Origin of the sequence: Bradyrhizobium oligotrophicum S58 (assembly GCF_000344805.1) — a bacterium.
GTDB lineage: Bacteria > Pseudomonadota > Alphaproteobacteria > Rhizobiales > Xanthobacteraceae > Bradyrhizobium > Bradyrhizobium oligotrophicum.
On the sequence record NC_020453.1, the window covers coordinates 7,995,393 to 8,052,127 of the forward strand.

General features: G+C 65.8%; 52 protein-coding genes (2 of these 52 cut by a window edge). 30 read left to right on the forward strand and 22 right to left on the reverse strand.

Going from position 1 to position 56,735, the window contains the following annotated elements; all coding sequences use genetic code 11:
- Together S58_RS34540 and S58_RS34545 are read left to right on the forward strand one after the other, a co-directional pair.
- Positions 1–1,599, forward strand: partial view of an acyl-CoA synthetase gene (locus tag S58_RS34540; protein ID WP_015670083.1) — the 3' portion only. It extends 306 nt beyond the left edge of the window; 1,599 of the gene's 1,905 nt are visible here — the last part of the coding sequence; its start codon lies beyond the left edge, outside the window; it ends in the stop codon at positions 1,597–1,599.
- 78 nt (positions 1,600–1,677) lie between these two features.
- Positions 1,678–2,148 (forward strand): GNAT family N-acetyltransferase, encoded by a 471-nt coding sequence (locus tag S58_RS34545; protein WP_015670084.1) that lies wholly within the window; start codon positions 1,678–1,680, stop codon positions 2,146–2,148.
- Positions 2,149–2,190: 42 nt separating this feature from the next.
- Here S58_RS34545 and S58_RS34550 read toward each other — a convergent pair whose 3' ends face one another.
- Positions 2,191–3,168 (reverse strand): glycerophosphodiester phosphodiesterase, encoded by a 978-nt coding sequence (locus S58_RS34550; RefSeq protein WP_015670085.1) that lies wholly within the window; start codon positions 3,166–3,168, stop codon positions 2,191–2,193.
- Between the two features lie 265 nt (positions 3,169–3,433).
- Between S58_RS34550 and S58_RS34555 the strand changes: the two genes are divergently transcribed.
- From S58_RS34555 to S58_RS34565, 3 genes are all read left to right on the forward strand, one after another.
- Positions 3,434–4,732, forward strand: coding sequence for a flavin-dependent oxidoreductase (locus tag S58_RS34555; protein WP_015670087.1), 1,299 nt, complete (start codon positions 3,434–3,436; stop codon positions 4,730–4,732).
- Between the two features lie 86 nt (positions 4,733–4,818).
- Positions 4,819–5,988, forward strand: a complete 1,170-nt coding sequence (locus tag S58_RS34560; RefSeq protein ID WP_042340424.1) for a glycoside hydrolase family 3 N-terminal domain-containing protein — start codon at positions 4,819–4,821, stop codon at positions 5,986–5,988.
- A gap of 543 nt (positions 5,989–6,531) precedes the next feature.
- Positions 6,532–7,782, forward strand: coding sequence for an IS4 family transposase (locus S58_RS34565; protein WP_244440677.1), 1,251 nt, complete (start codon positions 6,532–6,534; stop codon positions 7,780–7,782).
- 163 nt (positions 7,783–7,945) lie between these two features.
- Here S58_RS34565 and secA read toward each other — a convergent pair whose 3' ends face one another.
- Positions 7,946–10,798 (reverse strand): preprotein translocase subunit SecA, encoded by a 2,853-nt coding sequence (gene secA / locus S58_RS34570; RefSeq protein ID WP_015670089.1) that lies wholly within the window; start codon positions 10,796–10,798, stop codon positions 7,946–7,948.
- 392 nt (positions 10,799–11,190) lie between these two features.
- Here secA and S58_RS34575 point away from each other — a divergent pair, with 392 nt between their 5' ends.
- Both S58_RS34575 and argJ read left to right on the forward strand, forming a co-directional pair.
- Positions 11,191–12,105, forward strand: coding sequence for a peptidylprolyl isomerase (locus S58_RS34575; protein ID WP_015670090.1), 915 nt, complete (start codon positions 11,191–11,193; stop codon positions 12,103–12,105).
- A gap of 276 nt (positions 12,106–12,381) precedes the next feature.
- Positions 12,382–13,623, forward strand: a complete 1,242-nt coding sequence (gene argJ, locus S58_RS34580; RefSeq protein WP_015670091.1) for a bifunctional glutamate N-acetyltransferase/amino-acid acetyltransferase ArgJ — start codon at positions 12,382–12,384, stop codon at positions 13,621–13,623.
- Positions 13,624–13,631: 8 nt separating this feature from the next.
- Here argJ and S58_RS34585 read toward each other — a convergent pair whose 3' ends face one another.
- Positions 13,632–14,003 carry an Ig-like domain-containing protein gene (locus S58_RS34585; protein WP_015670092.1) on the reverse strand — a complete coding sequence of 124 codons (372 nt, stop codon included), beginning with the start codon at positions 14,001–14,003 and terminating at the stop codon, positions 13,632–13,634.
- Positions 14,004–14,112: 109 nt separating this feature from the next.
- Positions 14,113–15,441 carry a TadE/TadG family type IV pilus assembly protein gene (locus S58_RS34590; RefSeq protein WP_015670093.1) on the reverse strand — a complete coding sequence of 443 codons (1,329 nt, stop codon included), beginning with the start codon at positions 15,439–15,441 and terminating at the stop codon, positions 14,113–14,115.
- Positions 15,442–15,621: 180 nt separating this feature from the next.
- On the opposite strand from S58_RS34590, the gene S58_RS34595 reads away from it, so the two are divergent.
- Entirely contained in the window at positions 15,622–16,032 is a 411-nt protein-coding gene (locus S58_RS34595; RefSeq protein ID WP_015670094.1) for a (deoxy)nucleoside triphosphate pyrophosphohydrolase, read from the forward strand.
- A 118-nt stretch (positions 16,033–16,150) separates the two neighbouring features.
- Here S58_RS34595 and S58_RS34600 read toward each other — a convergent pair whose 3' ends face one another.
- Positions 16,151–17,008, reverse strand: coding sequence for a methyltransferase domain-containing protein (locus tag S58_RS34600; protein WP_015670095.1), 858 nt, complete (start codon positions 17,006–17,008; stop codon positions 16,151–16,153).
- A gap of 78 nt (positions 17,009–17,086) precedes the next feature.
- On the opposite strand from S58_RS34600, the gene S58_RS34605 reads away from it, so the two are divergent.
- From S58_RS34605 to S58_RS34625, 5 genes are all read left to right on the forward strand, one after another.
- The gene (locus tag S58_RS34605) at positions 17,087–17,890 is read left to right on the forward strand and encodes a ComF family protein (RefSeq protein WP_042340425.1); all 804 of its coding nucleotides are present in this window, start codon (positions 17,087–17,089) and stop codon (positions 17,888–17,890) included.
- Between the two features lie 29 nt (positions 17,891–17,919).
- The gene (gene grxC / locus S58_RS34610; protein ID WP_015670098.1) at positions 17,920–18,195 is read left to right on the forward strand and encodes a glutaredoxin 3; all 276 of its coding nucleotides are present in this window, start codon (positions 17,920–17,922) and stop codon (positions 18,193–18,195) included.
- On the forward strand, positions 18,192–19,070 hold the full coding sequence (locus S58_RS34615) for a carbon-nitrogen hydrolase family protein (RefSeq protein WP_015670099.1): 879 nt from the start codon (positions 18,192–18,194) through the stop codon (positions 19,068–19,070). Before grxC ends, S58_RS34615 begins: the two co-directional genes overlap by 4 nt.
- Entirely contained in the window at positions 19,067–19,555 is a 489-nt protein-coding gene (locus S58_RS34620; RefSeq protein ID WP_015670100.1) for a DUF1178 family protein, read from the forward strand. Before S58_RS34615 ends, S58_RS34620 begins: the two co-directional genes overlap by 4 nt.
- 209 nt (positions 19,556–19,764) lie before the next feature.
- A complete protein-coding gene (locus S58_RS34625) occupies positions 19,765–20,202 on the forward strand; it encodes an EamA family transporter (RefSeq protein ID WP_015670101.1) in 438 nt (145 codons plus the stop codon).
- Here the strand turns inward: S58_RS34625 and S58_RS34630 are convergent, their stop codons facing one another.
- Positions 20,203–21,102 (reverse strand): EamA family transporter, encoded by a 900-nt coding sequence (locus S58_RS34630; protein WP_042340426.1) that lies wholly within the window; start codon positions 21,100–21,102, stop codon positions 20,203–20,205.
- 239 nt (positions 21,103–21,341) lie between these two features.
- On the opposite strand from S58_RS34630, the gene S58_RS34635 reads away from it, so the two are divergent.
- The gene (locus S58_RS34635) at positions 21,342–21,623 is read left to right on the forward strand and encodes a GIY-YIG nuclease family protein (protein WP_015670104.1); all 282 of its coding nucleotides are present in this window, start codon (positions 21,342–21,344) and stop codon (positions 21,621–21,623) included.
- Positions 21,624–21,979: 356 nt separating this feature from the next.
- Here S58_RS34635 and ubiG read toward each other — a convergent pair whose 3' ends face one another.
- Together ubiG and S58_RS34645 are read right to left on the reverse strand one after the other, a co-directional pair.
- On the reverse strand, positions 21,980–22,744 hold the full coding sequence (ubiG, locus tag S58_RS34640) for a bifunctional 2-polyprenyl-6-hydroxyphenol methylase/3-demethylubiquinol 3-O-methyltransferase UbiG (protein WP_015670106.1): 765 nt from the start codon (positions 22,742–22,744) through the stop codon (positions 21,980–21,982).
- A gap of 48 nt (positions 22,745–22,792) precedes the next feature.
- Entirely contained in the window at positions 22,793–23,260 is a 468-nt protein-coding gene (locus S58_RS34645) for a PH domain-containing protein (protein ID WP_015670107.1), read from the reverse strand.
- Positions 23,261–23,406: 146 nt separating this feature from the next.
- Between S58_RS34645 and S58_RS34650 the strand changes: the two genes are divergently transcribed.
- The 5 genes from S58_RS34650 to S58_RS34670 all read left to right on the forward strand — a co-directional run bounded on the left by S58_RS34650 (position 23,407) and on the right by S58_RS34670 (position 30,862).
- Entirely contained in the window at positions 23,407–24,663 is a 1,257-nt protein-coding gene (locus S58_RS34650) for an aspartate kinase (RefSeq protein WP_015670108.1), read from the forward strand.
- Between the two features lie 302 nt (positions 24,664–24,965).
- Positions 24,966–27,233 (forward strand): phosphoenolpyruvate--protein phosphotransferase, encoded by a 2,268-nt coding sequence (ptsP, locus tag S58_RS34655; protein WP_042340428.1) that lies wholly within the window; start codon positions 24,966–24,968, stop codon positions 27,231–27,233.
- A 66-nt stretch (positions 27,234–27,299) separates the two neighbouring features.
- Entirely contained in the window at positions 27,300–28,385 is a 1,086-nt protein-coding gene (gene prfA, locus S58_RS34660) for a peptide chain release factor 1 (RefSeq protein WP_015670110.1), read from the forward strand.
- Between the two features lie 193 nt (positions 28,386–28,578).
- Complete coding sequence (gene prmC, locus S58_RS34665; RefSeq protein WP_015670111.1) at positions 28,579–29,466, forward strand: peptide chain release factor N(5)-glutamine methyltransferase; 888 nt, start codon at positions 28,579–28,581, stop codon at positions 29,464–29,466.
- A gap of 547 nt (positions 29,467–30,013) precedes the next feature.
- On the forward strand, positions 30,014–30,862 hold the full coding sequence (locus tag S58_RS34670) for a DUF4167 domain-containing protein (protein ID WP_015670112.1): 849 nt from the start codon (positions 30,014–30,016) through the stop codon (positions 30,860–30,862).
- An 83-nt stretch (positions 30,863–30,945) separates the two neighbouring features.
- Here S58_RS34670 and S58_RS34675 read toward each other — a convergent pair whose 3' ends face one another.
- A complete protein-coding gene (locus S58_RS34675) occupies positions 30,946–31,728 on the reverse strand; it encodes a class I SAM-dependent methyltransferase (protein WP_015670113.1) in 783 nt (260 codons plus the stop codon).
- A gap of 199 nt (positions 31,729–31,927) precedes the next feature.
- Between S58_RS34675 and gloB the strand changes: the two genes are divergently transcribed.
- Entirely contained in the window at positions 31,928–32,695 is a 768-nt protein-coding gene (gene gloB, locus S58_RS34680; RefSeq protein ID WP_015670114.1) for a hydroxyacylglutathione hydrolase, read from the forward strand.
- A 14-nt stretch (positions 32,696–32,709) separates the two neighbouring features.
- Positions 32,710–33,144: a cupin domain-containing protein gene (locus S58_RS34685; protein WP_015670115.1), complete on the forward strand. Its 435-nt coding sequence runs from the start codon at positions 32,710–32,712 to the stop codon at positions 33,142–33,144.
- Between the two features lies 1 nt (position 33,145).
- Here S58_RS34685 and S58_RS34690 read toward each other — a convergent pair whose 3' ends face one another.
- From S58_RS34690 to S58_RS34705, 4 genes are all read right to left on the reverse strand, one after another.
- Positions 33,146–35,158: a putative bifunctional diguanylate cyclase/phosphodiesterase gene (locus S58_RS34690; RefSeq protein ID WP_015670116.1), complete on the reverse strand. Its 2,013-nt coding sequence runs from the start codon at positions 35,156–35,158 to the stop codon at positions 33,146–33,148.
- A gap of 207 nt (positions 35,159–35,365) precedes the next feature.
- Positions 35,366–36,238, reverse strand: coding sequence for an aromatic amino acid exporter YddG (gene yddG / locus S58_RS34695; RefSeq protein ID WP_015670117.1), 873 nt, complete (start codon positions 36,236–36,238; stop codon positions 35,366–35,368).
- A gap of 154 nt (positions 36,239–36,392) precedes the next feature.
- On the reverse strand, positions 36,393–37,118 hold the full coding sequence (gene phbB, locus S58_RS34700; protein ID WP_015670118.1) for a beta-ketoacyl-ACP reductase: 726 nt from the start codon (positions 37,116–37,118) through the stop codon (positions 36,393–36,395).
- A gap of 265 nt (positions 37,119–37,383) precedes the next feature.
- Complete coding sequence (locus S58_RS34705; protein ID WP_015670119.1) at positions 37,384–38,562, reverse strand: acetyl-CoA C-acetyltransferase; 1,179 nt, start codon at positions 38,560–38,562, stop codon at positions 37,384–37,386.
- A 396-nt stretch (positions 38,563–38,958) separates the two neighbouring features.
- On the opposite strand from S58_RS34705, the gene phaR reads away from it, so the two are divergent.
- Positions 38,959–39,552, forward strand: a complete 594-nt coding sequence (phaR, locus tag S58_RS34710) for a polyhydroxyalkanoate synthesis repressor PhaR (RefSeq protein ID WP_015670120.1) — start codon at positions 38,959–38,961, stop codon at positions 39,550–39,552.
- Positions 39,553–39,576: 24 nt separating this feature from the next.
- Here phaR and S58_RS34715 read toward each other — a convergent pair whose 3' ends face one another.
- Positions 39,577–41,244 carry a bifunctional diguanylate cyclase/phosphodiesterase gene (locus S58_RS34715; RefSeq protein ID WP_244440838.1) on the reverse strand — a complete coding sequence of 556 codons (1,668 nt, stop codon included), beginning with the start codon at positions 41,242–41,244 and terminating at the stop codon, positions 39,577–39,579.
- Positions 41,245–41,550: 306 nt separating this feature from the next.
- On the opposite strand from S58_RS34715, the gene S58_RS34720 reads away from it, so the two are divergent.
- Positions 41,551–41,829: a hypothetical protein gene (locus S58_RS34720; RefSeq protein WP_015670122.1), complete on the forward strand. Its 279-nt coding sequence runs from the start codon at positions 41,551–41,553 to the stop codon at positions 41,827–41,829.
- Between the two features lie 30 nt (positions 41,830–41,859).
- Here the strand turns inward: S58_RS34720 and S58_RS34725 are convergent, their stop codons facing one another.
- The 3 genes from S58_RS34725 to S58_RS34735 form a co-directional block, all read right to left on the reverse strand.
- Positions 41,860–42,585, reverse strand: a complete 726-nt coding sequence (locus S58_RS34725; protein WP_015670123.1) for a hypothetical protein — start codon at positions 42,583–42,585, stop codon at positions 41,860–41,862.
- A 205-nt stretch (positions 42,586–42,790) separates the two neighbouring features.
- The gene (rpmF, locus tag S58_RS34730) at positions 42,791–42,973 is read right to left on the reverse strand and encodes a 50S ribosomal protein L32 (protein WP_006610266.1); all 183 of its coding nucleotides are present in this window, start codon (positions 42,971–42,973) and stop codon (positions 42,791–42,793) included.
- 180 nt (positions 42,974–43,153) lie between these two features.
- Entirely contained in the window at positions 43,154–43,825 is a 672-nt protein-coding gene (locus S58_RS34735; protein WP_042341094.1) for a transglycosylase domain-containing protein, read from the reverse strand.
- Positions 43,826–44,021: 196 nt separating this feature from the next.
- Between S58_RS34735 and S58_RS34740 the strand changes: the two genes are divergently transcribed.
- A complete protein-coding gene (locus S58_RS34740; protein ID WP_015670125.1) occupies positions 44,022–44,945 on the forward strand; it encodes a polyprenyl synthetase family protein in 924 nt (307 codons plus the stop codon).
- Positions 44,946–44,954: 9 nt separating this feature from the next.
- Positions 44,955–45,650: a DUF1345 domain-containing protein gene (locus tag S58_RS34745; protein ID WP_015670126.1), complete on the forward strand. Its 696-nt coding sequence runs from the start codon at positions 44,955–44,957 to the stop codon at positions 45,648–45,650.
- Here the strand turns inward: S58_RS34745 and S58_RS34750 are convergent, their stop codons facing one another.
- On the reverse strand, positions 45,651–47,555 hold the full coding sequence (locus S58_RS34750) for a caspase family protein (protein ID WP_042340429.1): 1,905 nt from the start codon (positions 47,553–47,555) through the stop codon (positions 45,651–45,653).
- 221 nt (positions 47,556–47,776) lie between these two features.
- On the opposite strand from S58_RS34750, the gene S58_RS34755 reads away from it, so the two are divergent.
- Positions 47,777–48,151, forward strand: a complete 375-nt coding sequence (locus S58_RS34755) for a nuclear transport factor 2 family protein (protein WP_015670128.1) — start codon at positions 47,777–47,779, stop codon at positions 48,149–48,151.
- Positions 48,152–48,181: 30 nt separating this feature from the next.
- Entirely contained in the window at positions 48,182–49,789 is a 1,608-nt protein-coding gene (locus S58_RS34760) for a Na+/H+ antiporter (protein WP_015670129.1), read from the forward strand.
- Positions 49,790–50,700: 911 nt separating this feature from the next.
- Here the strand turns inward: S58_RS34760 and S58_RS34765 are convergent.
- From S58_RS34765 to S58_RS34780, 4 genes are all read right to left on the reverse strand, one after another.
- Positions 50,701–51,213 (reverse strand): GNAT family N-acetyltransferase, encoded by a 513-nt coding sequence (locus S58_RS34765; RefSeq protein WP_015670130.1) that lies wholly within the window; start codon positions 51,211–51,213, stop codon positions 50,701–50,703.
- A gap of 552 nt (positions 51,214–51,765) precedes the next feature.
- Positions 51,766–53,079: a flavodoxin-dependent (E)-4-hydroxy-3-methylbut-2-enyl-diphosphate synthase gene (ispG, locus tag S58_RS34770; RefSeq protein WP_015670131.1), complete on the reverse strand. Its 1,314-nt coding sequence runs from the start codon at positions 53,077–53,079 to the stop codon at positions 51,766–51,768.
- 13 nt (positions 53,080–53,092) lie between these two features.
- Entirely contained in the window at positions 53,093–54,046 is a 954-nt protein-coding gene (locus S58_RS34775; protein WP_015670132.1) for a DMT family transporter, read from the reverse strand.
- A gap of 354 nt (positions 54,047–54,400) precedes the next feature.
- Positions 54,401–54,892 (reverse strand): Fur family transcriptional regulator, encoded by a 492-nt coding sequence (locus S58_RS34780; protein WP_015670133.1) that lies wholly within the window; start codon positions 54,890–54,892, stop codon positions 54,401–54,403.
- A gap of 175 nt (positions 54,893–55,067) precedes the next feature.
- On the opposite strand from S58_RS34780, the gene S58_RS34785 reads away from it, so the two are divergent.
- The 3 genes in view from S58_RS34785 to S58_RS34795 are tightly spaced (at most 6 nt apart) and all read left to right on the forward strand, a layout consistent with a single transcriptional unit that may run on beyond the window.
- Positions 55,068–55,547, forward strand: coding sequence for a MarR family winged helix-turn-helix transcriptional regulator (locus S58_RS34785; protein ID WP_015670134.1), 480 nt, complete (start codon positions 55,068–55,070; stop codon positions 55,545–55,547).
- Positions 55,540–56,697, forward strand: a complete 1,158-nt coding sequence (locus S58_RS34790; protein WP_015670135.1) for an HlyD family secretion protein — start codon at positions 55,540–55,542, stop codon at positions 56,695–56,697. Before S58_RS34785 ends, S58_RS34790 begins: the two co-directional genes overlap by 8 nt.
- Before the next feature lie 6 nt (positions 56,698–56,703).
- Positions 56,704–56,735, forward strand: partial view of a DHA2 family efflux MFS transporter permease subunit gene (locus S58_RS34795; RefSeq protein WP_015670136.1) — the 5' portion only. Its footprint extends 1,516 nt past the window's final position; only the first 32 of its 1,548 coding nucleotides appear in the window; the start codon lies at positions 56,704–56,706; its stop codon lies beyond the right edge, outside the window.

The following is a 56,735-nucleotide window of genomic DNA, read 5'->3' on the forward strand; positions in this document are numbered from 1 at the left end:
CTGCCCTTGGTGCCGGACGCCTTCGTCACGCTGTTCGGCGCCGAGGCCGCGGGCATCGCCAACCCGGTCAACCCGCTGCTCGAGCCGCACCAGATCGCCGAGATCTTGGATGCCGCCAAGACCAAGGTGCTGGTGGCGCTCGGCCCCCTGCCCGGCACCGACATCTGGCAGAAGGTCGAGAAGGTGCGCGGCAGCTGCAAGCACCTCAAGGCGATCGTGCAGGTGCTCGGCGGCGGCGATCCCGCCAACGGCATTCATGCGTTCAACGACCTGATCGGGCCGCAGCCCGGGGATCACCTGGTCAGCGGCCGGCAGATCAAGGCCAGCGACACCGCGGCCTATTTCCACACCGGCGGCACCACCGGCACGCCGAAGCTGGTGCGCCACAGCCATGGCAACCAGGTCTACCAGGCCTGGGGCGTCAACCTGATCCTGAAGGCAAAGCCGGGCGGCACCCTGCTGTTCGGCATGCCGCTGTTTCATGTCGGGGGATCGCTGACCCAGGCGCTGCAGACACTGTCGGCGGGCGGCAGCCTCGTCGTGCTGTCGGGCGCCGGCTGGCGCAATCCGAATGCGGTGCGCAACATCTGGGGCCTGGTCGAACGCTTCAAGCCGGAGACGCTGTCGAGCGTGCCGACGGTGCTGGCCGCGACGCTCGCGGTGCCGCAAGGCCAGGCCGACATTTCCAGCCTGCGCTACGCCGCCGGCGGCGGCTCGGCGATTCCGGTCGCCGTGGGACAGGCGATCATGGACAAGCTCAAGCTGCCGGTGGTCGAGGTCTACGGCATGACCGAGACCGCGAGCGTGCACACAATGGCCTATCCGGACCAGCCGATCCGGCTCGGCTCGGTCGGCCTGCCGCTGCCCTACGCGCAAGTGCGGATCGTCAAGCTCGATGCCGACGGGCACTATGAGCGCGACTGCGCGACCGATGAGATCGGCGTCGTCATCATGGCCGGGCCCGGCGTGTTCTCCGGCTATCTCGACGACACCCACAACAGGGGCGCCTTCGTCGACGGCCACTGGGTCAACTCCGGCGATCTCGGCCGGCTCGATGCGGACGGCTTCCTGTGGATCACCGGCCGCGCCAAGGACCTCGTCATCCGCGGCGGCCACAACATCGATCCGGCGCCGATCGAGGAGATCCTGTTTCAGCATCCGTCGGTCGGCTTCGCCGCGGTAGTCGGCCAGCCCGACGCCTACGCCGGCGAATTGCCGATCGGCTATGTGCAGCTCAAGCCGGGCGCGAGCGTGCAGCCGGGCGAACTCGAGGACTGGGTGCGCGCCCGCACGCCCGAGCGCGCGGCGGTGCCGGTGCAGATCATCCCGATCGATCCGATGCCGGTGACCGGCGTCGGCAAGGTGTTCAAGCCGCAACTGCGCTGGGATGCCGCGACGCGGGTGTTCACCAAGGTGCTGTCGCAGCTGACCGACCGCGGCGTCGATTGCAGCGTCAAGGTCGGCGCCCATGGCAGCCATGGCAGCCTCGCCACAGTGACATTGCGCGACGTGCCGGCGGAGAGCCGCGAGGCTGTTGAGAACGAGGTGCACGCGCTGCTGGCACCGTTCGTGATCCGGCATGAGGTGGTGATGGGGTGAGGCCCCGCTCGGCATTTGATCGCGACGGTTGTGTTCTGGCATCATGGCAGCGGGTTCAGTTCGCCAGGCTGTTTGCAGATGAACGAGACCGACATCACCATCGCGGTCGAAGATGCCAAGCAGGCCGACGTAGCGGCCCTCATGGCGGAGGCCGACGCCTATCTGCGAACGCTTTACCCCGCTCAAGGCAGTTTTCCAGTCGATGTCACCGCGCTCTCGGCGCCGGGAGTCGTCTTCCTTGCGGGCCGTCGCGACGGATCGCTGCTCGGCTCGGTCGCCCTTCGGCCGATCGCTGCGGCACATGCAGAGGTCAAGCGACTGTTCGTGCACGAAGCGGCACGCGGATGCGGGCTCGGACGCAGGCTCCTCGGGACACTGGAAAGCGAGGCCAGGGCGCGCGGCGTCGATCGCATCAGCCTCGAAGTGGGCATCAGACAGCCACAGGCGATCCAGCTCTATCGCAGCGTCGGCTATCGGGATTGCGGGCCCTTCGGTACCTACCGCCTCGACCCACTCAGCCTGTTCATGACGAAACGATTCACGCCTTGACCAGGCCGCGCGACCTGCCCGCGGAAGTACATCGAGACGATTCTATTTCTCCGGAAGGCCTGGCGCCGGCCGCTGAATGTGCAGCTGTCCCACAGGCTTTGCCAAACCCTTTTCAGCAGCCACCTTGCGCAACAGGTCCGGCCGATCGGAGATGATGCCGTCGACGCCGATATCCATCAGCCGGGCCATGTCATCCGGCTTGTTGACGGTCCACACCACGACTTGCAAGCCGAGCGCATGCGCCTCGCTGATCAGCTCGAGAGTCACGTCGGCGAAATAAGGCGACCACACCTTGCCGCCCGCCGCATGAATCGTTGATGGCAGCGAGCCGCCGTGGTCGGCGGGATTGAAACCGGCGGTCCAATGTGTCGCCTGGGTCAGCGAGACGTTCGGCGACCTGCCGCGCTGGATCGTCAGATACACGGTCGGAATGGCAGGCGCGCGCTGCTGCACCAATTGCAGGGTGCGCCAATCGAACGACTGGATCATCACGCGGTCGGCGAAATGCTCCGCCTCGATCAAGCCGAGCAGCAGACTCACGAAGCGCTCCGGGTCGGGCGCCTCCGCTGGATGATCGGGATCGAGCTTGGTCTCGATGTTAAGCCGCACATGCGCGTCGCCCGAGCCGCGCACGAGGTCGATGAGCTGTTTCAACGTCGGAATTCGCGGCGGTGGAACGCCTGGACCGGACAAGACCCGCTGCTCCGGAAACTGCTTGGCGTAGTCGCTGCCAGGGCGGATCTCGCCGATGTCGTAGGACTGCACCTCGGCCAGCGGCAGCTCGATCAGCGGCGAACCAGGTGGCGCGACGTAGTTACCGTCGGCGTCGCGGGCGAGATCGGGATTGAGGCGCCGCTCATGCGAGATCACGAGCACGCCGTCGCTTGTGACGCCGACATCGAGCTCGAGCGTGTCCACCCCCATTGCCAGCGCGGCGGCGAACGCCTGCAGCGTGTTCTCGGGATGCAGCGCGCGACCACCGCGATGGGCCTCGATATCGAATGCCATATCAAAGGCCATGGCTGGGCTCGCAAGCAGGAGCAGAACGAGGCTGAGGACGAGAGAGGGACGCCGCATGGCGGCAGACTATCATACCCCGCAGCGGCGGCCATTGCCCTTGTCTGGGCGGGCCTTCTGCACTAGGCCTTTTCAGAAGCCGCCGGGCGGGACACCGGCCGGTGACCCAGGGGAGGACGGGTTTGCGCGGCCAGCTCCGGCCCGTGGCATCGGCTGCCGTCACCGCCCCTTCCATTAGCGTCCTTCCTGCGTGCAACGGATCAAGCGTATGACCGACCTTCCCGTAATCATCGCCGGCGGCGGCATCGGCGGCCTCGCGACGGCGCTGACCCTGCAGCAGATCGGCGTGCCCTGTGTGGTCTATGAAAGCGTGCGGGAGATGCGGCCGCTCGGGGTCGGCATCAATCTGCAACCCAATGCGGTGCGCGAGCTGTATGATCTCGGCATCGGCGCTGATGATCTCGATCAGGTCGGCGTGCCCGCCCGCGAATGGGCGCTGGTCGGGCTGAACGGCAACGACATCTATTCCGAGCCACGCGGGCTCGGAGCCGGCTACAACTGGCCGCAATATGCCGTGCACCGCGGCAAGCTGCATGTGCTGCTGTATAGCCGGCTGGTGGAGCGTGCCGGGCGCGACGCCGTGCGGCTTGGCAGCCGCGTCGCCGGCTATGAGAAAAACGCGGACGGCTCCGTGACCGCACGCGTCGAGCATGCCGATGGGTCGCGCTCCGAGCAGCGCGGGCGGCTCCTGATCGGCGCCGACGGCATTCATTCGGCGGTGCGCGCGCAGATGCACCCAACGCAGCCGCCGATCCACTGGGGCGGCGCGGTGATGTGGCGCGGCGTGACCTGGGCGAAGCCGATGCGCACCGGCTCGTCCTTCGTCGGGCTCGGCACCCATCGCCACCGCGTCGTGGTCTATCCGATCTCGCATCCCGATCCCCGGACGGGGCTGGCGCTGATCAACTGGATCGCGGAAGTCACGATGGACAACACCGAGGGCTGGAAGCAGACCGGCTGGTTCCGGCAGGTGCCGGTGAGTGAGTTCGCCCAGCATTTCGCCGGCTGGACCTATGACTGGCTCGACGTGCCCGCGCTGATCGCCGGCGCCGACGGCGCCTATGAGAACCCGATGATCGACCGCGATCCGGTCCCGACCTGGGTCGACGGCCCGGTGGCGCTGATGGGCGACGCCGCGCATGCGATGTATCCGACCGGCTCCAACGGCGCCAGCCAGGCGATCGTCGACGCCCGCGTGCTCGGCGCATCGCTGCTCACGCATGGCGTGACGCCGGCCGCGCTCGCCGCCTACGACGAGAAGCTGTGCGGCCCGATCTCGCAGGTCATCCTGCGCAACCGCGGCGCCGGCCCGTTCGGCCTGCTCAACCTGGTCGACGAGCGCTGCGGCGGGACGTTCACGAACATTGACGATGTCATCCCGCCGGCGGAGCGCGAGGCGTTCATGGCGGGCTACAAGAAGGCTGCGGGCTTTGCGATCGAGCAGCTGAACTCAGCGCCGCGGACGATTGCCGAGGGAGCGAAGGTCGGCGCTCTGGCAACGATTTGAGCGCCCGCCAGCACGGCGAGCACCGGTTGCCAATCGCTGCGGCCTGCATCTGAACCGGCCCACATAAGACAGCCTCCGAGGCAGTGATGAGCAGCACAGCCTTGCCACGACGATTTGTCCAACAGGCCCTGATCCTTGCATCCCTGATCCTGTCGGGACAGGCCGGTGTTGCCGCCAGCTGCAGCAACCGAGCGGCCATCTCGCAAGCGGTCGGTCCGATGATCATGGCCGGCTTCTTCGGGACCAAGACATCGGATCCGGGATTTCAGCAGGTGCTGAGCGATCTCGAGAATGGCCTGGTCGGGGGTGTCGTCCTCCTCGGCCGCAACGTCGGAACGCGAGACGACCTCGAAGCGATGATCGACCGGATCCGGTCCTGCAAATGCACGGCTGCACCCTTCATCGCCATCGACGATGAAGGCGGCACGGTCGAGCGGCTCGGACAGAACATTGGGCTCGCGGAAACGCCTTCGGCCGCAGACATCGCCCAGGGCTCGGTCGCGGCGGCGCACACGGCCTACACCGCTCTCGCCGAGAAGCTCGCGGCGCTGCACATCAACATGAATCTTGCGCCGGTGGTCGACCTCAACACCAACCCGTCAAACCCGATCATCGGGCAGCGGCAACGCAGCTATGGCAGCGAGCCCGACACCGTCGTGCGCTATGCGGCGGCGTTCATCCACGCGCATAGAAAGAAGGGCATCCTGACGGTGCTCAAGCATTTTCCGGGTCATGGATCGTCGACCGCCGACAGCCACGCCGGCATTGCCGACGTCACCACCACATGGTCATCAGCCGAATTGAAGCCGTACAGGCGCCTGATCCGGCGGGGGCTGGCTGGCGCCATCATGGTGGGACATCTCGCCAACGCCCGGCGATGGGGCGGCGTCGCAACCCAGAGCGGCGGCCACGCGGTCGATCGTCTGCTGCGCCACGACCTGCGCTATGACGGCGTGGTCATGACGGATGACCTCGCGATGAAGGCCATTCTCGATGCCAAGCCGCCGGCCGCCGCCGCCATCGACGCGGTCAAGGCCGGGGCTGACATCATCATGTTCACGAAATTCAGCGACGAGGACCAGACCGCCGATGTCGGCCGCGACATCAACGCCGCGCTGACTACAGCCGTATGCTCTGGCGAACTCAAAGCCGATGCGCTGCAACGCTCCGTCGCGCGCATTCGAAAATGGAGAGCGGGCTGGACGCGGCACAGCCGCAGGCAAGCACAGCGCCACACGAGCGTCACTGTGCTTTGATCCGGGTCCCATACTGCCAACGGGTGCGCGGCGGCATGTTGGAGCTATCAGTGCCTCAGCACATCGGCCTGCGGTTAGGGATGCCGGCGTTCGCCGGGATGACAGCGAAGCATGTGCCCGCATGGTGCCGAGCAAATGGTGAGGCCCTGCGTTCGCAAGGATGGACCGTCGAAGGCCTGCCCCCATAGCGCCCAGGAAATGGTGTCGTCCCCGCGAACGCGGGGACCCATAACCACCGGCCGATTTGAGGGAGCAGGCTGGAGCGATCAGCCTGCCTCCTCACGGCATCCTGTGGTTATGGGTCCCTGCGTTCGCACTAAGGTTTCTACACGTCTGGCGCGACAGATTGACTCGGGAAGTCATGATGTTGTGCCGTCTTTGCGGGTTGTATGATTCCATCTCCGATGCTTGATTCAAGGGAGCATCGGAGATGGAGCGAGAGCCGGATCTGTCACTGGGGGAGTTTGGCGACGTTCGCCTCGATAAAAGGGGGCAGCGTTCGTCCAGGCTATGCTTTGCACGCGCAGCGTCTGCCTGCGCCGGATGGCGCAGGGTGACTGGGCCGCGTACATGGCGTACTGGCGGTTTGTGAACAATCCGCAAGTCACGATCGATCGGCTGATTGAAGGCTGGAGCCGGCAGACGGCGACTGTGGTCGCGGGGCGGCATGTGCTGGCGATCCAGGACACCAGCGAGGTCAAGTTCCAGACGCGGAAGGGGCGGCGGCGCGGACTGGGCGAGGTCGGCAAAGGCAATGCCCGTGGCGTGCTGTTGCATGCGATGTTGGCGGTCGATGCCGACAGCGGCGCCTGCCTCGGTCTCACCGGCGGCAAGGTGTGGACGCGCCGGGGCAAGGTGAAGGTGCCTCACGACCAGCGGGAGTTGGCCGACAAGGAATCGGCGCGCTGGGTGACGACCGCCGAACAGGCCTGTGACGTTCTCGCTGCCGCACGCATGATCACCGTCGTCAATGATCGCGAAGGGGAGTTCTTTGCGCATTGGGCTTTGACGCCGGGAGACAACGTCCACCTGCTGACGCGAGCCATGCACGATCATGCGCTGGCCGATGGCAGCACACTCTACCAGGCGGTGGAGCGAGCGCGCTTCTGCGACAAGGCGATGATCGACCTGCCGCAGCGCATGGATCGCCGCGCCCGCCAAGCTCAGCTCTCGCTGCGGTTCGGAACGGCCGAGCTCAAGCGGCCGGCGCGCCCCGGCGTGAAGGGCCTGCCGGAGCGCGTCGAAGTCAGCTTCGTGGAAGTCGTCGAATTGCATCCTCCGAAAGGGGCTGAGGCCGTTCATTGGCTGCTCTTGACCACTCATTCGATCGCCAAGGCGTCCGACGCTTGGCAGATCGTCTCCTGGTACAAGCAGCGCTGGATCATCGAACAGCTCTTCCGCTCGCTGAAGACCCAAGGGTTGCAGATCGAGGACAGCCAGCTCGAAAGCGCCCAGGCCCTGATCAAGCTCGTGGCCATCGCCACCAAAGCAGCCTGCATCGTCATTCAGCTCGTTCAGGCTCGCAACGGCGGTCAACAACTGCCGATCGAATGCGCCTTCACTCCGGAAGAAATGAAGGCCCTGGCGGCCATCAACAAGACGATGAAGGGCAGGACCAAGCTTCAGGAAAACCCTCATCCTGCCCAAACACTCGCGTGGGCGGCATGGATCATCGCCAAACTCGGCGGATGGACCGGCTACGCCTCCCATCGGCCTCCCGGGCCCATCACCTTCCACAACGGAATGAGTCGCTTCCAAATCCTCGTCGCCGGCAGAGCCCTCCAAACCGTGTAGAAACCCTAGTGCGTTCGCAGGGACGACGGCAATGATTTGGCGCCGATCCCGGCCAACCGCGTCGTTGCGAGCGCAGCAAGACAATCCAGAGTCGCGCGCGGGTCTCTGGATTGCTTTGCTTCCGCTCGCAATGACGATCGAAAGACTGCCGCAGTTCTCTCGCTTACGCGTAGCGGCCGTGGCAGTGCTTGTACTTCTTGCCGGAGCCGCAGGGGCAGTCCTCGTTGCGGCCGATCTTGCCCCACGTCGTCGGGTCGTTCGGGTTGCGCGCCTCGGCCGGGACCGGGGCGGCGCCGGAGGACGGCACCAGCGAGACGTTGGCGAAGGCCATCTCGTCCTCGCCGGTGGTCGGATCGGCGTGATGCGCCTGCATCGGCGGCAGCACCTGCTGCTGCTCCTCGGGCGGCACGATCTCGACCCGCATCAGCTGCGCGGTGACGGCCTCCCGCAGATGCGCGATCATGGCCTCGAACAGCGTGAAGGCTTCCGACTTGTACTCCTGCAGCGGATCGCGCTGGCCATAGCCGCGCAGGCCGATCACCTGGCGCAGATGGTCGAGCATGATCAGATGCTCGCGCCAGAGGTGATCCAGCGTCTGCAGCAGGATGGTCTTCTCGACGTAGCGCATGACGTCGGGGCCCCATTGCGCGACCTTGGCGGCCATGCGCTCGTCGGCATGGGTCTCGATGCGCTTGAGCAGCTCCTCGTCGGCGATGCCCTCTTCCTTGGCCCAGTCCTCGACCGGCAGGTCGACGTCGAGCACGCGCTTCAATTCTTCCTTCAGGCCGGCGACGTCCCACTGCTCGGCATAGGCATGCTCGGGCACGTGCTTGGCGACGAGGTCGTCGATGAAGGCGTGACGCATGTCGGTGATGGTCTCGACCACGCTCTCGTCCTGCATCAGCTCGACGCGCTGGTCGAAGATCACCTTGCGCTGGTCGTTCTGGACGTTGTCGAATTTCAGCAGGTTCTTGCGGATGTCGAAGTTGCGCGCCTCGACCTTCTGCTGCGCCTTCTCCAGCGCCTTGTTGATCCACGGATGGATGATGGCCTCGCCTTCCTTCAGGCCGAGCCGGGTCAGCATGCTGTCGAGCCGGTCGGAGCCGAAGATCCGCATCAGATCGTCTTCCAGCGACAGGAAGAATTTCGACCGGCCGGGATCGCCCTGGCGGCCGGAGCGGCCACGCAGCTGGTTGTCGATGCGGCGGGATTCGTGGCGCTCGGAGCCGATGATGTACAAGCCGCCCGGCTTGGTCACGGTCTTGGCGGGCTTGGCGCCCTTGGCCGGCTCAATCTCGACCGTCTCCTCGGCCTTCAGCACGATCTCGCGGAAGCTGGCGATCTCGGCCTTGAGCTGCTCGATCTTGGCGGCCTTCTCGGCCTCGTCGGTAATCCCGGCCGTCTCCTGCTGCAGGCGCATATCCAGGGAGCCGCCGAGCTTGATGTCGGTGCCGCGGCCGGCCATGTTGGTCGCGATCGTGATCGCGCCGGGCACGCCGGCTTCGGCCACGATATAGGCTTCCTGCTCGTGGAAGCGCGCGTTCAGCACCGCGAACAGTTTGGCGGGTTTGCCTGCGCGCGCCGCCGCATAGAGCTTGTCGAGCGCACGCTCGCTGCCGAAATCGATCTGCTTGTAGCCGTGCTGCTTGAGATAGGCGGCCAGCACTTCCGACTTCTCGATCGAGGCGGTGCCGACCAGCACCGGCTGCAGGCGCGAATTCGCGCGCTCGATCTCGGCGAGGATCGCGGCGTATTTCTCCTGCTGGGTGCGATAGACCTCGTCGTCCTCGTCGAGACGCGCGACCGGCAGGTTGGTCGGGATCTCCAACACTTCGAGCTTGTAGATGTCGAACAGTTCGTCCGCTTCCGTCGCGGCCGTGCCGGTCATGCCGGCGAGCTTGGAATACATGCGGAAGTAGTTCTGGAAGGTGATCGAGGCCAGCGTCTGGTTCTCGGGCTGCACCGGCTGGTGCTCCTTGGCCTCGAGCGCCTGGTGCAGGCCTTCGGAATAGCGCCGGCCCGGCATCATGCGGCCGGTGAATTCGTCGATGATGACGACCTCGCCGTCGCGGACGATGTAGTCCTTGTCGCGGGTGAACAGCGTGTGCGCACGCAGCGCCTGGTTGATGTGGTGCACGACGGAGACGTTCTCGACGTCGTAGAGCGACTCGCCCTTGAGCTGGCCGGCGTCGCGCAGCAGCGTCTCGATCTTCTCCATGCCGGCTTCGGTGAGCGTCACCGTGCGCTGCTTCTCGTCGACCTCGTAGTCGGTCTTGTCGAGCTTCGGCACGAAGGTATCGATGGTGTTGTAGAAATCCGAGCGATCGTCGAGCGGGCCGGAGATGATCAGCGGCGTGCGCGCCTCGTCGATCAGGATCGAGTCGACCTCGTCGACGATGGCGAAGAAGTGCCCGCGCTGGACCATGTCCTCCAGCCGGTACTTCATGTTGTCGCGCAGATAGTCGAAGCCGTATTCGTTGTTGGTGCCGTAGGTGATGTCGCAGGCATAGGCTGCCTTGCGTTCGGCATCGTCGAGGCCGTGGACGATCACACCGGTGGTGAGGCCGAGGAAGCCGTAGATCTGGCTCATCCAGCCGGCGTCGCGGCGGGCGAGGTAATCGTTCACCGTCACGACGTGAACGCCCTTCCCGGCGAGCGCGTTGAGGTAGACCGCCAGGGTCGCAACCAGCGTCTTGCCTTCGCCGGTCTTCATCTCGGCGATGTCGCCCTCGTGCAGCACCATGCCGCCGATCAGCTGGACATCGAAATGGCGCTGGCCGAGGGTGCGCTTGGAGGCCTCGCGGACGGTCGCGAAGGCCGGGACCAGGAGGTCATCGAGGCTCTTGCCCTCGGCGATCTGCTTCCTGAACTCGTCGGTGCGCGCCTTCAGGGCCTCGTCCGACAGCGTGGCGAGCTCCGGCTCCAGCGCGTTGATGGCGTTGACACGGGACTGGTAGCCCTTGACGCGACGGTCGTTGGCTGAGCCGAAGAGCTTACGGGCGAGCGCGCCGATCATACTGAAATCCTGCCTCTATGGGGTCTGCGTTGCAGCCGTAACTCGTGCTTTGGGTTTGCTGTTCCCGACGTGATGCACCGCAGCACCCGCGCCAGGCTCGAACTTCGGCGCCGGGCGGCGTCCGCCAGATGAGTGGGAGGCGAGCAAACTAGGGTTCAACGGCCAAAAACGCAGCAAAATAAGCGCTATCGCCCTTGAAGCGATCGGGCAGAGATATGGCTGGGGTGGAACGTTGTCAACGGCGCCCGACGCCCGGACCGCAGTCTGGAATCTGTCGCCGATTTCACGAAATTGACAGACTTTTCGCGTTGCCAAGGCACGGCGATTGGGCGAGTGTCCCGGCCGCCCTGAGGCCTCCCCTCGAGCCCCCTCTTCTAAACCAAGGATTTTCCATGACCACGTCGTTCCCGGTTACGAAAACCGGCCTGCGCTTCGGCTTTGCCACCGCTCTCGCCGGCAGTCTCGCGTTGTCCCTGATGGTCCTGCCCGCGCGCGCAGCCGAAGACGCCAACCCGGTGCTGGCCAAGGTGAACGGTGCCGAGATCCGCAAGAGCGACGTGGCGCTGGCCGAGGAAGAGCTTGGGCCGAGCCTCGCCCAGATGGATCCGGCGACCAAGGACGAGAACGTGCTGTCGTTCTTGATCGACATGAAGCTCGTCTCCAAGGCCGCCGAGGACAAGAAGGTCGCCGACAGCGAGGACTTCAAGAAGCGCCTCGCCTTCACCCGCAACCGCCTGCTGATGGACAGCCTGCTCGCCAGCGAGGGCAAGGCCGCGACCACGCCGGACGCGATGAAGAAGGTCTATGAGGAGGCCTCCAAGCAGATCGGCGGCGAGCAGGAGGTGCACGCGCGCCACATCCTGGTCGAGACCGAGGACGAGGCCAAGGCGGTCAAGGCCGAGCTCGCCAAGGGCGCCGATTTCGCCGAACTCGCCAAGAAGAAGTCCAAGGACCCCGGCGCATCGGACGGCGGCGACCTCGGCTTCTTCACCAAGGAGCAGATGGTGCCGGAATTCGCCAACGTCGCCTTCGGCATGGAACCGGGCAAGATCTCCGACCCGGTGAAGACCCAGTTCGGCTGGCACGTCATCAAGGTCGAAGAGAAGCGTAACCGCAAGCCGCCGGAGTTCGACCAGGTCAAGAGCCAGATCGAGACCTATGTGACCCGCAAGGCCCAGGCCGACTACGTCGGCAAACTGCGCGAGGCCGCCAAGATCGAGCGCCTGGACAAGCCCGCCGCCGACGCCGCCAAGCCGGCGGACGCGAAGCCCGCGGACGCCAAGCCGGCCGAGCCGGCGAAGAAGTAAGCGGTTAGTTCAGAGCGCGGCGGCGGCTCGTCACACGGTTGTCAGAGAGCTGCAAGCCGCGTCACAAAAGGTGTCGTCCCCGCGAACGCGGGGACCCATACCGCGTGACGTCCGAAATGGGCACGCGGCCATTCCCGCGCTCCATAACTCAGCCCTGTGGTTATGGATCCCCGCTTTCGCGGGGATGACAGCGGTGTGTGGAGTCGCATCCACTCCCACAACGTCGATGAGGATGATACAGAGCGCTTCCCGCTCCTCCCCTGCCGGAAGCCCTCGATGTCCTCAGCCGTTTCCCCGCTCGCCCCTACCGATGTCCCCGACATGCCCGCAATTGCGGGCGTCAAGCTCGCGACCGCGGCGGCCGGCATCCGCTACAAGAACCGCACCGACGTGCTGCTGGCGCTGCTCGATCCCGGGACCACCGTCGCCGGCGTGTTCACGCTGTCGAAATGCCCGTCGGCACCGGTCGAATGGTGCCGGGCCAAGCTGAAGGGCGGCAAGGCGCGCGCGCTGGTGGTCAACTCCGGCAACGCCAATGCCTTCACCGGCAAGACCGGCAAGCAATCGACCGCGCTGACGGCCGCGATCGCCGCCAAGGCGGTCGGCTGCAAGCAGGACGAGATCTTCCTGGCGTCGACCGGCGTCATCGGCGAGCCGCTCGACGCCACCAAGTTCGACGGCGTGCTCGAAGGCCTCGCCGGCACCGCCGCGCCTGACGACTGGATGGGCGCGGCGCGCGCCATCATGACCACCGATACCTTCCCGAAAGTGGCGACCGCGACCGTCAAGCTCGGCAAGGCCAAGGTCACGATCAGCGGCATGGCCAAGGGCGCCGGCATGATCGCGCCGGACATGGCGACGATGCTGTCCTTCATCTTCACCGATGCGCCGATCTCGGCGCCGGCGCTGCAGGCGCTGCTCAAGGCCGGCGTCGAAGACACGTTCAACGCGGTGACCATCGACGGCGATACCTCGACCTCCGACACCCTGCTCGCTTTTGCGACCGGCGCAGCGGCAGCCAAGGGCGCGCCGAAGATCAGCCGCGCCAGCGACCCACGCGCGAAAGCCTTCGTGAAAGCGTTCAACGCCGTGCTCGCCGATCTTGCCGAGCAGGTCGCGCGTGACGGCGAGGGCGCCCGCAAGCTGGTCGAGATCATCGTCGAGGGCGCCAAGAGCAAACCATCGGCGCGCAAGATCGCGATGTCGATCGCCAACTCGCCGCTGGTGAAGACCGCGATCGCCGGCGAGGACGCCAATTGGGGCCGCGTCGTCATGGCTGTCGGCAAGGCCGGCGAGCCGGCCGATCGCGACAAGCTGTCGATCTCGTTCAACGGCATCCGCGTCGCCTCCAAAGGTGCGCGCGATCCGTCCTATGACGAGGCCGAAGTGTCGGAAGCGATGAAGGCGCAGAAGGTGCAGATCAAGGTCGCACTCGGCCTCGGCAAGGGCCGCGACCGTGTCCTGACCTGCGACCTGACCAAGGAATATGTCGCGATCAATGGCGACTACCGGTCCTGAGCCGAAGGTCAGAGTTGCTGGCTGACGTGGACGGTGACCTCGACCCCCTTGGTCACCGGCCGGTTGAGCGCATCGGCGCCGTGGCGCTCGTAGGAAAAATGGTCCTCGCCGACGAAACCAGGGCTCGACCTGTAGACGATATGTTGTCCCTGGACCGCGACGGTGCCGTGGACGGCAGACGACAGCAGGCGAGCACCGGACATCGGCCCGCGTGAGCCGAGGACGCTGATGCTGCAGCGCTTCCCGGTCTTGGCGTACATGTGCCCTTGAACAGTCTGGTTTTCCAACGTCCGGATCGACGGCACGACGCAATCTTCGGCCGAAGCCGCCGCCGAGAACGCCACGGTCAGCACACAGCACAGCACAGCACAGCACAGCACACTTGATCATGATCATCCCCTTCATTACGTCCCTTCAGTTACAGAGCGTAATGTTACATTCCGTCGCGGAATAGATCAATCCATCCTGTCAATTGCACTCCGGCAGCAATCAACCCGCGATGCGTGCGTCCGCGACCGCCTTCTTGAACAGCGCGTTCATGGCGTCGGCGATGCCCTGGGTCGGCGACACCTCGAAATAGAACCCGTCCGATGCGCAGGCCTGCATCTTCTGCGCGATTTCGCTGTTCGGCGACGGGCCGAACGGTCCCTTGTTGAACGGATCGATCCAGCTCATGTACCAGTTGTTGGTCGGCAGCTGCAGATAGGTCGTGTAGAGCACGGCGATCTTGATGCCGCGGTTCTTGAGCGTGGTGCAGAGTGCCGGATTGATCGGCGACTGGCAGCGGTTGCCGCTGGCCTTCGGCTTCAGGCAGGCCGCATTGCTCTCGTCGGCGACGCCATCGGAGACGAAGAAGACATATTTCAGCGGCGAGCCGGTGGTGCCGTCGCCTGGCGTCGAGATCTCGTTGTTGATGGCGGGGAAGACCGTGGTGAACGGCGTGTCCTTGTCGGCCGTGTAGGCGTCGTTGTTGCCGTACACGCCCATCAGGTCGATGTTGCCTGCGGCGCTCTTCGCGCTGGACAGGCTCGACGACAGCGAGAACAACGCCCGCAACCCGATCGTCTTCGACGCGGCGCCGAAATCGTAGATCGCCATCCGGAACTGGCTGGAATAGGTCTGTGTCTGCTGCGCCGTATCCATCAGCTGCTGGGTAGCGCTGCGCAGCACGTCGATCCGGGTGGTCACGTTGAGCGTCTTGGCGAGATTGTAGTAGTTGTTGGAGTCGTTGTAGTCGTGGCAGGCGAAGGCACATTTGTCGGTGGTCGCGGCGACCATCTTGGCCACGTCGGCCGGCGTCGCCGCCACGCCCATCGACGGCGAATTATCGAGCAGCAGATAGAAATCGATGTATTTCGGCATCGACGCCTTCGCCGTCGACGAGCCCTCCAGCGTCATCGTCTTGAACCCGACGATGTTCATGAACATCATGGGCACGGTGGCCGAGTACGACACGGTGGCGCTCAGAACCGAACCGGCTTTCTTCACCTCCGGTGTCAGGCTGTTCAGCGTGTAGCCTGATGTGCCGGACATGTTGCCGGTGAATATCTTCGCTGCATCGTCGTTGCCGGCAGAGATCACGCCGTCCGCAGTCATCGTGCCCGCGGCGATGAACGCCGGCGATGTCCTGGACACCGCGCCGACCGAGGCGGCGTCCACCGCCGCCTGCAGCTTGGCGCGCATCTGGTTGGCCCGGCTGTAGTCGACGCCGCAGCCGACCGCCGTGATCACCGGGACGCAGACGATGGCGAACGTCACTGCGACGTTGCCGCTGACGTCGCGGCTCAGGCGGGCGAGCAGGCTGGATAGAATTCGCATGAAGGATGCCTAACGAACCATGAGGAGGTCACGGCGTTCACCCGTGAAAATACGCGCGAGCCGATTAAGGTTGGCTTATTTCAATCTTGGAAACAGGGCTCGAAACGGCCTAGGTTAAAATTCCATCAATGGGCGCTACAGGTCCTCGGACCCGCACTTCTCTCTCGAACAGACCGGATCATGCCTGACCTTAAACTCACTCTCGTGGTCGCCTGCGCGCTCGTCGATGCCGACAATCGCGTGCTGCTGGCGCAGCGGCCGCCCGGCAAGTCGCTCGCAGGCCTCTGGGAATTTCCCGGCGGCAAGCTCGAGCCGGGGGAACGCCCCGAGGCCAGCCTGATCCGCGAGCTCGACGAGGAGCTCGGCATCACCGTGCGCGAGGCGTGCCTGGCGCCGCTGACCTTCGCCAGCCACGCCTATGAGACGTTCCATCTGCTGATGCCGCTGTACATCTGCCGGCGCTGGGAAGGGCTGGTGACCGCTCGCGAGGGGCAGCAGCTCGCCTGGGTGCGGCCCAACAAGCTGCGCGACTACCCGATGCCGCCCGCGGACATCCCGCTGCTGCCGCATCTGATCGATCTGTTGATGTGAGCCCGGGATGGCGCCCGACCTCACTCGTCATGCGCGGACCTGATCCGCGCATCCATCCTCTTCCGAAAAGTCTCGAAGAGGATGGATCGCCGGTCAAGCCCGGCGATGACGGGGGTTGTTACTCTTTGTCTCCCGCGCGCGGCGCACGCTTCACCGCCGCCTCCAGGCTCGCGGTCGCCGAGCCCGGCTTCAGCGGCTTCTGCTGGCTCTCATGCGGGGCCCAGCCCGACAACCAGATGATGTCGAAGGTGGCGCGGAGGCGGCCGTCGGGATCGGCGAAGCGCTCGGCATAGATCTCGGCCATGCGCAGGAGGGTCGCGCGGCGCATCGGGATGCGGCGGCGCTCGACCAGGCTGTTGGCGGCGCCCATGCGGCGAAGATCCTGCATCAGGCCGAACGCGCTGGCATAGCGGACCACGACCCGGTCGACATCGGTGACGGGCAGTGCGAAGCCTGCACGCTGCAGCAGCCCGCCGACATCGCGCAGATCGGCGAACGGCGCGACGCGCGGCGACACGCCACCCTCGCATTCGGCTTCGGCGGCAGCGAAGGATTGCCGGAGCTCAGTCAGCGTATCGCCGCCGATCATCGCCGCGAGCAGCAGGCCATCGGGACGCAGGGCGCGGCGGATCTGCACCAGATGGCCCGGCAGGTCGTTGACGAACTGGAATGCCAGCGCCGATAGCGCCAGATCGAGCGACTGCGGCGCAAGCGGCAGAGTTTCATCCGCCGTGCCCGGCGCGGCCAGGTGCGCCAGCTGCGAAAAGCCGCCCGCGAGGTACGGCCGCAGGCCTGCTCCGGGCGTCCAGATATCGGCCGCATCAACGAACGACCGGTTCACCGCGGCGAGGCGATCCGCGAGATCGTCGGCAACACGCTCCAACAGGAAGGTCTCGGGCGCCTGCGCAGCCCGCCGCTGCCTGCGCGCAAGCAAGGAACGATCGAACAGAACGGGAGCAGAGGCGGACTGCATCATCGAGGCTGGTTACGCCGTTCCTCGTGGCCGGGCAATGCGCGGCTTGAGCGTGGCTGGTCAGGGCGGTAGCTTCAACACATGGGTGTCAGGTTTGCTCCAATCAGCGCCGGACGAGTTCGTGCAGTTGCCAGCGCGCTGCATGGCGGTCTCGCGCATGTTGCCAAGCTCGCGCTCGACATTGCTCTCCCCACCCTGTGCATCGCCTGCCGCGAGCCGGTCGATGGTGAAGGCGTGTGCGCGGCGTGCTGGGGCCAATTGTCGTTCATCGAGCGGCCTTATTGCCCGAAGCTCGGCATTCCCTTCGTCTACGATCCCGGCCCCGAGCTGCTGTCGATGGAAGCGATCGCGGCCCCTCCGGCCTACGCACGGGCGCGCGCCGCCGTTCGCTATGACGAGGCCGCGCGCACGCTGGTGCACGCGCTCAAATACCAGGACCGGACCGATCTGGCGCCGATCATGGGCCGCTGGATGACCAGGGCCGGGCGCGAGCTGCTGGCCGATGCCGACATGCTGGTCCCCGTGCCGCTGCACTGGCGGCGTGGCTTCAGCCGCCGCTACAACCAGTCCGGCGCGCTGGCGCGCGTGATCTCCCGCTGCAGCGGCGTCGGATTGCACGGCGACACGCTGCGCCGCGTGCGGGCGACCGAGCAGCAGGTCGGCCTGTCGCGGCCGCAACGCGCCAGCAATGTGCAGGGCGCATTCCAGGTATCTTTAGACCGCCTGCACGCCGTTCAGGGGCGCCGCATCGTGCTGGTCGACGACGTCCTGACCACGGGTGCGACGGTGGATGCCTGCGCCCGGGCCTTGCTGCGCGCAAAGGCGGCGGAGGTCAGCGTGCTGGTCTTCGCCCGGGTTGTCGATGCCCCTCGCGCTCCCATATAATCGGGTGTTCCGTAACAGCTGAGCGCGACATGACCTCTGCGATTGAAATCTATACCCGTCCGGGGTGCGGCTACTGCACGGCCGCGAAATCGCTCCTGACCCGCAAGAAGGTTCCTTTCACCGAGCACGACGCGGGCAAGGATCCGACGATCCGGCAGCAGATGTATGATCGTGTCGGCCCGGGCTCGACCTTTCCGCAGATCTTCATCGGCAACGCCCATGTCGGCGGCTGCGACGATCTCTATGCGCTCGATCGTGAGGGCAGGCTCGACGCCATGCTGGCGGGAGACAAGGCAACATCATGAGCAACGACCGCAGCTTTACCGCCGCCATGGTGCAGATGCGCACCTCGCTCCTGCCTGAGCCGAGCCTCGAGCAGGGCACCAGGCTGATCCGGGAAGCGGTCGCGCAAGGCGCCCAATACGTCCAGACGCCGGAAGTGAGCAACATGATGCAGCTCAACCGGACGGCACTGTTCGAGCAGCTCAAGAGCGAGGCGGACGATCCCTCGCTGAAGGCGTATCAGGCACTCGCCAAGGAACTGGGCATCCATCTGCACATCGGATCGCTGGCACTGCGCTTCTCGGCGGACAAGGCCGTGAACCGCTCCTTCCTGATCGGGCCCGACGGCCAGGTGCTGGCGAGCTACGACAAGATCCACATGTTCGACATCGACCTGCCAGGCGGTGAGAGCTATCGCGAGTCCGCCAATTATCAGCCCGGCGAGACGGCCGTGATCTCCGATCTGCCCTGGGGCCGGCTGGGACTGACGATCTGCTACGACGTTCGCTTCCCGGCGCTGTATCGCGCGCTGGCCGAGAGCGGCGCCTCGTTCATCAGCGTGCCCTCCGCCTTCACCCGCAAGACCGGCGAGGCGCACTGGCACACGCTGCTGCGCGCCCGCGCCATCGAGACCGGCTGCTTCGTGTTCGCCGCCGCCCAATGCGGGCTGCACGAAAACAAGCGCGAGACCTTCGGCCATTCGCTGATCATCGATCCCTGGGGCGAGATTCTCGCCGAAGGCGGCGTGGAGCCTGGCGTGATCGTGGCGCGTATCGATCCCGCGCGGGTCGAGAGCGTTCGCCAGACGATTCCCTCGCTGCAGCACGGCCGCCGCTTCGGCATCGCCGATCCCAAGGCGGGCCCGGAGCATCTGCACCTGGTGCGGGGCTCGGCATGATCCGCTACGCACTGCGCTGCGACCGTGATCATACGTTCGAAAGCTGGTTTCAGAGTTCTTCGGCGTACGCCTCGCAGGTGAAGCGCAAGCTGGTGGAGTGCCCGACCTGCGGCTCGACCAAGGTCGAAAAGGCGATCATGGCGCCGCGCGTCGTCAGCAAGAAGGGCCGCGAGGCCGCGCCGGTGCCGGCCGCGCCTGACCCATCGCCGACGCCCGCGCAGGAGGTCATTCCCTCGGGGTCGACGTCGCTGATGATGGCGCAGGAGCGCGAACTGCGCGCCAAGCTCAAGGAGCTGCGCGACCACATCGTCAAGAACGCCGATGATGTCGGCGAACGCTTCCCGAACGAAGCGCGCAAGATGCATTACGGCGAGACGGAGCACCGGCCGATCTATGGCGAGGCATCGCTCGACGAAGCGCGCGAGCTGATCGAGGAAGGCATCGAGGTGGCCCCGATCCCGGTGCTGCCGGACGACAGGAATTGACGCGCCTGAATTGATGATTCTGAACTGACGCGCGACGCGTCTTAGTTCGGATGGCCGTGCAAAGGAGATGCGAACTCTCGCGTCCGCCTCCGTCATTGCGAGCGTAGCGAAGCAATCCAGAGTCCCGCCCACAGCCCCTGGATTGCTTCGCCCACAATGACGGTCGAGATGGTTCGACCTGAATTGCGACCTTCCCCTGAGAGATGACAATGTCCCCCCTCTCCTCGTCCTGGCAGCTCTGGGCTCTGCTCTCAGCGCTGTTCGCGGCCCTCACCGCCATCTTCGCCAAGGTCGGCGTCGAGGGCATCAACTCAGATCTCGCCACCCTGATTCGCACCACGATCGTGCTGGTGACGCTGGCCATGATCTTGTTCGCCACCGGGCAGCTCACGAGCCCCGGGCCGATCTCGCCGCGAAGCTGGTTGTTCCTGACGCTCTCCGCGCTCGGCACCGGCGCCTCCTGGCTGTGCTACTTCCGTGCACTCAAGCTCGGACCGGCCACCCTGGTGGCGCCGATCGACAAGCTCAGCGTCGTGCTCGTCGCCTTGTTCGGCGTCGTGTTTCTTGGCGAACGACCGAGCTTGCAGGGCTGGATCGGCATCGCCCTGATCGCAGCCGGCGCCGTGCTGATCGCGATCAAGGGCTGACTACACGGCAATCAAGAGCGCCACGCCGGCGACGATCAGTCCGATGCCGCAGATCTCGCGCAGCGAGACCGGCTGCTTGAACGAGTAGTAGGACACACCCTGCGCGAACAGGACCTCGATCAGCGCCAGCGTGCGGACGTTGGCCGCCGCCGTCAACGCAAAGGCCAGGAACCAGAACTGCGAGGCAAAGGCGCCGACGAAGCCGGCCAGCATCGACGGCCGCCACAGCGACAGGATGCCCCGGAGAATGTCCGGCGCGCGGGCCAGCAGATAAACCGTCAGGATCGCCGTCTGCACGAACAGGCCCCAGACCAGCGTGGTGGACGCGGCGGTGACGAAGGAGACGCCATCCACGGCGATGATGGCGCCGCGAAAACCGACCGCCGACAGCGCGAATGCCGCCGCCGCGACCAGGCCGGTCACGGTCGGCCTCAACTCGGCGAAGCTCTTCTCGCCACCGGGCCTGAGCGCCGTGATGACGACGCCGATCGTCGCGATCAGGATCGCGACCAGCTTGGCGACCGAGAGCGGATCGCCGAGAAAGATGAAGGCAAAGATCGCGGTCTGGATCGCCTCGGTCTTCAGATAGGCCGTGGTGACCACGAAGGAGCGATCGGTCATCGCCAGCAGCATCAGCCCGGTGCCGATGATCTGGCTGAGCGCGCCGAGCAGCAGCCAGGGCCAGAATGCGGCCGAGGGCCACGACAGATGATCGCCGGTGGCAAGCAGCACCGCGGTCAGAAACACCAGCGAGAACGGAAAGCCGAACAGGAAGCGGATGTTGGTCGCGCCCCAGGTGCCAAGCTTCGCCGTCAACGACCGCTGCATCGCATTGCGCGCAACTTGGCCCGCGGCGGCGACCAGCGTGAAGGGAATCCAGAGCGAGGTGATGGAGAGCATTGGGAGCACAGAGCGGCTGTGAGGGCCGGCCACCGTGACCAGCGGGGCGCGCCGGGTCAACCGTGCAGGCGGCAATTCAGCCGCATGTCAGGATTGCAGATCGAGGCAGGGTTGGAGGCGAATTTCGGCGGGTTGTGGTACACTCGTGCCTTGCAATTGGTGTCGTCCCTGCGGACGCAGGGACCCATAACCACCGGCTTCCGCTGTTTTCGACGATCCATCCACGTGATGGTGCGGCAATGTACTACGTTTATATTCTCGCCAGCGGCCGTCACGGCACCTTGTATATCGGCGTGACCAACTCGTTACAGAAACGACTTGAGCAACATCGCAATGGCGAAGGCTCAGAATTCGTAAAGAAGTACGGGGTCTATCGCCTCGTCTATATCGAGACTGACGCCTTTGCCGAAGAGGCGATCGCCCGCGAAAAGCAGCTCAAGCGCTGGAAACGCGACTGGAAGATCGAGTTGATCGAGCGCGACAATCTCGAATGGCGCGATCTCGGCGACCTGATCTCCTAGTGTGCCCAAAACCACTCCCTGTGGTTATGGCTCCCTGCGTTCGCAGGGACGACACCGGTTATGAGATGAAGGGCGGGCTGCACCGACGACACCACGGGTAGGACGAGCGAGAGGAACAAAGCTGTCGTCCCGGGCAAGCCCGGTGACGCGGAGCGTCAGCGGGCGCAGACCCGGGACCCATACCGCGTGATCTGTCTTGAGGCAGGATGTGCGTTGAACCTCTCGCGCTACGGAAAACCTGCTAGCGACCTGGTCCCCCCAGCGTGCCCCAAACCACTCCCTGTGGTTATGGGTCCCTGCGTTCGCAGGGACGACACCGGTTATGAGGCAACAGGTGGGGCCAAGTCGAAGGCCAGCTACACCATCTGCTCCGCCACCATCATGTAGTTCACGTCCATGTCGGACGATAGACTCCAGCGGTCGGCGAAGGGGCTGTAGACGACGCCGCTCTGCTCGGTGATGACGAGGCGGTTGTCGAGCAGATATTTGGTGAGTTCGTCCGGCGTGACGAACTTGCTCCACTGATGGGTGCCGCGCGGCAGCCAGCGCAGCACGTATTCGGCGCCGACGATGGCGAGGGCAAAGCTCTTCCAGTTCCGGTTCAGGGTCGAGACCACCATCATGCCGCCCGGCTTCAGCACGGCGGCACAACGGCCGAGAAAGGCGCCGATGTCGGCGACGTGCTCGACGACCTCCATCGCCAGCACGATGTCGAAGCGCTCACGCGGATCCATCTCCTCGATCGTGGTGCAGCGGTAGTCGATCGACAGATGGCCCTTTTCCGCATGCAGCCGTGCGGCGGCAATGTTGCTGGCCGAGGGGTCGACGCCGACCACCTGCGCGCCCAGCCGCGTGAACGGCTCGCACAGCAGGCCGGCGCCACAGCCGATGTCGAGCATCCGCAGCCCCGACAGGCAATTGAGGCTCTTGGCATTGCGTTCGAACTTCCGGCAGGCCGCATCGCGGATGTAGGTCAGGCGCAACGGATTGATCTTGTGCAAGGGCGCCATCTTGTCCTTGGGGTCCCACCAGGTCTCGGACAGTTTCGAAAACTTCGCGATCTCGGCCGGATCGACGGTCGAGCCGGAAGGAACGGAGGTGCTGCGGGAATCCTGAGGCATTGTCATCGCTGAATACTCAAATGATCTGACCTGACGCGCCGTCATCGGCTAACGCGCCGTGATGGCGTTACGAAACGCCAGCGGCTCCGCGATGGTCGAAATGGTTTCCTTGCCCTCGCCCACTCCCAAGATGGTGACGTCGCCGTAATTGAGAAGCCGTCCCGTAATGGTCTGGTTGACGTCGACGCTCTCGACCTTGTCGAGGGCCATCTCGAAGGTACGGCGCCGAATGAAACCGGTTTTATGAACGACCCTGCGATTGGTGACGTCGGTCTCGGTGGTCAGGCGGTGGAACCAGGCCCGAACCGTCCAATACAATGCGACCACCGCAATGACGGCCGCCGTGGCCAGACACAGCATCGTGAGGTTGTCGTTGACGGTCATGCGCGAGAGCACGACGAGCGCGAAAGCAATGATCCAGCCGCCGATGGCCGGCAGATAGAACATCCAATGCGCATTGGTCGAATACAGCACCTTCTCGCCGGGTTGCAGGATTTCGTCGATGTAACGCGCCATACTCCGCCTCTACCCCACCCCATCACCACAAGGAACCGTCTTGCCCCCGGCCGCGGCGCTATGTATACGCGCGTTTCGGCTGGCGCGCCTCCGGTTTCGCGCTGGGCCGGTCAACTTATCCTCCTGATGGGAATGAGCGCGTCGTCATGGGTCGCCTCGTGCTGAAATTCGGCGGCACATCCGTCGCCAACATCGACCGCATCCGCAACGTCGCGCGCCACGTCAAGCGCGAGGTCGATGCCGGCCACGAGGTCGCCGTGGTGGTCTCGGCGATGTCCGGCAAGACCAACGAGCTGGTCGCCTGGTGTACCGAAGCGTCGCCCATGCACGATGCGCGCGAATATGACGCCGTGGTGGCGTCGGGCGAGCAGGTCACGTCTGGCCTGCTGGCGATCGTGCTGCAGAGCATGGGCATCCAGGCGCGGTCCTGGCAGGGCTGGCAGATCCCGATTCGGACCAGCGACGCGCATGCCTCGGCGCGCATCGTCGGCATCGACGGCTCGGAGCTGATCCAGCGCTTCCAGGAGCGCAAGGAAGTGGCGGTCATCGCCGGCTTCCAGGGCATCAACCCCGAAACCAATCGGATCACCACGCTCGGCCGCGGCGGCTCGGACACCTCGGCGGTTGCGATCGCCGCCGCCATCAAGGCCGACCGATGCGACATCTACACCGACGTCGACGGCGTCTACACCACCGACCCCCGCGTGGTGCCGAAGGCCAAGCGGCTCGACAAGATCGCCTTCGAGGACATGCTGGAATTGGCGTCCCAGGGCGCCAAGGTGCTGCAGGTCCGCTCGGTGGAACTGGGCATGGTGCACAACATGCCGATCTTCGTCCGCTCCTCATTCGACAAGCCCGAGGATATCGACCCGCACGCCAACCAGCCGCCGGGGACGCTGATCTGCAGCGAGGAACAAATCATGGAAAATCACGTCGTGACCGGCATCGCCTTCTCCAAGGACGAGGCCCAGATCTCGGTGCGCCAGATCGAGGACAAGCCGGGGATCGCCGCGTCGATCTTCGGACCGCTGGCCGATGCCAACATCAATGTCGACATGATCGTCCAGAACGTCTCGGAAGACGGCAAGACCACCGATCTGACCTTCACGGTGCCGGCCTCCGACTACAACCGGGCACGCGAGACGATCACGGCGGCCAAGGACAAGATCGGCTACCAGCGCCTGGATACCGCGACCGACGTCTCCAAAGTGTCGGTGATCGGCTCGGGCATGCGAAGCCACGCCGGCGTGGCCGCCAAGGGTTTTGCGGCGCTGGCCGCCCGCAACATCAACATCCGCGCGATCACGACCTCCGAAATCAAGTTCTCGGTGCTGATCGATGCCGCCTATACCGAATTGGCGGTTCGTACGCTGCATACGCTCTACGGATTGGACCAGGCCTAGAAAATCAGCCTCCGCGACCACACCTGTCCCGTTATGCGACAGCGGGACCGGGGCAGAGGTCTTTCGAAAGCCGTTGACGCCTCCAGTGCTGGCAGGCGTTTTGCTTGGCAAAACAAGCCCCAATTCGCTATACGCCTCCAAGGATGGCTGCCGCGAACTGTGCTCCAGTGATAGTTGTCCTGATTCGGGCCAGCACCCTGAGCGTGCGATAGTGCCGAATCAAGAAAGCTGTTCGATGCCGCGAGTTTAGCGCCAGATCCGGCCGAGTGCCGGGCTGGCCCCAGGAAGGGGGATTGTGCCACATGCGAAGCACGTCGGGAGGCCCCCGCGTCCTGCTCAGACGGCTTCGCGAGACCATGGCGGAGCAGGTCTCGGCACAGGAGCGGCTCGACAAGATCGTGGTGCTGATCGCGGCCAACATGGTCGCGGAAGTCTGCTCGGTCTACGTGCTGCGCGTCGACAACACGCTGGAACTCTATGCCACCGAAGGTCTGAACCGCGACGCCGTGCACATGACGGTGCTGAGCGCGCATGAAGGCCTGGTCGGCCTGGTCGCCAGCGAGGCGACACCGCTCAATTTGAGCGACGCACAGAGCCACCCTGCCTTCTCATATCGCCCGGAGACGGGCGAGGAGATCTACCACTCCTTCCTCGGCGTGCCGATCCTGCGCGCCGGCAACACGCTCGGCGTGCTGGTGGTGCAGAACCGCGCCAAGCGCACCTATGTCGAGGAAGAGGTCGAGGCGCTGCAGACCACGGCGATGGTGCTCGCCGAGATGATCGCCTCCGGCGAGCTGGCCGCGCTGGCGCAGCCCGGCGCGGAGCCTGCGGTCAGGCACTCGGTTCACAAGACCGGCGCGGTGCTGTCCGACGGCATCGCGCTCGGCCATGTCGTGCTCCACGAGCCGCGCGTCGTCGTCAACAACTACATTGCCGAGGACCTGCCGAAGGAGATCAAGCGGCTCGATGCGGCGCTGGTCAAGCTGCGCGCCGACCTCGACCGGATGCTGGAGCGTGGCGACGTCGCTGATGGCGGTGAGCATCGCGAGGTGCTCGAAGCCTATCGCATGTTCGCCAACGACCAGGGCTGGTCGCACAAGCTGCACGAGGCGGTGGCGACCGGCCTCACTGCAGAGGCCGCCGTCGAACGCGTGCAGTCCGACACCCGCGCCCGCATGCTGCGCTCGACCGATCCCTATCTGCGCGAGCGGCTGCACGACCTCGAGGATCTCGGCTACCGCCTGCTGCGCCAGCTGGTCGGCCAGGATCATGCGCCGAGCCGCGACCACCTGCCCGACAACGCCATCCTGATCGCCCGCGCGATGGGCCCCGCGGCCCTGCTCGACTATGACCGCAAGCGGCTGCGCGGCCTCGTGCTCGAGGAAGGCACCGCGAACTCGCATGTCGCGATCGTGGCGCGCGCGCTCGGCATCCCCGCCGTCGGCGAGGTGCCGAACGCGCCAGGCATTGCCGATCCCGGCGACGCCATCATCGTCGACGGCACCTCCGGCTCGATCTATGTGCGGCCGTCGGCCGAGATCGAATCCGCCTATGCCGAGCGGGTCCGCTTCCGCGCCCGCCGCCAGGCGCAATACAGCGAGCTGCGCAACAAGCCCTGCAAGACCAAGGACGGCCAGCCGATCGAGCTGATGATCAATGCCGGCCTCGTCATCGACCTGCCGCATATCGAGGACACCGGCAGCGCCGGCATAGGCCTGTTTCGCACCGAGCTGCAGTTCATGGTCTCGGCCAGCCTGCCGCGCTCCAGCGACCAGCTCGCGCTCTATCGCACGGTTCTCGACGCCGCCGGCAACCGGCCGGTCACCTTCCGCACGCTCGACATCGGCGGCGACAAGGCGCTGCCCTACATGGAGACCGTGATCGAGGAAAACCCGGCACTGGGGTGGCGCGCGATCCGCCTCGGCCTCGATCGACCGGGCCTGTTGCGCGGCCAGATCCGGGCGCTGCTGCGCGCCGGCGGCGGCCGCTCGCTGCGCATCATGTTCCCGATGATCTCGGAGGTCGCCGAGTTCGACACCGCCAAGGCGATCGTCGAGCGCGAGTTGACGTATTTGCGCCAGCACGGCCATACGCTGCCGGAGCGCGTCGACGTCGGCACGATGCTGGAGGTTCCAGCGCTGTTGTACCAGCTCGACGAGCTGCTCTCGAAGGTCGACTTCATCTCGGTCGGATCGAACGACCTGTTCCAGTTCCTGTTCGCGGTCGACCGCGGCAATGCCAAGGTGTCGGAGCGGTTCGATACGCTGTCGGCGCCGATCCTGAGGGCGCTGCAGGAGATCGTGCGCAAGGCGAAGGCCGCCAAGAAGTCGGTGTCGCTGTGCGGCGAGATGGCCTCCAAGCCGATCGGCGCGCTGGCGCTGATCGCGCTCGGCTACCGCTCGCTGTCGCTGTCGGCCACCGCGCACGGCCCGGTGAAGGCCATGATCCTCGAGCTCGACGCCGCCAAGGCCGAGACGAAGATGGCCGAATGGCTGGCCGCGCCGGCCGGCAGTTTCTCGATGCGGCAGAAGCTGACCCAGTTCGCCGAGACCGAAGGCCTCGCGCTGTAGCGGGCCTTCGCGCCTGCTCCGACCGAGCCCATCATCCCCTGATATTGCACGTCCTGAGATCGCATCATGTCGTCGCTTCCCGAAGCCAAACTGGATGTTCTGCTGGCGCATCATGCCTCGCTCGAGGCGGAGCTGCTCGGCCAGGTCAATTCCGAGCGCTACGTGCAGATCACCCGCGAGCTGGCCGAGCTCAATCCGCTGATCGAGGCCGTGAAGGCGTATCGTTCGGGAGTGAAGGAGCTCGCCGACACCGAGGCGTTGATCGCCGACGCGGCCAGCGATGCCGAGATGCGCGGCATGGCCGAGGCGGAGCGCGACGAGCTGATCGCGCGGCGCGGCGAGCTGGAGCAGAAGATCCGGGTCGCGCTGCTGCCCAAGGATGCGATGGACGACCGCAACGTCGTGCTCGAAATCCGCGCCGGCACCGGCGGCGACGAGGCCTCGCTGTTCGCCGGCGACCTGTTCCGGATGTATGAGCGCTTCGCGGCCCTGCAGGGCTGGAAGGTCGAGGTGATCTCGGCCTCCGAAGGCACCGTCGGCGGCTACAAGGAAATCATCGCGGAGGTGCAGGGCCGCGGCGCCTTCGCCAAGCTGAAATTCGAATCCGGCGTGCACCGGGTGCAGCGCGTGCCCGACACCGAGACGCAGGGGCGTATCCACACCTCGGCGGCCACGGTTGCCGTGCTGCCCGAGGTCGAGGACGTCGACGTCGACATCAAGCAGGACGACCTGCGCATCGAAACCATGCGCGCGCAAGGCGCCGGCGGCCAGCACGTCAACAAGACGGAATCGGCGATCCGCATCACCCACATCCCGACCGGCATCGTGGTGATGATGCAGGACAGCCGCTCGCAGCATAAGAACCGCGCGTCGGCGATGAACATCCTGCGCTCCCGCATCTACGACGCCGAGCAGCAGAAGGTCGACGCCGCGCGCTCCGCCGAGCGCAAGGAGAAGGTCGGCTCCGGTGATCGCTCCGAGCGCATCCGCACCTACAATTTCCCGCAGGGGCGGGTCACCGACCATCGCATCAACCTGACGCTCTACAAGCTACCCCAGGTGATCGCGGGCGAAGCGCTGGGCGAAATGATCGACGCGCTGACGACCGAGCACCAGGCCGCGCAGCTCGCGGCGCAAGGCGCCGCGGCGTGATGAGCGCGCACGCATTGCGAGAGGCGATGCGATCCCGGCGCGGCACTCTCGGTGTCATCCCTACGAACGCCGGGACCCATAACCACAGGCATCAGCGGTTTGCACGGACGGCCACTCCGACCGCCCGCCCCGCGACGGCACGGCGTATGGATCCTCGCGTTCGCGGGGATGACCCGCGGAGGGAGTCTGCGCGATGACCGGCCTCGTCGCCGGCGTCACCATCGATGCGGCGCGGCGCACGCTGGCCGCGCGGTTCTCCGCTGCGGGTCTCGACTCCCCTGACCTCGATGGAAGGCTGCTGGTCGGCCATGCGCTGCAGCTCGATTTGACCGGCCTCGTCACACAAGGTAGCCGCCTGCTTTCCCCTGCAGAAGCGCAGCATCTGGAAACGTTGGCATCGCGCCGGCTCGCCGGCGAGCCGGTCGCCCGCATCCTCGGCGCCAGGGAGTTCTGGGGCCTGCCGCTGCAGCTCTCGGCGGATACGCTGGTGCCGCGGCCGGACACCGAGACCGTGGTCGAGCTGGCGCTGGAGCATCTGTCCGCCGCTGGCGACCTGAAGCGTCGTTTACGCATCGCCGATCTCGGCACCGGTTCCGGCGCCATTCTGCTGGCGCTGTTGTCCGAGCTGCCGCAGGCCCATGGCATCGGCACGGACATCAGCATCGCCGCGTTGCGGACAGCCCGTGACAATGCGCGTGCCCTCGGGCTTGGCGCGCGCGCAGGCTTCGTCGCCTGCTCCTACGCGTCGGCGCTGGCGGCACCGTTCGACCTGATCGTGTCGAATCCGCCCTACATCCCGTCATCCGAGATCGGCGATCTCGCCATCGACGTGCGCGACCATGACCCGCTCCGCGCGCTGGATGGCGGCCGTGACGGCCTCGACGCCTATCGCGCGCTGATCCCCCAGGCCGCAAACCTGCTTCAGCCCGGCGGCGCGGTCATCGTGGAGGTGGGGCTCGGCCAGAGCGGCGACGTCGTAACGCTGATGACCGAGGCGGGGCTGGTGACCGAATCGTGGGCGATCCGGGCCGACCTGGCCGGAATTCCGCGGGCCGTCGGCGCCCTAAAAAAGCTCCGGTAAAGGCCGGCCGATCCAGAAAAAGCTCTTGGAATATCCCCCGGGAGCGACTACGTTCCAGCCATAGCATCGGCGCAGGCCCCGTCGAGCGGTATTCACGGAACACCGCCGCGGACAGATGCCAGAGAGCCGCGCCGGGCGATTGGTTCCAGAACGCAGATCTGTTGAGCGCGATAGCCGGATGGCTGCGCAGCCCGCGACTGCAAAGCGAACGAAAGCCTGACTTTGCACTTGAGGTCTTACGCTAAGCAAACAGGGTCGGTCGTGGCGCACGTCGCCGTGACGGGCTGAATGACGTGGTTCGCCGGCCGAAAGGGCTGGTGGGTGGGGAACGCGTTTTGAACGCGCTTTTGTCGAGCGAATCGGCTGTCGATCACATCTGTCGATCACATCGGCATGGGTCGGACCGGCATGTCGCAATTGGCATGGTCGGGTTGGACCATCTGGCCTGCGGGCGAGGCGCCCGGGCCGCGAGACGGTATTTCAATACGGTATCGGTATTCCCTAGACAATCAGTGCTCCTAACGCAGGGTTGGAATAAAGGCAGGACATGAGAAACGGTCAGAACAACAAGCGGATGCGCAACCGGAATAGCGGTAACAACAACAATAATAACCGGCGCGGCCAGAACCCGTTGACCAGGGTGTTCGAGTCCAACGGGCCGGATATCAAGATTCGCGGAACTGCCTCCCATGTGGCCGAAAAATATGTCCAGCTTGCCCGCGACGCCCGCTCCTCCGGCGACCCCGTTGCCGCCGAGAACTACTACCAGCATGCCGAGCACTATTTCCGCCTGATTGCCGCCGCCCAGGAGCAGTTCCGCCAGAACCAGCCGCAGCAGCCGCGCAATACCGACGACTTGACCGTCGACGACCTCGACGATGATGGCGAGAGCTTCTCGCATTTCGGCCAGGAGCCGGGCTTCGTTCCTGCCCAGCAACAGCCTCAGCCCTTCGTGCGCGAGGGCGGCCAGCGCGAGCGCGGCGACAACCAGCCATATCAGCGCGATCAGCAGCAGCCGCGCGAAGCGCGAGAGCAACGTGAGCCTCGCGAGCATCGGGAGCCGCGCGAACACCGCGAACCTCGTGAGCAGCGCGAACCTCGCGAGCAGCGTGAACCACGCGAGCACCGCGAGCGGGAGCCGCGCGAGCACCGCGAGCGTCCGCAACCCGCCCAGTACCAGCCGCAGCCGCAACCCCAGCCTGTCATCGCCGACAGCGGGGTCGACCGTCTGCCGTCATTCATCACCGGACCCCAGCCGCAGATCGCCAACGCGCCCGCCGCTTTCGAGGGCGCGGCCGAGCGTTATCCGCGCCGCCGCCGGCGTCCGCACGGTCCGCGTCCGGAAGCAGCCGCTGCTGCTCCGGCGCCGAGCGAGGACTTCAATCCCGGCGAGTAACCGTCACGATCTGTTTCGATGAAGCGGGTGGGCCAGGAGCCCGCCCGTTTTTTTTGCGTGGTCTGCGCGGCAAAGGACGGATATCACCGGTCGTGCAGTCCCGAGCCGGCAGTCTCGCGATTGGACCCTTGGGGATTTGAGCCATGGGTCGACGGCGCAGGCGCCAGCACCGGCTCGAGCCGTGGAATCAGCCGGATGCGCTCACGGCGTGCGGGGATCACGCGGTAGACCTGCTTGGTCGCCTCGACGAGGTGAACTCCGGCGAACGGCAGCGACAGCGCCGCACCCACGCGCTCCCACGCCATCGCCGATTTCAGGAACCAGCCGCCGACGGGCGGCATGAACAGCGCTTCGCCCCAGGCGGTCGGCGTGAACCAGGTCTGCCGCAGCAGCTGCGTGATCTGCGAGCGCGAATACGGGCGGCCATGGCCGAACGGGGTGTTGTCGGTCCGCGTCCAAACGCCGCGCCGGTTCGGAATCACGATGATCATGCGGCCGGCCGGCGCCAGCACCCGCCACATTTCGCGCAGCAGGCCGGCCGGGTCATCGGACATTTCCAGCGCATGCACGATCAGGATGCGGTCGACCGCAGCATCCGGCAGCGGCAGCGAGAACTCGTCCACCAGCGAGGCGAGCGTCGGCCTTGCGGTCGGCCATTTCAGCACGCCCTGAGCGGCCGGCATGAAGGCGATGCAGCGCTCCGAATCCTCGCGGAACAGGCCGAGATAGGGCGTCGGATAACCAACGCCGAGCACACGCTGCCCGGCCGCGCTCGGCCACCGCGCGCGGATGCCGCGGTTGATCAGGAGCCGCGCGACGATCCCGAGGCGTCCCGAATAGAAATTCCGCAGATCGATCACGTCCATGGCGTCAATGTACCATGCGGGCACGGCCGGCCGCGCGCCGAATATTGCGTTGCGCCTCCAGCGTTAACGCCATATCTCTGCCCGGACGAGATGCAGGAGACGGCCCGCAACGCCGCGCCCCCGGGCTCCCGTCTCGCACGACCTCTGACATCGCGAGCGCCACGATCGTGGCTCGCCCGGTCCCGCCGACGGAGACATCATGGCCGCCGACATCCGCGTCTTCACCTGCCTGTCCGACAATTTCGGCTATCTGATCCACGACCCGGCGACCGGCGCCACCGCCTCGATCGACGCGCCCGAAGCCGGCCCGATCGCCCGCCAGCTCGACGCTGCCGGCTGGACCCTCACCGACATCCTGATCACCCACCATCACCACGATCATGTCGGCGGCGTCGCCGAGCTGAAGCAGCGCTATGGCTGCCGCGTGGTGGCCCCGTACGACAAGGCGACGGCGATCGCCAATGTCGATCTGCGCGTCGCCCATGGCGACGTCGTGAAGATCGGCGAGCTGCTCGCGCGCGTGCTGGAGACGCCCGGTCATACGCTCGACCACATCTCCTACGTGTTCGATGCCGACAAGGCCGTGTTCGCAGCAGACACGCTGTTCTCGATCGGCTGCGGCCGCGTGTTCGAGGGCACCTATCCGATGATGTGGGATTCGCTCCTGAAGCTGCGCGCGCTGCCGGACGATTTCAGGCTCTATTGCGGCCACGAATACACCGCCTCCAACGTCAAGTTCGCGCTCACGGTGGATCCGGACAATGAGGCGCTGAAGGCCCGCGCCGACGAGGTGACGCGGCTCCGGTCCGCCAACCAGCCGACCATTCCGACATTGCTCGGCGCCGAGAAGATGGCCAACGTCTTCCTGCGCGCCGATGATCCGGCCGTCGCGGCCCGGCTGCGCATGAAGGGCGCGAACGCCGAGGACGTGTTCGGCGAGCTGCGCGAACGCAAGAACAAATCGTAACGCCGGTCGCGACCATGACCACGCTCTCCGCTGCCGACATCATCGCGCGTCTCGGTTTGCAGCCGCATCCGGAGGGCGGACATTTTCGCGAGACCTTTCGCGACCCGGCCGTCGACGCTGGCGGCCGCGCCGCCTCGACCTTGATCTATTTCCTGCTCGCCCGCGGCGAACGCTCGCACTGGCACAGGGTCGACGCGGTCGAGACCTGGCACTTCTATGCGGGGGCACCGCTGACCCTGCGAATTGCCGGCGCCGGCGAGAGGCCGCAAACGACGATGCTCGGCATCGATCTCGTGGCCGGCCAGCAGCCTCAGGCGGTGGTCCCCGCGCATGCCTGGCAAGCCGCAGAGAGCACCGGCGACTGGACCCTGGTCGGCTGCACGGTGGCGCCGGGATTCATGTTCGAGGGATTCGAGCTCGCGTCCCCAGGCTGGGAGCCGCAGGTCTGATTCAGGCGCTGGCGCCGGCGACCTTGACGGCGGCCGGCTCCGCGAAGCGCTGACGCTCCTTGGCAAGGAAGCCGGATACCGCATCGGCGGGCATCGGCTCGGCGAAGTAATAGCCCTGAATGTAATCGGCGCCCAGACGTCGCAGGCTGTCCAGCTGCTCCTTGGTCTCGACGCCTTCGACGACGCAGGAAATCTCCATGTCGGCGCACAGCCCGGTCAGCGACTTGATGATCTTGTGGCTGATCGGGTTGGCGTTGACGTCATGGACGAAGCTGCGGTCGACCTTGAGCTTGTCGAGCGGCAGCCGATGGACGTGGCTGAGCGACGAATAGCCGGTGCCGAAATCGTCGAGCGAGATGCCGCAGCCGATCGCCTTCAGCGCCGCGATCGATTGCTCGGCGCGGGCAAAATCGAACGTGACGGCGGTCTCCGTGATCTCGAACTCGATGCGGCGCGGCGGGACGCCGCTGGCCTGGATGACGGAGATCAGCGGCAGAATACCCTCGGGCGAGCAGATGTCGTGCGCCGAGAGATTGAACGATACGCGGATGTCGTCGGGCCACGTCCGTGCCGTCGCCAGCGCCTTCACCAGCAGGACGCGGGTGAGGCTGCGGATGACGCCGATCCGCTCGGCGGCAGGGATGAAGCTTGCCGGCGACACCGTGCCCAGCTTCGGGCTGTGCCAGCGTGCGAGGACTTCAAAACCGGTGGTACGCGCGTTCATGGCGTCCATGATCGGCTGGAACACCAGGCCCATCTCGGCCTCGAAATCGGCGGTACGCAGCAGATGCTCGATCACGCTGCGGCTGCGGATCTCCGCCTCGAGCTCGGTCGAGAAGATGATCGCCTGGCCGCGGGCGCGGCGCTTGGCATGGTAGAGCGCGTAGTCGGCGCATTCATAGAGCGCATCCGCGGCCGTGGCCGAGCGCGGATAAAGCGCAAAGCCGGTCGAGCACGACAGGCCGGTATGCGTCGTCTCGAACTGATAGGGCAGCTTGATGAGGTCGGTGATCTGCCGCCCGAGCGCTAAGAGATCGTCGTCGGTCGGATTGCCGGTCACGACCAGGCCGAACTCGTCACCGCCGAGCCGGGCGAGATGGACCTGGGACCCGCGGCTCTCGCAGACATCGCGGATCCGTCGTGCGGCCTCCATCAGCACCCGGTCGCCGACCGTGTGTCCATAGGTGTCGTTGATCGGCTTGAATCCGTCGAGATCGATGATGCCGACCGCGAGCCGCGTGCCGTCGCGCCCGGCTTCGGTGAATGCATGCGTGAGCTCGGAAAAGAACCGGCGCCGATTGGGAAGGTCGGTGAGCGAATCCAGATTGGCGAGCCGGAAGTTCTCATCCGACAGGGCCTGGGTCGCGGCCTGCTCGGCGAGCAGCGATTTGCGGCTGGCAACGAGTGCCGCAAAATCGCGATAGTAGATGAACAGCACCGTAACCATGGCGCCGGACACCAGCAGCTGATTGACCGCAATCGCGCGCAGCGCCGGGACGCCCGTGGACAGGAAGAAGATGACGTAGGGAACGATCACGACGAGTGTCACGATCAGCGCGGCCGAGCGCAGATGCATCAGGCAGAAGATGATGCCGATGACCGTGACCGCCATGTAGAACGCGACCTGCCCCTTGGCGAACGGATCACCATAGGGAAACAGGGAAAAAGACCAGATGACGAACAGCACTCCGATCGGTGCGGCGATCCGGTTGGTGACACGCAGATTGCGCAGGACCTCCTCGCCGCTGGGGGCGACGTCGCGCTGACGCAGCCACCACAGCATGCGAAAGCCGGTGATCGCCGAGAGCAGCGCCGGCACTGCCATCGTCAGCCATGTCGGCGCCAGCGGCAGGAACGTGTAGGCGAGGGCGAGGCTGTTGGTGATCAGGATGAAATAGAGCAGCGGCACCTGCTTGGAGAAGGCCTGGAACTGCGCGCGCGTCAGCTCCGGATTCTCCGCGGGAACGCGAAACAGCTCTCCCGCGCGGGCCATGTAACGTCTCACGTCCGGCATTCGCCGCCCCGTTGTCTGCACCATTTCCCGAGAACTCTCGCGCAGCCCGGGTAAAGGGCGGGTTAGGTGCAGATTGCTCGCAATCGTAATTGGCGGTTGCGAGCTACCGGCCGGCAAGTCCGCTCCGCGCCCGGTTAAGTGCGCATCAAGGATAATTGGCGGATTCGCGCTGCGTCGCCCGAACGGACGCGCGAAGAGACAACGCGATCAGCGCCGGCGCAAAAGGAACATGTCCTTGGCTGCGACCAGACCGCCGCCTGCGATCAGCAGCGCCGCGAGCGCGATGGCGGCACTCGGCCGGGCGTAGCCGGCGACGATCAGGAAGGCGGTCGACAACAGCGGCGTCGCATAGGACGCGGCGCCGAGCACGCGAATGTCGCCGCGCTTCATGCCGATGTCCCACGCATAGAACGCCGCGCCGACGGGGCCGATGCCGAGGCCGATCACGGCCAGCCATTGAGCCGCACTCTCGGGCCAAACTGTATGCTCGATCGCAACATGGGCCAGAGCCGCAAGAGCTGATGTGGCCATGCAGAAGCCGGCCACGGCATCGGTGGGAACCGCCTTGAGGCGACGCGACAGCACCGAATAGATCGCCCACACGAACGCTGCGACGAAGGCAGCGCCAAGCCCCGGCAACTGGCTCGTGGCGAAGCTCGCGCCGTTGCCGACCAACAGCAGCGCGGTGCCGACGAGGCCGAGCGCGGCGCCGATCACGTGGTGAGCCGCGAGCCGCTCTCCGGGCAGAAAGGCCGAGAACAACACGATCAGCAGCGGCCACAGATAGTTCAACAGTCCGGCTTCGGCGGGAGGCGCAAAGCGCAGCGCCAGGAAGTACAGCGCGTGATAGCCGAACAGCCCGCCGACGCCAACGGCCCAGACCTTCAGCGGCTGCCGCAGCACCTGCAGCCCGTCCGGTCGACGCAACAGACTGAGCAATCCGACGACGCCGCCGATCGCGAAGGTCATCGCCGCAAGCTGGAAGGCCGGGATCGTGCCGGTCGCCACCGTCAGCAAAGCGAGCAGCGACCACATCAGGATCGCGGTCAAACCGATCAGGGTCGCAGTGCGCTGGGACATCGGGCGGCAGGCTCCGTCACAGCCGGCGCAACCCGGCCATCCACGCCTGTGCCCGCGTTATCGGACACCTCAAAGACGTGAATGCCCGCGGCGAGCGCGGGCATCACGTTTGTCTTTGCCGCAGATGCCGCCTCGGCGCAACGGCCGACGATGATCAGGCCATGTACTGGCCGCCATTGACCGACAGGGTCGAGCCGGTGATGGCGCCGGCCTCGTCGGCAGCGAGGAACACGACGGTGCGCGCGATCTCTTCGGGCTCGCCGAGCCGGCCGACCGGGATCAGCGGCAGGATGGACTTCTCGAGCACGTCCTTCGGCACGGCCTGCACCATCTCGGTGTTGATGTAGCCGGGGCAGATCACGTTGACGGTGATGCCGGCCTTGGCGGTCTCCAGCGCCAGCGCCTTGGTGAAACCGATGTCACCCGCCTTCGCGGCGGAGTAGTTGACCTGGCCGAACTGGCCCTTCTGGCCGTTGATCGAGGAGATGTTGATGATGCGGCCGAACTTGCGCGCGCGCATGCCCTCGATAACCGGACGGGTCATGTTGAACAGCGAGCCGAGGTTGGTGTTGATGACGGCGCTCCACTGTTCGAGCGTCATCTTGTGGAAGGCCCCGTCGCGGGTGATGCCCGCATTGTTGATCAGCACGTCGATCGGGCCGAGATCGGCTTCGACCTTCTTGATCCCCTCCGAGCAGGCATCGAACGAGCTGACGTCCCATTTGTAGACGGGAATGTCGGTCTCGCCCTTGAACTTCTCGGCAGCGGCATCGTTGCCGCCGTAATTCGCTGCGACCTTGTATCCTGCGGCCTTCAGCGCCTTGCTGATCGCCGCTCCGATACCGCGCGTTCCCCCCGTCACCAACGCCACACGTGCCATGTCGAATCCTTCCCTCGATGACTGCGCACGACGACAACCTCTGGATGCCGGCGTGCATTCCGTTGTTATTGGATCATGAATGGCCTTGCGGCAATGACTTCGCCGCCGAGACGTCCATGGTCGTTCGATTTTTTTAGTGATCGATTATGCGACGTGTTTGACGGACATCAAGAACAAAACGCCCGGCGAGATCGCCGGGCGTTGATCTTTAGTTGAGGCACATGCGGTTGCGAAGGCCGAACGGTTCGCAGTCACTGCCGCCTTTTTAGTCGCGTGCGACGCACAGTGCGATGCCCATGCCGCCGCCAATGCACAGCGTGGCGAGACCCTTCTTGGCGTCGCGCTTCTGCATCTCGTGCAGCAGAGTCACGAGCACACGCGCACCGGAGGCTCCGATCGGATGGCCGATCGCGATCGCGCCGCCATTGACGTTGACCTTCGCTGTATCCCAGCCGAGATCCTTGTTGACGGCGCAAGCCTGCGCCGCGAACGCCTCGTTGGCCTCGATCAGATCGAGGTCGGCAATATTCCAGCCGGCCTTCTTCAGCGCGGTGCGCGACGCCGGGATCGGGCCGGTGCCCATGATCTTCGGATCGACGCCGGCCTGGCCCCAGGACACGATCCGCGCCAGCGGCGTCTTGCCTTCCTTGGCCGCCTGCTTGGCGGTCATCAGCACCACGGCAGCGGCGCCGTCATTGATGCCAGAGGCGTTGCCGGCGGTGACGGTGCCGTCCTTCTCGAACGCCGCGCGGAGCTTGGCCATCGCCTCGATCGTGGCGCCGTGACGCGGATATTCGTCGGTGTCGACCACGGTGTCGCCCTTGCGGCCCTTGATGGTCACGGGGGCGATCTCGTCCTTGAACCTGCCGGCCTTCTGCGCCGCCTCGGCCTTGTTCTGCGATGCAACGGCGAACTCGTCCTGCTGCGCCCGCGTGATCTGATATTGCTTGGCGACGTTCTCGGCGGTGTTGCCCATGTGATAGCCGTTGAAGGCATCCCACAGGCCGTCCTTGATCATCGTGTCGACCAGGTCGAGCGAGCCCATCTTGACGCCGGCGCGCAGGTACTGCGCATGCGCCGCCATGCTCATCGACTCCTGGCCGCCGGCGACCACGATGTCGGAGTCACCATTGACGAGCGCCTGATAGCCCAGCGCGACGGAGCGCAGACCGGAGCCGCACAGCTGGTTGATGCCCCAGGCCGGGCTCTCGACCGGAATGCCGGCCCCGATGGAGGCCTGGCGCGCCGGGTTCTGGCCCTGCGCAGCGGTCAGGATCTGGCCCATGATGACCTCGGACACACGGCCGGGCTCGACCCCGGCGCGCTCCAGCGCGGCCTTGATGGCGACAGCGCCCAGCTCGTGGGCTGGAACACTGGCAAAGGCACCGTTGAAGCTTCCAACCGCGGTGCGGGCAGCGCTGACGATGACGACATCGTCTGACATGGGCATCTCCTGAGGTTCTTGATCTTGGGCGTGAAAGCTGGGCGTGAAAGCGAGGGCTTGAGAGTTTGGGCGTATTTGAAATCAAACCGAATTTTTCAGTTCACGGTCGTGCCGGCCATCCGCAAGCCTCGGTTTGGCGAGTGCAACCTTCGCCCATCATCCTGTTAACGTCGTTGCGACATGTCAATCGGCGCCGTCAGCAAATCCTGTTGCGGCGCATTCAAAATGGGATGCTTGGCCGTTTCGTAAGCAAGATTTCTGCTGCCGGATTAACCGTTCCGCACAAAACCGTAGCCGAACTCGCTCGAAAGTGATTACGTTATTGCATTGCGCAGCTCGTTTGCCCTGCGGTAGCGCCGCCGGGTTTCCCGTTCTCGGTTTGCATGTGTGAGCTCCATGGCGAAATCTGATCAACCCACCACAATCAAAAAATACGCGAACCGGCGGCTCTACAATACCGGGACGAGTACCTACGTGACCCTCGAAGACTTGGCCGCAATGGTTAAGAACGGGGAGGATTTCCTCGTCTACGACGCCAAGACCGGCGACGACATCACCCGGTCCGTGCTCGCGCAGATCATCTTCGAGCAGGAGAACAAAGCGGGCCAGAACCTGCTGCCGACCACCTTCCTCCGCCAGTTGATCCGCTTCTACGGCGACAGCATGCAGATGGTGGTGCCGAAATACCTCGAGCAGTCGATCGATACGCTGACCCGGGAGCAGGAGAAGTTCCGCAAGCAGATCGCCGACACCTTCAGCGGCACACCGTTCGCGCCTCTCGAAGAGCAGGTGCGCCGTAACATGGAGCTGTTTCAGCAGACCTTCTCGATGTTCAAGCCGTTCGCGCCTCCGGTCGCCGGGCGGCCAGAGGACAAGGCTGCCGAACCGGCTGCGACCGACGACAACATCGACGACCTGCGCCGCCAGATGAAGGACATGCAGGAGCGGCTCGACCGCATGTCGGAGCCGAAGAAGGACGAGCAGGGCTGAGGCTCGACCGCAGGCCGGCGGGGATCAACTCGCCGCCGGCAATGCCGTCTCGCCGTTCTCGATCCAGGGCCGCTCGACCGAAGCGAGGCCGATCACCCGGCCCTGGATGTAGTCACAGCCCCAGTCGCGCAGCAGCGCGACCGACGCCTCGTCCTGGACCCATTCCGCGACCGTCTTGATCTGAAGCCGTCGCGCCAGCTCGACCAACGTCTGCACGAAGGCGCGGTCATCGGCCGAGCGCACGAGATTCTGCACGAACGCGCCATCGATCTTGACGATGTCGACGCCGAGCTTGCGCAGGTTGCGGAACGAGGTGTGGCCGGCGCCGAAATCATCGATCGCGATCCGGCTGCCGAGATCCTTGAGCCGCGTCACGAAGCCGCGGAGGTCGTCGATATCCTGGATCTCGACCGTCTCGGTGATCTCCACGATCAGCCGCTCGGCAACGCCCGGATGCGCGCGCATCATGGATTCGATCGACGCCCACCAGTCCGGATCCATGGTGGTCTCGGGAGAGATGTTGAGGCTCAGGGTCACGTTCGGCGCGCTTGCGAGTTCGGCGACGACGAGCTCCAGAATGCGGTGATCGACCAGGCGGATCAGGCCGAGACGCTCGGCGACCGGCACGACATCGGGCGCCAGCAACGCGCGGCCGTCATCCTGCCGCATCCGCACCAGACATTCATAGAAGGCGGGCGCGCGCGTGTTGGCATTCACCACCGGCTCGAACGCGGTGACGATGCGACGCTCGTTGAGCGCGGTCACGATCTCGTCGGTGACGCGGATGTTGACCTTGCGCTGTGCGTCGCGCTCGACATTCGGCCGCCAGGTCGAGAACGACCCGATGCGGCGACGCTTGGCGGCATCCAGCGTTTCATGGGCCCGGTTGACCGCCTCCTCCACCGAACGGGCATGGCGCGGAACGCTAACCGCACCGATCGTCGCGGTGACGGCGACCGGACCTGACTTGGTCGGCACCACCTCGTCACGCACGGTGGCGAGGAAGCGCTCGGCGGCGACCGTCATGTCGTCCATCGTGCAGTTCTTCAGGATCAGCCCGAACTTGTTGCCTGAGAACCGCCCTAGCGTATCGCCGCCGCGCAGCCGTCCCCGGATCCGCTGGGCGATCTCCAGCACCACGCCATCGGCGACGTCGAAGCCGAACGCGTCGTTGATGCGCGCGAGGTGGTCGACGCCGATCAGCATGAAGGCGCAGGAGAAGCGGAAGCGCTGCGATTCCTCGATCACTTCGGCAAGCGCCGCCAGCAGGTGCGTGCGGTTCAATTCACCGGTCAGCGGATCGTGGCGCGACAGCTTGAGCAACTGCTCCTCACGGGCGTGCCGCTCATTGTTGATCCGCACGATGCCCTGGGCGCGCGACGGCCGCCCGTCGGGGCCCGCGAACCAGCAGCCGGTCTCCTCGACCCAGATCAGCGGCGCACTGGCGTGGGTGCGCACCCCATATTCGATCCGGTAGGGCGTGCCGCCGGCGCCGTGCAGCGGGGCGGCCTGATGCATGATCTCGGAGCGGATGCCACGGTCCGGCTCGATCAGTTTGCCGAATTCGGCGCCGTTGCAGAGCTGTGGCAGGGGCACGTCGGCAAACACGGCGCCGACGTGATCGCTCCAGACGATCACGTCGCTCGCCAGGTCCCAGACGAAGGCGGCTTGGCCAAGGGACGACAGGATCATCGAGGTCTGCGGCAAATCGGATGTCAAGATCGCCTCGTTTCGGGACACGCCGGCATGGTCCGGCGTCAATCATGGGGACGGCCGACACTCTCCGCGCGAGCGGCGGCGGCGGACTTCGCGAATCAGACTACGCATCTCTGGTTAACGGAGAGCATGCCGATGCGACGGGCGAGCGTCGGAGCCGCGTCAACCATGTTTCGATCGCGAGGAACAAGCATGCGCGGGGCGGCATCTGCCTTGCGAGGTCGACTCGCGAAAGGCTCCGGCGTCCCGTAATGTGACAATCGCGCCGGGTGTGGTGGGACGATGTTAACGATTGAGCAGAACGAGAACTCTGGCGCCTCGGACGAGACGTCCCGGTCCCAGGCACTGGTGCCCAGCGCCGGGAGCTACGACCGCCGCGCCAGCGTCATTCGCGCCGCCCGTCCCGACGCCGGCTTCGTTGCGCATCTGATCGCCACGGCCGAGCATCTGCCGCAGACGCGGCCCCTCCGGCGAGCCGCGCCCGCGGATGCACAGTCGGCCTACGCGGCAAGGCAGAGGCCACCCGCGACGGCTGGTGGCACGACCCGCGAGGTGATCTGAAACGTCAGCACTTATGGAAAGCTGGAGCCGTCAGGGCTTCGGCGTCTCGGGCGCCTTCGGCGCTTCTGAAGAGCGGTGTTCCTGCTCGCCGCGATGAGACTCCGGGTCGGCGACCTTCGGCTCTGCACCGGCAGGCCGCGGCACCGAGCGATCGAGCAGGACCGATTCGGCCACCGAGGCGGCAGCCGGCACGGCGTCCTGCGGTTCCTCGACGATGGGCGCGGGCGCGGCGACGGGGGCGGCAACAGCATCCGGCTGCGGCGCTTCGACATGGGCCGGCTCTTCGACGTGGACCGGCTCTTCGAGCGGCTCCGGCACGGGATCGGAGGCGGGCTCGGCGGTCGGCAACGGTGCGGGAGCAGGTGCAGCGACCACGGCCCGGGGCCGGCGCTTGGTGCGCAGCGAAATTCCGCTGAAGAAATCGACCATCGCCAGCAGGGTCAGCAGCAGGAAGGTCGAGTTCCCGAATTTCGGCCACATCGCGAATTCGGCCGCGGCGCCGCCGAACACCAGCAGCGACAGCAGGTGATCGGTCAGGTATTTGCCGTTCGGCTTGGCTGCCTTGATGACCTCGAGCAGCAGCAGCAGCACACCCAGCGCCAGCAGCATGTCGCCAAGCGAAATCGTCCAGACCTCGCCGGACGGAAGCTGAAGGCGCAGCAGCGTCTCGCTAAAAGCCACCCCCGGCATCAGGAAGACGATCATGTTATAGATCGCCAGCGGGATCAGCAGCAGCGGGAAACCGACCATGGACATCGGTTGAAGCCTTGGATGGCGCGGGCGAGTGCTCGGCGCGAGATCGATCTTGTCCGAAGAGAACTTAGGCGAAGAGAAGCCGACGCAAAACTCATGCGTCACGGCCCCGGCGAATCAATTCGCACGGGACCGATTTCAACCTCATCAATGGCCGAATTCGGGCCGCCTCGAAAGCGGCCTTTTCGAAAGCAGCCCTCGCGGACGATCAGGCGTCTTTCTTCTTCAGGACCTGGCGGCCCTTGTACATGCCGGTCTTGAGGTCCAGGTGGTGCGGACGACGCAGCTCGCCGGAGTCCTTGTCCTCGACATAGGTCGGCTTCTTGATCGCGTCAGCCGAGCGGCGCATGCCGCGGCGCGACGGCGAAGTTTTTCTTCTGGGGACGGCCATGTCGGTATCCTCTAGGGTATTTCGGAAGGCATCGTCCGCAGGGGGACGGCTGCAGCCATGAAGCTGGCGAGCCCGGATGCCGATCAAGGCCGCGCTTATAGAGGAAGGGGTGCGGCATGGCTAGGGCTCACCGAGGCATTTTTGGCCAAAATTCACGCCGGCCGAGCCTCATTTCCTGTCTCAGCGCCGCTCGCCCCAGCAGGTCTGCAGGCCGGAGGCCTGCGCGCGCACCATGTAGGTCGCCGACAGCCGGCGGACGCCCGGACCAGGATTGCGCGCGCTGCGCCGGACTGGATTCGGCAGGATCGACGCCATCAGCGCCGCCTCGCGCGGGCCTAGGCCGGCGGCCGAGCGGCCGAACGCGTAATTCACGCCCGCCTCGACCCCGAACTGGCCGGATGGGCCTAGCTCGGCGATGTTGAGGTAGATCTCCAGGATGCGCCGCTTGCCGAGGACGAGGTCGATCCACAGCGCCAGCGGCAGCTCCAGCGCCTTGCGGACGAAGCTGCGGCCCGGCCACAGGAACAGGTTCTTGGCGACCTGCTGGGTGATGGTCGAGCCGCCCCGGGTTACCTCTCCGTCCTCGGCATCGTCCATGACCTCGCGCAGCGCCCCCCAGTCGATGCCATGATGGCTGCAGAATTTGGCATCCTCCGCCGCCGCGACCGAGCGGGGCAGATAGGGTGATATGGCCGAGAGGTCGATCCAGCGCCGCTCGACCGGCCTGCCGGTCAGCGATCGCCACAGCATCAGGGTCGAGACCGGATGACCCATGGCATAGAACGGCGTCAGGACATAGGGCACGAGCAGCACCAGCACGACGATCAGGAGGATGGTTCTGACGGTACGCAAGGGCAGGCGTCGCTCGGGTTGGGCTGCGATGAGGGCGGACGATCGGTCGGGATTATCCGACATCTCCATGAGGTTTCCTGCTTTTTCCACCCTTGTTTCCATCCTTGCGGCCGAAAGCCGCCGCCGTCCCCGCAATTGACGAAGTCGCCGCCATCAACGATTGTCCGGCGAATTTCGTCCCTGGAGCCCTTCTTAAATGACTGCGACGGCCCTCACCGACTTCACCCAACGCCTGGACAAGACCGCCGAGGAGACCGAAGCGCTGCTCGGCGAGCTCCTGTCCGACGCCCCGATGGCCGACGAGATCATCAGGCCGAAGCGGCTGATCGAGTCGATGCGCTATTCCAGCCTGGGCGGCGGCAAGCGGCTGCGGCCATTCCTGGTGGTCGAGAGCGCCGCCGTGTTCGGCGTGCCCCGGCGGGGGGCGCTGATGGCCGGCGCGGCGCTGGAATGCATCCATTGCTATTCCCTGATCCATGACGACCTGCCGGCGATGGACAATTCCGACCTGCGCCGCGGCCGCCCCACGCTGCACAAGGCCTATGACGACGCCACCGCGATCCTGGCCGGCGACGCGCTCCTGACCATCGCCTTCGACATCATCACCCGCGACGAGATCCATCCCGATGCCGGCGTCCGCCTGGCGCTGACCCGGGCGCTCGCCCGCTGCGCCGGTGTCGGCGGCATGGCCGGCGGCCAGATCCTCGACCTCGCCGGCGAGGGCCGGTTCGGCGACCGCGACCCGGTCGACGTCGCGCGGGTGCAGCAGATGAAGACCGGCGCCCTGCTCCGCTTCGGCTGCATCGCCGGCGCCCTGCTCGGTCAGGCTTCGCCCGCCGAATACCAGGCGCTGGATGATTACGGCCGCGCGCTCGGCGAAGCCTTTCAGATCGCCGACGACCTGCTCGACGTCGAGGGCGATGCCGCTACGCTCGGCAAGCCGGCCGGCGCCGACGCCGAGCTCGGCAAGACCACCTTCGTCACCCAGCTCGGCATCGAGGGCGCCAAGCAGCGCGTTCGCGACCTGCTGGCTCGCGGTGACGCGGCGCTGTCGATCTTCGGCGCCAAGGGCGACGTGCTGCGCGCGGCCGCTCATTTCGTCGCCGAACGCAAGAGCTGAGGCGAGGCATTGGCCGGAGTCCATCCCGACGATCCGGACCTCGCCCGCTTCACGCGGCTGCCGGCTCCACTGCGCGTCGTCTATGCGCGTCCGCGCACCTTCGTCGCGCTCGGCATCGCGATCGCAGCGTTCTTCCTGCTGCCGTCAGCACTGCGGCTGATCACACGGCTGCTGCTGAGCTGGGACATCTTCACCGCGATCTACCTCGTCCTGGTCGCGCTGATGATGCTCAGATGCGAGCAGCATCATCACATTCGCCGCGACGCCATCAAGCAGGACGACGGCCGCTTCGTCATCCTGCTGGTCACCGCACTCGGCGCCTTCGCCAGCATCGCCGCGATCGTGCTCGAGCTCGGCGCCTCCAAACGCGACGCCCCCGCGCTGACGCTGTCGCTGCTCACGGTCTCGCTATCCTGGGCCGCGGTGCACACCACCTTCGCCCTGCACTACGCCCATGACTACTACCGCGGCGCCAAGCCCGGCGGCCTGCAATTCCCGAGCGGCGACAAGGACGAGCACGCCGACTATTGGGACTTCGTCTACTTCTCCTTCATCATCGGCATGACCGCCCAGGTCTCCGATGTCGGCATCACCGACAAGGTCATCCGCCGTACTGCGACCGTGCACGGCATCATCTCGTTCGTCTACAACACCGCGCTGGTCGCGTTGATGGTCAACATCGCCGCCAGCGCGATCTCGTCCTGATCAGTTGCACACCTCGACGCTGGCGTTGTTGGCCGGGCCGCCGCCGCCGCGATAGTCGAGGTGGCAGCCGGGCCGGACCGCGCGGCAGAGATAGGCGTCGCAATAGATCTGGCCCGAGGACCGCGCCGGCCGAGCTGCCTGCGCCTGCGGCTTGGCGATACCAGGGGCCATTCCGATGCCGGCACCGATGCCGCCGCCACCGACCCCCACACCGACGCCGACGCTGGGAGCGGGCAATGGCAGCCCCGGCTCGGCGGAGCGTGAACGACGGCGCGACGGCACGTCCTCGTCGTCGCGGCCGTCGCGCTTCGCGACCGGCTTCTTCTCGCGACGCTTCTCGCAGTCATTGTCGTCATTGAGGAACGAGCCCTCCGCGCAGACGATACGGGTGCAGCGGTCGCCATCCGATTTATAGCCGTGCTGGCAGACCAGCGGGCAGACGCGGGCCTGCTTGAGCTTGATCGCCTCCAGCGCATCGGCCGATGCAGCCTGGGTGTCGAGCCTGGTGCCTGCATAACGGTTGAACTGCGACAGCGAGCGGCGCGAGGCCGAACCCCAATCGCCATCGGCGTCCTCGGTGAGGCAGCCGACGCGGCGCAGCTCGAGCTGCACCGACTTGGCGAGATCGGCGGGCTGCGATGCCGGCGTCAGCGAAGCGACCTGCGGCCCCTTCTCGGGCGCGACCGGCTGCGCAGCAGGCGAGGTCGCCGCGCGCGGATTGTCAGCCGCCGCGAGCTGCTGCTCCGCGCGCTTCTTCTCCGCATCGGCGGCCTGCTGCTGCGCCAGCTGGGTGGCCTTCTCGGCCGCGATCCGCGCCTGCTCGGCCGCCCTGGCCTCGGCCTCCGCCTTGGCGAGGGTGTCCTTGCGCGCGCCCAAGGCTGCGAGCCGCGCCCGTTCGGCCTCGGTGGTGCGCGCCTTCTCGACCGCGGCAGCGCGGTTCTCCTCCGCGGTGAGCTTCTCGAGCTGGAGCTTGGCCAAGCTCGCATAGAAGCCATCGGGGTATTGAGCGAGGAACGCGTTCAACGCGCCCTTGTTGCCGACTTGCATGGCGAGCTCGTAGTCACGCCGCGTGTCGGCCTGCGGGTTCGCAACCGGGGCCGGAGCCACCGGCATCTGCGTGACCACGCGCGGCACGCCCGGCACCAGCGGCACGTCCTCTCCGCCGAGCGAGCCGTAGACGAACGGCTCCTGGCGGTTGGCCGTGGACTTCAGCACCTCGTCGCGCACGAAGCCGAACGCCTTGCGGACGTCGAGGCCGGGCGTCGCGATGTGCCGTGACAGCGCCAGGGTGAACGGCGAGTTCTTGCCGTCGCCATCCTGCGCGGTCGAGCCGGCCTTGGCGGAATAGGCGATCAGCGTGTTGGGGCTGGTCGGCTCGACCTTGGCGAGGCCGCGGCCGAGGCTGCGGGTCGCCACCGTGCGCTGCATGTTGCGGGTGAACGGATTGTCGCGGCAGGCATCGAGAATGACGAGCCGCAGCTTCTTCGCCGGCTCGACGGCAACCAGGATGCGGTCGAGCGACAGCGTCTCGTCGTAGACGTCGGTGTCACGCTCGAGCCGGGCATCGATCGGGATCAGGTAGTTCGAGCCCTCGACCTCCATGCCGTGGCCGGCGTAGTAGACCACCGCGATGTCGGCATCGCGGGCGGCATCGGCGAAATCGCGCAAGGCCCGCCTTGTCTCCCGGGCGGTGAGATCGCGCCTGTAATCCACGACGTCGAAGCCTGCGCTCTTGAAGGTCGCCGTCATCACCGCGCCGTCATTGGCGGGGTTCGTCAGCTGCGGCACGTTCTGATAGGCGGAATTGCCGATGACGAGCGCAACCCGCTTCTCTGCGAGCGCCGGATGGCCGGCCAGCAGCAGGGCTGCCGCCAGGAGAAAACCGCCCAATCGAACTGACCACATCGTACCTACCCCATAGCCCTGGGAAACATGCCCGCTCTGCCTATCAGATTGCGGGCCATTCGGCTTGTGATCGGGATCACGCAGGGTTATTCCGGAACATCCCGCTTCGGCCGCCATATTTCTGTCGACGGAGCATCGGCCGCAGTTCATGGCTTGCCAAGCTCGGTTTTGCATCGAAAATGCGATCCTTGTTTGTCCGCGGTTCCCCTAAGGAGTTGGCCATGAGCGCAGACCGTTCCACCGTCGAGGCCGTCGTGCAGGGCTATTTCGACGCGCTCTACGAGGGCGACGCCGACAAGCTCGGCGCCGTGTTCCACCCCACCGCCGACCTGCGCTGGGTCGAGAACGGCGAGCTCAAGATCCTGACCGTGCCGGACTGGCTGGCCTGGGTGCGCAAGCGCCCGTCCGCGAAGGGCGAAGGCAAGCCGCGCGAGGACTTCATCGTCACCATCGACCGTTCGGACGACAAGACCGCCTTCATCAAGGTGCGCTGCCAGCTGCCGCCGCGCTATTTCACCGATTATCTCGTGGCCATGAAGCTGAACGACGGCTGGCAGATCGTCTCCAAATCCTACCGCTACGACCTCAGGGATTGAGCCCGGCGCAGCGACGCCCGGCCCGCACCAATGGAAGCTCACTTTCAGATATTCCTGATCCTGCTGGCCGTACTGGCAGGAACCGCCCTGATCGCGCGGCGCGCCAACATCGCGCCGGCGATCCTGTTGATGCTCGCCGGCATCGGGCTCGCCTTCGTGCCGGGCATGCCGGCCTTCGCGCTGCCACCGGAGCTGGTCCTGCTGGTGGTGCTGCCGCCGCTGATCTATTCGTCGAGCGTCGCGATGAGCTGGCGCGAATTCAAGCGCAACCTGCGTCCGATCGTGCTGCTCGCGGTCGGCTGCGTGATCTTCACCGCCTCCATGGTGGCCACTGCGACCCACACCCTTCTCGGCCTGCCCTGGAGCCTCGGCTTCCTGCTCGGCGCCATCGTGGCGCCGCCCGACGTGGTGGCGCCGCTCGCCATCGCCCGCCGCCTGCATCTGCCGCGCCGGGTGATGGTGATCCTCGAAGGCGAGGGCCTCGCCAATGATGCGACGGCCCTGATCCTCTACCGTTTTGCGGTGGCTGCGATCATGACCGGCACTTTTTCCTTCCCCGTGGCCGCCGGCGAGTTCGCCGCGATCGTGGTCGGCGAGATCGCCTTCGGCATCGGTGTCGGCTGGCTGATGCTGCGCGCGCGCCATTATTCGCGCGATCCGCAGGTCGAGATCACGCTGTCCCTGCTGACGCCCTATCTGGCCTATTGGATCCCCGAGCATGTCGGCGGCTCCGGCGTGATCGCGACGGTCGCCTGTGGCCTCTATATGAGCTGGAACGGACCGTTGTGGATCTCGTCGGCGACCCGCCTGCAGGGTGTCTTCTTCTGGGACCTCGTGGTCTACCTGATCGAGGGCATGCTGTTCCTGCTGACCGGCTTCCAGATGCGGCTGATCTACGAGAAGTCGAAGGCGTTCCCGCTCGACGAAATCATGATCGCCACCGCGCTGGTGGTCGCGATCGTCGTGATCGCACGCTTCGCCTGGACGTTTCCGGCGACCATCCTGCCGCGCGTCCTGAGCCCCTCGCTGCGCGCCCGCGATCCGCTGCCGCCGTGGCAGCAGACCTTCATCATCGGCTTCACCGGCGTGCGCGGCACAGTCTCGCTCGCGACCGCGCTGGCGCTGCCGCTGACGTTGTCGAGCGGCGAGCCGTTTCCCTATCGCGACGAGATCCTGTTCGTCGCCTTTGGCGTGATCTTCTTCACCCTGATCGGGCTCGGCCTGACCTTGCCGCCGGTGGTGCGCTGGCTCGGCGTCGGGCAGGAGGGCCGCGCCGAGCATGTGCACGAGCATGAGCAGGAGATCGCCGCGCGCCGCGAGACGCTCGACCGGGCGCTGCAGTCGCTGGAGACGATGACCAATGACCGCGAGCTGTCCGACGAGGTGGTGCGGCTGCTGCGGGCCCGGCACGAGGTGCGCGCCAACCAGCTGCCGGAGTCGCTCAACCCCGACGACTACGACGCCTCCGCGCTCGGCATCGAGCTGACCCGCGAACTGATCGGCGTGGAACGCAAGACCATCCACGTCATGCTTCGCGACGGCAAGATCACCGACGAAACCCGCCGCCGCATCGAGCGCGACCTCGACCTGGAGGAAGCGAGCCTTGCCAACCGGGAATATGGCCACGTGCCGCTGTAGGCGCGGAGTTGCGGGGCGCGCCCGCGCATCATGCACACCATCATTGCGAGCGCAGCGAAGCAATCCAGAGTCCTTGCGCAGCCCTGGATTGCTTCGCTTCGCTCGCAATGACGGAGGATAGGACACGTATTTCTCTCCGCTGTCATCTCCCGCCATCATCTCTGCGTCATCGCCCGCGCAGGCGGGCGATGCAGTATTCCAGAGGCGGCACGGCTCATCACGACTGCCGCGGCGTACTGGATCACCCGCCTGCGCGGGTGATGACATCGAGAATGACGATCGCGTGCGGTCACATCATGGATATCAGACATGGGTTCGCACCCTCGCGGCCTGTTCTGCCCGAGTTATGAGTTTCTTCTCGCCCTCTCCAATCGGAGGGCGCAGGGAAGGCCGGGCCCCGACTGAGGCCCGTGGCCCGCCTGCGAAAAAAATGCAGGCGGCAGGAACCACAGGTACAGCCGGAACGACCCGGCCTTCCCCGCGCGATGGTTTTAACGGCTGCTTCGCACTCTCCCCGGGGACCGGGCTTTCTTGCCCCCGTCACCAGCGGATCATCACCGCCGGCTTGGCATCAGCATCGGGATGTCGGGACCATGCGACTTGACCGTCCGCGCCATGACGTTCGTCCGCAAGCTCTTGGAGCTCACTGCGCCACGTCGCGTCCACCACATCCCGCCTCCACGTTCGTGACGACCGCGAAGCGCCCCTCTCAGCGAGGCGGGACGTGCGGAAAGATCGTTCTGATTTGCCCGACGGCACAAGCGATTTCTTTTTTACAGAAGGACTGGACAGGCCAAATCAGCTTGAGATCGCTCGACAAATTAGCCGCTGGGCGCGGATAGATTTAGCGCGCACAACGTCGAGGGCAATGCCGCCGCTCATTTCGCCCGTCTTACGTCAAGCCAACCGCCTCACCGCTCGATCATCCAGCGCGTGACCGCCTGGTGGTAGTTCATCGGGCCGGGGACGGTCTTGTAGGTCTTCAGATAGCGGAAGCCGGCCTTCTGCAGTGCGCGGTTGGGGGCGATGTTGTAGGCGTTCGGCTCGCAGAACAGCTGCTTGAGCTGCAGCCGCTCGAAATACAAGTCGACGCTGCGGCGGACACATTCAGCGCCGAGGCCGCGGCCGCGCAGCTCCGGCTCGGTGACGTGCAGATGCATGTGGGCGCGATTGCCGAACACGATGCGGTCGCAGCTGGAGAAGCCGATCGGCCGGCCGTCGAGCCGCCAGATCACCAAGAGCGCAGCGCGCTCGGCCAGCGGCGTCGCGTACAGCGTCTTGAACAGGTTGCTCCAGACCGGCCTGGTCGGCATCCGCGTCGGATCGATGCCGATCACATCGAGCTGCTCGATGCTCGACGAATAGAAGTAGTCGATGACCAGCGCGGTCTCGGCGAGTTCCATTTCACGGATATCGAGAGTCATCGAGGCGTCCTCTTCAGCAGGCCTCAAGGTGCTGATCATGCGGGCAGCAGTGGGGCGCGGCGGCGGATCGTGCCGGTCACGGCGGCGGAGTACGGGGCGGCAGCGGCGCTGCGGGAAAATCTCAGAATGAGGCGCGCGGGACAAGCAGCCGCGGGTTGTGAGGATGGGGCTGTCTCACCCGCAACAGGGTGAGTTGTGACGACGGATGTTGCGGCCCTCTTACCTTTCCCCGCTCTTTGCGGGGAGAGGTCGGATTGCACAGCAATCCGGGTGAGGGGCATGGCACAGACGGGGCCAGATCATCGATCCGCCGGACGGGCACGACTACTGGGCTCGGATCTGGAATGTCGCAGATGTATTTGTTCAGTCCGTTGCAGAGAGCCTGCACCGCCCGTGCGGCTGCCCCTCACCCCGACCCTCTCCCCGTAAGAACGGGAAGAGCGAGCGCACCGTCGATGCGGTGGCAGGTGGGATACGATCCACTGCGCAGGCGAAAGACTGCGAACGCAGCAGCTTCCAAGATGGCGCGCCGCTGCCTGAGAGGCGCGCGCCCTACTCCGCCGCCGTCACGCTCTCGGGCGCAGTCTCAAGCGCCTTGGCGGCGCTGCCGTAGCGCTGGTCGATGTAGTCGATCACGAGCGCCTTGAAGTCGGCGGCGATGGTCGGCCCGCGCAGGGTGCGGAACTTCTTGCCGTCGACGAACACAGGCGCGGCCGGGGCCTCGCCCGTGCCGGGCAGGGAGATGCCGATATTGGCGTGCTTGGATTCGCCGGGGCCGTTGACGATGCAGCCCATGACGGCGACGTTGAGCGCTTCGACGCCCGGATATTGCGTCTTCCAGCCCGGCATCTCCTCGCGGATGAAATCCTGGATCGAGCGCGCCAGCTCCTGGAACGTGGTCGAGGTGGTGCGGCCGCAGCCCGGGCAGGCCGCAACCAGCGGCACGAAGGTGCGGAAGCCCATGGTCTGCAGCAGCTCCTGCGCGACCTGCACTTCGAGGGTGCGGTCACCGCCGGGCTCGGGCGTCAGCGAAATGCGGATGGTGTCGCCGATGCCCTGCTGCAGCAGGATGCCGAGCGCCGCCGAGGAGGCGACGATGCCCTTGGAGCCCATGCCGGCCTCGGTCAGGCCGAGATGGATGGCGTAGTCCGAGCGCGCGGCGAGATCCTGGTACACTGCGATCAGGTCCTGCACGGCCGAGACCTTGGCCGACAGGATGATGCGGTCCTTCGGCATGCCGAGTTCCTGCGCGCGCGCCGCCGACAGCAGCGCCGACTGCACCATGGCTTCGCGCATCACCGCCCGTGCATCGCGCGGGTTCGCGGAGGCGGCGTTCTCGTCCATCAGCTTGGAGAGCAGCTCCTGGTCGAGCGAGCCCCAATTGGCGCCGATGCGCACCGGCTTGCCGTATTTGTTGGCGAGCTCGATGATGGTCGAGAACTGGGTGTCGCGCTTGTCCTTGAAGCCGACATTGCCGGGATTGATGCGGTATTTGGCCAGCGCCTCAGCGCAGGCGGGATAATCGGTCAGCAGCTTGTGGCCGATATAGTGGAAGTCGCCGATCAGAGGCGTGGTGATGCCGCGCTTGTCGAGCTGCTCGCGAATGTGCGGGACAGCGGCTGCGGCCTCCTCGCGATCCACGGTGATGCGGACCATCTCCGACCCGGCGCGCGCCAGCGCTGCAACCTGGGCCACCGTGCCGTCGATATCGGCGGTGTCGGTGTTGGTCATCGACTGCACCACGATCGGCGCACCGCCGCCCACGGCGACGTTGCCGACCATGACTTTGGTGGTCTGATGCCGCGGAGCGGGTCCGGCGATATCGGACGCTGAAGTGTTCTCGGTCAGGATCTCGGGCTTGTTCATGGGCGCTCGGATATCAGGTTTTGGTGACATTCAGCAATGGATCAGTCGCGGCCAAGACCGCGCGGTTCGGGCGGTTGACGAGAAAAAGCCCAATGATCACAAGCACGGCAGCCAGGCCGAAGGCGAGCGTCAGGGCGTCATGCAGGATGAAATAGCTCGCCACCACCCCGAATAAAGGGGTGATGAAGGTAAATGCCGACAATTTGCTGGCCGAATAGGCCTTGATCAGCGCGAACCAGATCGTGAACGTGGTCCCGACCACCCAGATCGACTGGTAGGCGAGCAGCCCGATGACGAACGGACTGGGAACCTGGGTCAGCCGCTCGCCGGCGATCAGGGCCGCCGCCGCCATGATCGGAACCGAGACCGCCACCTGGTACCCCAAGGCCCGCTCCGGCGCGATGAAGCGCAGGCGACTGCCCTTGATGAACACGGTGGTGACGCCCCACAGCAGGCCACCACCGACCACCAGGAGATCTCCGAGCAGGACGCGCCCGTCGACATTGGCCTGCGGAATGCCGATCGCCAGCGCCACGCCGGTGAAGCTCATCGCCAGCCCGCCCCATTGCGCCGGGCCGAGCCGCTCACCGAGAAAGCGAAACGAGCCGAGCGCGACGAAGAACGGCGCGGTGTACAGGAATACGACCGCCCGCGACGCCGAGGTCAGCAGCAGACCCTGATAGATCAGCACGAATTCCAGGCCGAACAGCACGCCCGCCACCAGCCCGAGCATCAGCGTGCCGTCGCGCTCGAACATCCTGACGCCGCGAACCCGAGCGAAGACCAGCAGCACCGGCAGCGCGCCGAGCGAGCGGAACGTCGCCTGCAGCAGCGGCGGAATTTCCGGCAGCGCCAGTTTGATCGCGATCTGGTTGAAGGCCCAGGACAGGCAGAGCACGAGGGTCACGGCGATGGCGCCCGGGCCGAGCGGCCGGGTCGCGGCGGACAGGACAGGATTTGCGGACACGAGGACGTTGGCTCCCGGAAGTCGTTTCTTTTGACCGCAACGGGTGCGGTCGGCGTTGTCTTGGTCTGCATCATGAGGCGATCAGTGGGCCGGCAGCGGCGGTGCACCTCGCCCCGCTCTTGTCCGCCGTAGCTCGAAGAGCGAAGGCGGATGCGGGGAGAGGCCGGATTGCATCGCCAGATGCAATCCGGGTGAGGGGATACAGGTCTCACCGCGACCACTTCCCGTGCGGCTGCCCCTCACCCCAAACCCTCTCCCCGTAAGAACGGGGAGAGGGAGCGCACCGTCATTGCGGCGAGATCTCGAATACGATGGTCAGTCACACGTGTACACCTTGCGGCGCAGTGACCAAACTCATGCCGCCTTCTGGCAGTGTGCGCAGGTGCCGGTGATCTCGACCACCGAAAGCTTCGGCGTGAACCCCGATGCCGCGGCGGCGACCTTGAGGCTCTCGGCAATCGGTGCGGCCGGAACCTCGCCGACCGCGCCGCACCGCTCGCAGATCAGGAACGCCACCAGCGCCGTCTGCTCGTGGTCGTGGGCGCAGGCGAGGAAGGCGTTGCGGCTCTCGATGCGGTGCACTAGGCCGTTGGCCATCAGGAACTCGAGCGCGCGATATACCGTGATCGGTGCCGGCCGCGGTGCCACCCTGGCCAGTTCTTCGATGATCTCATAGGCCCCCAGCGGCCGGTGGCTGGACAGCAGCGCCTGCAGCACCTGGCGACGCAACGGCGTGAATTTCTGGCCGCGCTGGGCGCAGACCCGCTCGGCATGGTCGAGGGCATCGGCCGCGCAGCGGCCATGATCATGGTCCGGCGCCGGAAAGGTGGGTTTTGCAAGTGTCATTGCCGACAATCTAGCATTTTAGGCCGAAAGCGCCAAAGGCCGCGGCTGAGCCATGCGTTCAAGGGGGAGCGGGTCCGCACTCCAGCACCATCCAAAATTCATAAGCTTGCTTATTATATCGGAGGCTCATTAGAGCCAAAGCTTAGTTCCCTCCGCTCCGAATCGAGATCAGCCCATGACCCGCACGTCGGTGGACGTGAACTTCCTGTTTACGCTCGGCGAGCTGCAGCGCCTGATGCGCGCCTATGCCGACAAGGAGGCCGCGCGCTTCGGGATGACCCGCGCGCAATGGGCCGTGCTGGCCAAGGTCGAGCGCAATGAGGGGATGAAGCAGTCGGAGCTGGCCGAGCAGCTGGACATGCAGCCGATCACGCTCACGCGGCTGGTCGACAAGCTCGCCGAAGCCGGGCTGATCGAGCGCCGCGGCGACGACACCGACCGCCGCGTCAACCGGCTCTATCTGAAGAAGGCCGCCCGCCCGCTGCTCGCCAAGCTAGGCGTGCTCAAGGCCGAGCTGACCGAGACCGCCCTCCAAGGCCTCAGCCCTGAAGATGCCGAACGGCTGACGTCCCATCTCGAAGCCATCAAAGAAAACGTGAGAAACGCCCTGCAGTCGCTGTGCGACGAGCAGCGAAAGGAGCCACGCTATGGCTGAGCCCGCCCTGAAGATCGCCCCCGAACAGAAAGCCAGCCCGGATGCGGCGCCGCCTGTGGCCGCCGACGCGAAGCCGGCGCGCCCGGGCTTGCTGCGCCGCTATCGCCGCACGCTGCTGCTGGTCGTGCTGCCGGTCATCGCCGCGATCGGCGGCATCGCCCTCTATCTCAACGGCGGCCGCTACGTGACGACGGACGATGCCTATGTCGGGGCGCAGAAGGTTCTGATCACCCCCGACATCTCCGGCAAGATCGTCAAGATCGTCGTGAAGGAAGGCCAGCAGGTTCAGAAGGGCGACGAGCTGTTCGAGATCGATCCCGTGCCCTATCGCCTCGCGGTCGACCAGGCCAAGGCGGCGCTGGAGCAGGCGCGCACGAACTACGACAACCTGACCGCCAACATCAAGATCTACGGCCAGATGCTCGACCTCGCCAATCAGGGCATCGACCTGAAGCAGAAGGACGTCGAGCGCAAGCAGACCTTGGCCAAGAACAATTTCGGCTCGCAGCTCGACCTCGACAACGCCGCCAACGCCCTGGTGACCGCGAGCGCGCAGGCGCAGTTCATCAAGCAGCAGCTGTCGAACGCCAAGACGCAGCTGCTCGGCAATCCCGAGCTGCCGCTGGAGCAGTTCCCGCCTTACATCCAGGCCAAGGCCAAGCTCGACGACACCCAGCGCGACCTCGACCACACCACGTTGCGCGCGCCGATGCCGGGCATCGCCACCCAAGTGGACCAGATCCAGCTCGGCCGCTTCGTCACCGCAGGCACGCCGGTGTTCTCGGTGATCGACATCGCCAATCCCTGGGTCGACGCCAATCCGAAGGAGAGCGACTTCACCTATGTCGCGGTCGGCCAGCCGGTCGAGCTCGATGTCGACGCATTCCCGAACCACCGTTTCAAGGGCACGGTCGGCTCGTTGTCGCCGGGCACCGGCGCGCAGTTCGCGATCCTGCCGCCGCAGAATGCGAGCGGCAATTTCATCAAGGTCGTGCAGCGCGTGCCGGTCCGGATCCATTTCGACAGCAACGACAAATATGTCGCCCGGCTGAAGGCGGGCATGAGCGTCAACGTCGCCATCGACACCGGCCATCAGCGCACCCTCGCCGGCCTGCTCGGCGCGGCGCATGCGGCCGACAAGGAGGAGTAGCGCGCGATGACCGCGTCTTCCGCCGTTCCCGGACTTCG

What these genes read in the sequence shown, in the direction of transcription:
- S58_RS34545 (WP_015670084.1), top strand. Translation starts at nt 1,678, where the DNA reads ATGAACGAGACCGACATCACCATCGCGGTCGAAGATGCCAAGCAGGCC.
- S58_RS34550 (WP_015670085.1), bottom strand. Translation starts at nt 3,168, where the DNA reads ATGGCCTTTGATATGGCATTCGATATCGAGGCCCATCGCGGTGGTCGC.
- S58_RS34555 (WP_015670087.1), top strand. Translation starts at nt 3,434, where the DNA reads ATGACCGACCTTCCCGTAATCATCGCCGGCGGCGGCATCGGCGGCCTC.
- S58_RS34560 (WP_042340424.1), top strand. Translation starts at nt 4,819, where the DNA reads ATGAGCAGCACAGCCTTGCCACGACGATTTGTCCAACAGGCCCTGATC.
- S58_RS34565 (WP_244440677.1), top strand. Translation starts at nt 6,532, where the DNA reads ATGGCGCAGGGTGACTGGGCCGCGTACATGGCGTACTGGCGGTTTGTG.
- secA (WP_015670089.1), bottom strand. Translation starts at nt 10,798, where the DNA reads ATGATCGGCGCGCTCGCCCGTAAGCTCTTCGGCTCAGCCAACGACCGT.
- S58_RS34575 (WP_015670090.1), top strand. Translation starts at nt 11,191, where the DNA reads ATGACCACGTCGTTCCCGGTTACGAAAACCGGCCTGCGCTTCGGCTTT.
- argJ (WP_015670091.1), top strand. Translation starts at nt 12,382, where the DNA reads ATGTCCTCAGCCGTTTCCCCGCTCGCCCCTACCGATGTCCCCGACATG.
- S58_RS34590 (WP_015670093.1), bottom strand. Translation starts at nt 15,441, where the DNA reads ATGCGAATTCTATCCAGCCTGCTCGCCCGCCTGAGCCGCGACGTCAGC.
- S58_RS34595 (WP_015670094.1), top strand. Translation starts at nt 15,622, where the DNA reads ATGCCTGACCTTAAACTCACTCTCGTGGTCGCCTGCGCGCTCGTCGAT.
- S58_RS34600 (WP_015670095.1), bottom strand. Translation starts at nt 17,008, where the DNA reads ATGATGCAGTCCGCCTCTGCTCCCGTTCTGTTCGATCGTTCCTTGCTT.
- S58_RS34605 (WP_042340425.1), top strand. Translation starts at nt 17,087, where the DNA reads ATGGGTGTCAGGTTTGCTCCAATCAGCGCCGGACGAGTTCGTGCAGTT.
- grxC (WP_015670098.1), top strand. Translation starts at nt 17,920, where the DNA reads ATGACCTCTGCGATTGAAATCTATACCCGTCCGGGGTGCGGCTACTGC.
- S58_RS34615 (WP_015670099.1), top strand. Translation starts at nt 18,192, where the DNA reads ATGAGCAACGACCGCAGCTTTACCGCCGCCATGGTGCAGATGCGCACC.
- S58_RS34620 (WP_015670100.1), top strand. Translation starts at nt 19,067, where the DNA reads ATGATCCGCTACGCACTGCGCTGCGACCGTGATCATACGTTCGAAAGC.
- S58_RS34625 (WP_015670101.1), top strand. Translation starts at nt 19,765, where the DNA reads ATGTCCCCCCTCTCCTCGTCCTGGCAGCTCTGGGCTCTGCTCTCAGCG.
- S58_RS34630 (WP_042340426.1), bottom strand. Translation starts at nt 21,102, where the DNA reads ATGCTCTCCATCACCTCGCTCTGGATTCCCTTCACGCTGGTCGCCGCC.
- S58_RS34635 (WP_015670104.1), top strand. Translation starts at nt 21,342, where the DNA reads ATGTACTACGTTTATATTCTCGCCAGCGGCCGTCACGGCACCTTGTAT.
- ubiG (WP_015670106.1), bottom strand. Translation starts at nt 22,744, where the DNA reads ATGCCTCAGGATTCCCGCAGCACCTCCGTTCCTTCCGGCTCGACCGTC.
- S58_RS34645 (WP_015670107.1), bottom strand. Translation starts at nt 23,260, where the DNA reads ATGGCGCGTTACATCGACGAAATCCTGCAACCCGGCGAGAAGGTGCTG.
- S58_RS34650 (WP_015670108.1), top strand. Translation starts at nt 23,407, where the DNA reads ATGGGTCGCCTCGTGCTGAAATTCGGCGGCACATCCGTCGCCAACATC.
- ptsP (WP_042340428.1), top strand. Translation starts at nt 24,966, where the DNA reads ATGCGAAGCACGTCGGGAGGCCCCCGCGTCCTGCTCAGACGGCTTCGC.
- prfA (WP_015670110.1), top strand. Translation starts at nt 27,300, where the DNA reads ATGTCGTCGCTTCCCGAAGCCAAACTGGATGTTCTGCTGGCGCATCAT.
- prmC (WP_015670111.1), top strand. Translation starts at nt 28,579, where the DNA reads ATGACCGGCCTCGTCGCCGGCGTCACCATCGATGCGGCGCGGCGCACG.
- S58_RS34670 (WP_015670112.1), top strand. Translation starts at nt 30,014, where the DNA reads ATGAGAAACGGTCAGAACAACAAGCGGATGCGCAACCGGAATAGCGGT.
- S58_RS34675 (WP_015670113.1), bottom strand. Translation starts at nt 31,728, where the DNA reads ATGGACGTGATCGATCTGCGGAATTTCTATTCGGGACGCCTCGGGATC.
- gloB (WP_015670114.1), top strand. Translation starts at nt 31,928, where the DNA reads ATGGCCGCCGACATCCGCGTCTTCACCTGCCTGTCCGACAATTTCGGC.
- S58_RS34685 (WP_015670115.1), top strand. Translation starts at nt 32,710, where the DNA reads ATGACCACGCTCTCCGCTGCCGACATCATCGCGCGTCTCGGTTTGCAG.
- S58_RS34690 (WP_015670116.1), bottom strand. Translation starts at nt 35,158, where the DNA reads ATGCCGGACGTGAGACGTTACATGGCCCGCGCGGGAGAGCTGTTTCGC.
- yddG (WP_015670117.1), bottom strand. Translation starts at nt 36,238, where the DNA reads ATGTCCCAGCGCACTGCGACCCTGATCGGTTTGACCGCGATCCTGATG.
- phbB (WP_015670118.1), bottom strand. Translation starts at nt 37,118, where the DNA reads ATGGCACGTGTGGCGTTGGTGACGGGGGGAACGCGCGGTATCGGAGCG.
- S58_RS34705 (WP_015670119.1), bottom strand. Translation starts at nt 38,562, where the DNA reads ATGTCAGACGATGTCGTCATCGTCAGCGCTGCCCGCACCGCGGTTGGA.
- phaR (WP_015670120.1), top strand. Translation starts at nt 38,959, where the DNA reads ATGGCGAAATCTGATCAACCCACCACAATCAAAAAATACGCGAACCGG.
- S58_RS34715 (WP_244440838.1), bottom strand. Translation starts at nt 41,244, where the DNA reads ATGATCCTGTCGTCCCTTGGCCAAGCCGCCTTCGTCTGGGACCTGGCG.
- S58_RS34720 (WP_015670122.1), top strand. Translation starts at nt 41,551, where the DNA reads ATGTTAACGATTGAGCAGAACGAGAACTCTGGCGCCTCGGACGAGACG.
- S58_RS34725 (WP_015670123.1), bottom strand. Translation starts at nt 42,585, where the DNA reads ATGTCCATGGTCGGTTTCCCGCTGCTGCTGATCCCGCTGGCGATCTAT.
- rpmF (WP_006610266.1), bottom strand. Translation starts at nt 42,973, where the DNA reads ATGGCCGTCCCCAGAAGAAAAACTTCGCCGTCGCGCCGCGGCATGCGC.
- S58_RS34740 (WP_015670125.1), top strand. Translation starts at nt 44,022, where the DNA reads ATGACTGCGACGGCCCTCACCGACTTCACCCAACGCCTGGACAAGACC.
- S58_RS34750 (WP_042340429.1), bottom strand. Translation starts at nt 47,555, where the DNA reads ATGTGGTCAGTTCGATTGGGCGGTTTTCTCCTGGCGGCAGCCCTGCTG.
- S58_RS34755 (WP_015670128.1), top strand. Translation starts at nt 47,777, where the DNA reads ATGAGCGCAGACCGTTCCACCGTCGAGGCCGTCGTGCAGGGCTATTTC.
- S58_RS34760 (WP_015670129.1), top strand. Translation starts at nt 48,182, where the DNA reads ATGGAAGCTCACTTTCAGATATTCCTGATCCTGCTGGCCGTACTGGCA.
- S58_RS34765 (WP_015670130.1), bottom strand. Translation starts at nt 51,213, where the DNA reads ATGACTCTCGATATCCGTGAAATGGAACTCGCCGAGACCGCGCTGGTC.
- ispG (WP_015670131.1), bottom strand. Translation starts at nt 53,079, where the DNA reads ATGAACAAGCCCGAGATCCTGACCGAGAACACTTCAGCGTCCGATATC.
- S58_RS34780 (WP_015670133.1), bottom strand. Translation starts at nt 54,892, where the DNA reads ATGACACTTGCAAAACCCACCTTTCCGGCGCCGGACCATGATCATGGC.
- S58_RS34785 (WP_015670134.1), top strand. Translation starts at nt 55,068, where the DNA reads ATGACCCGCACGTCGGTGGACGTGAACTTCCTGTTTACGCTCGGCGAG.
- S58_RS34790 (WP_015670135.1), top strand. Translation starts at nt 55,540, where the DNA reads ATGGCTGAGCCCGCCCTGAAGATCGCCCCCGAACAGAAAGCCAGCCCG.